56 protein-coding genes (1 of these 56 running past the window's edge) are annotated in these 57671 nt (G+C 44.1%); 21 read left to right on the plus strand and 35 right to left on the minus strand.

Translation table 11 applies throughout. The features are described from left to right. Positions 1-593: 593 nt before the first annotated feature. From E0H88_RS05925 to def, 3 genes are all read right to left on the minus strand, one after another. Positions 594-2660 carry a TonB-dependent copper receptor gene (locus E0H88_RS05925; protein ID WP_131273458.1) on the minus strand — a complete coding sequence of 689 codons (2067 nt, stop codon included), beginning with the start codon at positions 2658-2660 and terminating at the stop codon, positions 594-596. Between the two features lie 70 nt (positions 2661-2730). After that, positions 2731-3153 carry a DUF2946 family protein gene (locus tag E0H88_RS05930; RefSeq protein ID WP_131273459.1) on the minus strand — a complete coding sequence of 141 codons (423 nt, stop codon included), beginning with the start codon at positions 3151-3153 and terminating at the stop codon, positions 2731-2733. 93 nt (positions 3154-3246) lie between these two features. Then, a complete protein-coding gene (def, locus tag E0H88_RS05935; RefSeq protein ID WP_092820001.1) occupies positions 3247-3777 on the minus strand; it encodes a peptide deformylase in 531 nt (176 codons plus the stop codon). Between the two features lie 119 nt (positions 3778-3896). Between def and E0H88_RS05940 the strand changes: the two genes are divergently transcribed. The 3 genes from E0H88_RS05940 (at position 3897) to tsaC (ending at position 6910) form a co-directional block, all read left to right on the plus strand. Next, positions 3897-5051: a LysM peptidoglycan-binding domain-containing protein gene (locus E0H88_RS05940; protein ID WP_131273460.1), complete on the plus strand. Its 1155-nt coding sequence runs from the start codon at positions 3897-3899 to the stop codon at positions 5049-5051. A gap of 99 nt (positions 5052-5150) precedes the next feature. Beyond that, positions 5151-6296: a DNA-processing protein DprA gene (gene dprA / locus E0H88_RS05945; RefSeq protein ID WP_131273461.1), complete on the plus strand. Its 1146-nt coding sequence runs from the start codon at positions 5151-5153 to the stop codon at positions 6294-6296. A gap of 44 nt (positions 6297-6340) precedes the next feature. Further along, the gene (gene tsaC, locus E0H88_RS05950; RefSeq protein ID WP_131273462.1) at positions 6341-6910 is read left to right on the plus strand and encodes an L-threonylcarbamoyladenylate synthase type 1 TsaC; all 570 of its coding nucleotides are present in this window, start codon (positions 6341-6343) and stop codon (positions 6908-6910) included. Between the two features lie 418 nt (positions 6911-7328). On the opposite strand, the gene E0H88_RS05955 is transcribed toward tsaC, so the two are convergent. Further along, the gene (locus E0H88_RS05955) at positions 7329-8243 is read right to left on the minus strand and encodes a DMT family transporter (protein WP_131273463.1); all 915 of its coding nucleotides are present in this window, start codon (positions 8241-8243) and stop codon (positions 7329-7331) included. Between the two features lie 183 nt (positions 8244-8426). On the opposite strand from E0H88_RS05955, the gene E0H88_RS05960 reads away from it, so the two are divergent. The 5 genes from E0H88_RS05960 to E0H88_RS05980 all read left to right on the plus strand — a co-directional run bounded on the left by E0H88_RS05960 (position 8427) and on the right by E0H88_RS05980 (position 12260). Further along, a complete protein-coding gene (locus E0H88_RS05960; RefSeq protein WP_131273464.1) occupies positions 8427-9179 on the plus strand; it encodes a helix-turn-helix transcriptional regulator in 753 nt (250 codons plus the stop codon). A 208-nt stretch (positions 9180-9387) separates the two neighbouring features. Further along, on the plus strand, positions 9388-9930 hold the full coding sequence (locus E0H88_RS05965; protein ID WP_131273465.1) for a PM1805 family lipoprotein: 543 nt from the start codon (positions 9388-9390) through the stop codon (positions 9928-9930). A 150-nt stretch (positions 9931-10080) separates the two neighbouring features. Next, the gene (locus tag E0H88_RS05970) at positions 10081-10626 is read left to right on the plus strand and encodes a glutathione peroxidase (RefSeq protein ID WP_131273466.1); all 546 of its coding nucleotides are present in this window, start codon (positions 10081-10083) and stop codon (positions 10624-10626) included. A 476-nt stretch (positions 10627-11102) separates the two neighbouring features. Then, on the plus strand, positions 11103-11486 hold the full coding sequence (locus tag E0H88_RS05975; protein WP_252151996.1) for an RcnB family protein: 384 nt from the start codon (positions 11103-11105) through the stop codon (positions 11484-11486). Positions 11487-11648: 162 nt separating this feature from the next. Then, the gene (locus E0H88_RS05980; protein WP_131273467.1) at positions 11649-12260 is read left to right on the plus strand and encodes a PM1805 family lipoprotein; all 612 of its coding nucleotides are present in this window, start codon (positions 11649-11651) and stop codon (positions 12258-12260) included. 75 nt (positions 12261-12335) lie between these two features. On the opposite strand, the gene adhP is transcribed toward E0H88_RS05980, so the two are convergent. Both adhP and E0H88_RS05990 read right to left on the minus strand, forming a co-directional pair. Further along, a complete protein-coding gene (adhP, locus tag E0H88_RS05985) occupies positions 12336-13367 on the minus strand; it encodes an alcohol dehydrogenase AdhP (protein ID WP_092820011.1) in 1032 nt (343 codons plus the stop codon). 384 nt (positions 13368-13751) lie between these two features. Next, complete coding sequence (locus tag E0H88_RS05990) at positions 13752-14045, minus strand: hypothetical protein (RefSeq protein WP_131273468.1); 294 nt, start codon at positions 14043-14045, stop codon at positions 13752-13754. A 353-nt stretch (positions 14046-14398) separates the two neighbouring features. Between E0H88_RS05990 and E0H88_RS05995 the strand changes: the two genes are divergently transcribed. After that, positions 14399-15343, plus strand: a complete 945-nt coding sequence (locus E0H88_RS05995; RefSeq protein WP_131273469.1) for a hypothetical protein — start codon at positions 14399-14401, stop codon at positions 15341-15343. A 185-nt stretch (positions 15344-15528) separates the two neighbouring features. Here E0H88_RS05995 and E0H88_RS06000 read toward each other — a convergent pair whose 3' ends face one another. The 10 genes from E0H88_RS06000 to E0H88_RS06045 all read right to left on the minus strand — a co-directional run bounded on the left by E0H88_RS06000 (position 15529) and on the right by E0H88_RS06045 (position 23741). Further along, complete coding sequence (locus E0H88_RS06000; RefSeq protein ID WP_086196636.1) at positions 15529-15948, minus strand: F0F1 ATP synthase subunit epsilon; 420 nt, start codon at positions 15946-15948, stop codon at positions 15529-15531. Positions 15949-15974: 26 nt separating this feature from the next. Next, positions 15975-17369 carry a F0F1 ATP synthase subunit beta gene (atpD, locus tag E0H88_RS06005; protein WP_092820014.1) on the minus strand — a complete coding sequence of 465 codons (1395 nt, stop codon included), beginning with the start codon at positions 17367-17369 and terminating at the stop codon, positions 15975-15977. Positions 17370-17398: 29 nt separating this feature from the next. Beyond that, positions 17399-18268, minus strand: coding sequence for a F0F1 ATP synthase subunit gamma (gene atpG, locus E0H88_RS06010; protein WP_131273470.1), 870 nt, complete (start codon positions 18266-18268; stop codon positions 17399-17401). Positions 18269-18356: 88 nt separating this feature from the next. Then, on the minus strand, positions 18357-19901 hold the full coding sequence (atpA, locus tag E0H88_RS06015; protein ID WP_092820015.1) for a F0F1 ATP synthase subunit alpha: 1545 nt from the start codon (positions 19899-19901) through the stop codon (positions 18357-18359). 63 nt (positions 19902-19964) lie between these two features. Further along, complete coding sequence (locus E0H88_RS06020; RefSeq protein ID WP_092820016.1) at positions 19965-20501, minus strand: F0F1 ATP synthase subunit delta; 537 nt, start codon at positions 20499-20501, stop codon at positions 19965-19967. Between the two features lie 12 nt (positions 20502-20513). Beyond that, positions 20514-20984, minus strand: a complete 471-nt coding sequence (locus tag E0H88_RS06025; RefSeq protein WP_092820017.1) for a F0F1 ATP synthase subunit B — start codon at positions 20982-20984, stop codon at positions 20514-20516. Positions 20985-21022: 38 nt separating this feature from the next. Continuing rightward, on the minus strand, positions 21023-21268 hold the full coding sequence (atpE, locus tag E0H88_RS06030; protein WP_000424060.1) for a F0F1 ATP synthase subunit C: 246 nt from the start codon (positions 21266-21268) through the stop codon (positions 21023-21025). Between the two features lie 82 nt (positions 21269-21350). After that, a complete protein-coding gene (gene atpB, locus E0H88_RS06035; protein WP_092820018.1) occupies positions 21351-22226 on the minus strand; it encodes a F0F1 ATP synthase subunit A in 876 nt (291 codons plus the stop codon). A gap of 111 nt (positions 22227-22337) precedes the next feature. Then, a complete protein-coding gene (locus E0H88_RS06040) occupies positions 22338-22730 on the minus strand; it encodes an ATP synthase subunit I (protein ID WP_092820019.1) in 393 nt (130 codons plus the stop codon). A gap of 171 nt (positions 22731-22901) precedes the next feature. After that, positions 22902-23741 (minus strand): metal ABC transporter solute-binding protein, Zn/Mn family, encoded by an 840-nt coding sequence (locus tag E0H88_RS06045; protein WP_131273471.1) that lies wholly within the window; start codon positions 23739-23741, stop codon positions 22902-22904. A 142-nt stretch (positions 23742-23883) separates the two neighbouring features. Here E0H88_RS06045 and E0H88_RS06050 point away from each other — a divergent pair, with 142 nt between their 5' ends. From E0H88_RS06050 to znuB, 3 genes are read left to right on the plus strand one after another with little or no spacing between them, the layout of a single operon-like run. Further along, positions 23884-24381 carry a transcriptional repressor gene (locus tag E0H88_RS06050; protein WP_092820021.1) on the plus strand — a complete coding sequence of 166 codons (498 nt, stop codon included), beginning with the start codon at positions 23884-23886 and terminating at the stop codon, positions 24379-24381. Continuing rightward, positions 24354-25145 carry a zinc ABC transporter ATP-binding protein ZnuC gene (gene znuC, locus E0H88_RS06055; RefSeq protein ID WP_131273472.1) on the plus strand — a complete coding sequence of 264 codons (792 nt, stop codon included), beginning with the start codon at positions 24354-24356 and terminating at the stop codon, positions 25143-25145. Before E0H88_RS06050 ends, znuC begins: the two co-directional genes overlap by 28 nt. A gap of 3 nt (positions 25146-25148) precedes the next feature. Continuing rightward, a complete protein-coding gene (znuB, locus tag E0H88_RS06060) occupies positions 25149-25949 on the plus strand; it encodes a zinc ABC transporter permease subunit ZnuB (protein WP_131273473.1) in 801 nt (266 codons plus the stop codon). Positions 25950-26065: 116 nt separating this feature from the next. Here znuB and E0H88_RS06065 read toward each other — a convergent pair whose 3' ends face one another. Next, on the minus strand, positions 26066-26686 hold the full coding sequence (locus E0H88_RS06065; protein ID WP_131273474.1) for a LysE family transporter: 621 nt from the start codon (positions 26684-26686) through the stop codon (positions 26066-26068). 162 nt (positions 26687-26848) lie between these two features. On the opposite strand from E0H88_RS06065, the gene E0H88_RS06070 reads away from it, so the two are divergent. After that, positions 26849-27769: a Dyp-type peroxidase gene (locus tag E0H88_RS06070; protein ID WP_131273475.1), complete on the plus strand. Its 921-nt coding sequence runs from the start codon at positions 26849-26851 to the stop codon at positions 27767-27769. Between the two features lie 193 nt (positions 27770-27962). On the opposite strand, the gene E0H88_RS06075 is transcribed toward E0H88_RS06070, so the two are convergent. Genes E0H88_RS06075 through E0H88_RS06090 form a run of 3 tightly spaced genes read right to left on the minus strand, consistent with a single transcriptional unit; the run spans position 27963 to position 32777 of the window. Continuing rightward, positions 27963-28361, minus strand: a complete 399-nt coding sequence (locus E0H88_RS06075; RefSeq protein WP_131273476.1) for a lysozyme inhibitor LprI family protein — start codon at positions 28359-28361, stop codon at positions 27963-27965. Next, on the minus strand, positions 28345-29913 hold the full coding sequence (locus tag E0H88_RS16065) for a DUF8812 domain-containing protein (RefSeq protein WP_252151997.1): 1569 nt from the start codon (positions 29911-29913) through the stop codon (positions 28345-28347). The genes E0H88_RS06075 and E0H88_RS16065 overlap by 17 nt, the downstream gene beginning before the upstream one ends. After that, the gene (locus tag E0H88_RS06090; protein WP_131273589.1) at positions 29913-32777 is read right to left on the minus strand and encodes a type VI secretion system Vgr family protein; all 2865 of its coding nucleotides are present in this window, start codon (positions 32775-32777) and stop codon (positions 29913-29915) included. Before E0H88_RS06090 ends, E0H88_RS16065 begins: the two co-directional genes overlap by 1 nt. A 223-nt stretch (positions 32778-33000) precedes the next feature. Here E0H88_RS06090 and E0H88_RS06095 point away from each other — a divergent pair, with 223 nt between their 5' ends. From E0H88_RS06095 to E0H88_RS06110, 4 genes are all read left to right on the plus strand, one after another. Beyond that, a complete protein-coding gene (locus tag E0H88_RS06095; RefSeq protein WP_131273477.1) occupies positions 33001-34155 on the plus strand; it encodes a methionine aminotransferase in 1155 nt (384 codons plus the stop codon). Positions 34156-34272: 117 nt separating this feature from the next. Further along, positions 34273-35640, plus strand: coding sequence for an MATE family efflux transporter (locus E0H88_RS06100; RefSeq protein ID WP_092820029.1), 1368 nt, complete (start codon positions 34273-34275; stop codon positions 35638-35640). 162 nt (positions 35641-35802) lie between these two features. Then, entirely contained in the window at positions 35803-37173 is a 1371-nt protein-coding gene (locus E0H88_RS06105; RefSeq protein WP_131273478.1) for an LLM class flavin-dependent oxidoreductase, read from the plus strand. A 252-nt stretch (positions 37174-37425) separates the two neighbouring features. Next, positions 37426-38790, plus strand: a complete 1365-nt coding sequence (locus E0H88_RS06110; RefSeq protein WP_131273479.1) for an LLM class flavin-dependent oxidoreductase — start codon at positions 37426-37428, stop codon at positions 38788-38790. Positions 38791-38901: 111 nt separating this feature from the next. On the opposite strand, the gene E0H88_RS06115 is transcribed toward E0H88_RS06110, so the two are convergent. After that, on the minus strand, positions 38902-39729 hold the full coding sequence (locus E0H88_RS06115; RefSeq protein WP_131273480.1) for an ABC transporter ATP-binding protein: 828 nt from the start codon (positions 39727-39729) through the stop codon (positions 38902-38904). A gap of 37 nt (positions 39730-39766) precedes the next feature. Next, entirely contained in the window at positions 39767-39982 is a 216-nt protein-coding gene (locus E0H88_RS06120) for a TOBE domain-containing protein (RefSeq protein WP_086176493.1), read from the minus strand. 229 nt (positions 39983-40211) lie between these two features. Here E0H88_RS06120 and E0H88_RS06125 point away from each other — a divergent pair, with 229 nt between their 5' ends. Further along, positions 40212-41300, plus strand: a complete 1089-nt coding sequence (locus E0H88_RS06125; RefSeq protein ID WP_131273481.1) for a sigma-54 interaction domain-containing protein — start codon at positions 40212-40214, stop codon at positions 41298-41300. 195 nt (positions 41301-41495) lie between these two features. On the opposite strand, the gene E0H88_RS06130 is transcribed toward E0H88_RS06125, so the two are convergent. The 10 genes from E0H88_RS06130 to E0H88_RS06175 all read right to left on the minus strand — a co-directional run bounded on the left by E0H88_RS06130 (position 41496) and on the right by E0H88_RS06175 (position 52474). Next, positions 41496-42326 (minus strand): ABC transporter permease, encoded by an 831-nt coding sequence (locus E0H88_RS06130; RefSeq protein ID WP_131273482.1) that lies wholly within the window; start codon positions 42324-42326, stop codon positions 41496-41498. Positions 42327-42348: 22 nt separating this feature from the next. Next, positions 42349-43182, minus strand: a complete 834-nt coding sequence (locus E0H88_RS06135; protein ID WP_131273483.1) for an ABC transporter ATP-binding protein — start codon at positions 43180-43182, stop codon at positions 42349-42351. A 4-nt stretch (positions 43183-43186) separates the two neighbouring features. After that, a complete protein-coding gene (locus tag E0H88_RS06140) occupies positions 43187-44230 on the minus strand; it encodes an ABC transporter substrate-binding protein (protein ID WP_131273484.1) in 1044 nt (347 codons plus the stop codon). A 12-nt stretch (positions 44231-44242) separates the two neighbouring features. Further along, positions 44243-45055, minus strand: a complete 813-nt coding sequence (locus tag E0H88_RS06145) for an ABC transporter permease (protein ID WP_131273485.1) — start codon at positions 45053-45055, stop codon at positions 44243-44245. A gap of 2 nt (positions 45056-45057) precedes the next feature. Next, positions 45058-45900, minus strand: coding sequence for an ABC transporter permease (locus E0H88_RS06150; protein WP_131273486.1), 843 nt, complete (start codon positions 45898-45900; stop codon positions 45058-45060). A 33-nt stretch (positions 45901-45933) separates the two neighbouring features. Next, on the minus strand, positions 45934-47148 hold the full coding sequence (locus tag E0H88_RS06155; RefSeq protein ID WP_131273487.1) for an MFS transporter: 1215 nt from the start codon (positions 47146-47148) through the stop codon (positions 45934-45936). A 14-nt stretch (positions 47149-47162) separates the two neighbouring features. Continuing rightward, the gene (locus E0H88_RS06160; protein WP_131273488.1) at positions 47163-48218 is read right to left on the minus strand and encodes an ABC transporter substrate-binding protein; all 1056 of its coding nucleotides are present in this window, start codon (positions 48216-48218) and stop codon (positions 47163-47165) included. Between the two features lie 25 nt (positions 48219-48243). Further along, positions 48244-49734 carry a putative porin gene (locus E0H88_RS06165; protein ID WP_131273489.1) on the minus strand — a complete coding sequence of 497 codons (1491 nt, stop codon included), beginning with the start codon at positions 49732-49734 and terminating at the stop codon, positions 48244-48246. Positions 49735-49828: 94 nt separating this feature from the next. Continuing rightward, positions 49829-51337 carry an amidohydrolase family protein gene (locus E0H88_RS06170; protein WP_131273490.1) on the minus strand — a complete coding sequence of 503 codons (1509 nt, stop codon included), beginning with the start codon at positions 51335-51337 and terminating at the stop codon, positions 49829-49831. 288 nt (positions 51338-51625) lie between these two features. Beyond that, positions 51626-52474, minus strand: coding sequence for an SDR family NAD(P)-dependent oxidoreductase (locus E0H88_RS06175; RefSeq protein WP_131273491.1), 849 nt, complete (start codon positions 52472-52474; stop codon positions 51626-51628). Between the two features lie 234 nt (positions 52475-52708). On the opposite strand from E0H88_RS06175, the gene E0H88_RS06180 reads away from it, so the two are divergent. The 3 genes from E0H88_RS06180 (at position 52709) to phoR (ending at position 55731) form a co-directional block, all read left to right on the plus strand. Then, positions 52709-53398 (plus strand): TetR/AcrR family transcriptional regulator, encoded by a 690-nt coding sequence (locus E0H88_RS06180; protein ID WP_092820043.1) that lies wholly within the window; start codon positions 52709-52711, stop codon positions 53396-53398. A gap of 238 nt (positions 53399-53636) precedes the next feature. Then, positions 53637-54347, plus strand: coding sequence for a phosphate regulon transcriptional regulator PhoB (gene phoB, locus E0H88_RS06185; RefSeq protein WP_092820044.1), 711 nt, complete (start codon positions 53637-53639; stop codon positions 54345-54347). A 25-nt stretch (positions 54348-54372) separates the two neighbouring features. Beyond that, positions 54373-55731 (plus strand): phosphate regulon sensor histidine kinase PhoR, encoded by a 1359-nt coding sequence (gene phoR, locus E0H88_RS06190; protein WP_131273492.1) that lies wholly within the window; start codon positions 54373-54375, stop codon positions 55729-55731. A 45-nt stretch (positions 55732-55776) separates the two neighbouring features. On the opposite strand, the gene E0H88_RS06195 is transcribed toward phoR, so the two are convergent. From E0H88_RS06195 to E0H88_RS06205, 3 genes are all read right to left on the minus strand, one after another. After that, positions 55777-56424 (minus strand): glutathione S-transferase, encoded by a 648-nt coding sequence (locus E0H88_RS06195; RefSeq protein WP_131273493.1) that lies wholly within the window; start codon positions 56422-56424, stop codon positions 55777-55779. A gap of 100 nt (positions 56425-56524) precedes the next feature. Next, on the minus strand, positions 56525-56923 hold the full coding sequence (locus tag E0H88_RS06200) for an OsmC family protein (protein ID WP_131273494.1): 399 nt from the start codon (positions 56921-56923) through the stop codon (positions 56525-56527). A gap of 24 nt (positions 56924-56947) precedes the next feature. Then, positions 56948-57671: the 3' portion of a pirin family protein gene (locus E0H88_RS06205; protein WP_131273495.1), read on the minus strand. It continues 224 nt past the right edge of the window; only the last 724 of its 948 coding nucleotides appear in the window; its start codon lies beyond the right edge, outside the window — the gene reads right to left on this strand; its stop codon occupies positions 56948-56950.

A 57671-nucleotide genomic window follows, 5' to 3' on the forward strand; every position in this document is an offset into this window, starting at 1 on the left:
TTCAGTTTAAAATCATTAGTAGCTTATGGCTACAAATCTTGGCTCATCAATTTTCTGACAAATATTTCTCAAATAAACTTCGAGTAATTTCTACCATCAATCAATGAAAATAATTTCGATCAATCAACCAGTAAAAATCCACACAAGTTGTTCTTCATAATCTCTTAATGATCTTCTTCCTGGTTCGTCACCAGCAAGCTAGGTCGGCTATATTACACTAGATATTCCCAGTGTCAATCAGTAATTCAAATTATTTTAAACTTTCTTTCTAAAACCCAACCTTAACACTTCGCGCTAAGTTGCTGTTTTATCAGAAGTTTTAATCTTCATCACCGCCGATGGATGTGCATTCTACAGCATTTCACCCTCAATGCAACACCTTTTTAAAATCAGTTGAATCGGGTGTTTATTTTATAATCCATAAAATTAATAAGCTCATGTTTTATATAATTAAATTATTTAAATAAAAATATTCATTATTTTATTTAGAAATACCAATTTTATTTAAGCTCATGAAAAATATAAATTTTGTAAACTAAAAAAATTAAAAAAGCAGGAGAATACTCCTGCTTTTAGCTTAATTTAAAGACAGATTAGAACTTCATACTCACCCGTGCCCAATAGTTTCGGCCAATATTGTTGAATTGCTCATCTGCAGCAAAACCAAAACCTGCACTACCCGCCTTGTTTAAATGTTCGCTATAGGTTTTATCAAACAGGTTATCTACACCTACAGACAAATCGACACCATCACGAATTTGGTAAGTACCATTCAACGACAAGGTTGCGAAACCGCTGCTTTCGGCTAAGTCATAACCTACGATATTGCCCTGATCTTGACTGATACGATTTTGTGCTGCAACCACTCGCCATAATGCACCCAAAGTGTATTTATCTTGAATATAACGAAGATTTACCCGTCCTTCCAAAGGTGCAATTTGCGGTAAAGGTTTATCGTCGGTGGTGTTTTTACCCCAGGCATACATCGCACTGACATCAGCCTGCAGATGATCGGTAAATTGATAGCCCACTCCGGCTTCTGCACCAGCAATGGTCGCATCGACATTTTTAGCACCTGCAGTTTTGCCATGACTCATCATGCCCGGCATACTATGGACATGATAACTCATCAACACATAATCATTGACTAAGCCCGCATAAGCAGAAACCCAGGAATTGACTGCGCCATGTTCATGTTGATAACCCAAATCAAGCTGCAAGGTTTTTTCAGTGTCGATACCATTAAATGAGTTCACAGTTCCGGGATTACCATGCGCAGTACTAAACAGCTCCCAATAATCCGGCATACGCTCAACATAACCTAAACCAATATAAGTTTTGGCATCATGTTCTGGATGCTGATTTTCAAGACGGATAAATGCACTTGGTAATGTTTTATCTAATTCCAGGTTATAGCCTTTGTCTACAGATTCAGAGCGTAAGTCTTTGACATTCACCTGATCGACACGAACACCCCCCACCCATTTATTTTGCTCATTCAGTTGATAACTGAGCTCGCCAAAGGCACCATATGAGCGGAATTTCATATCTTTGCTACGTGCTTGATCTTGATAGGGTTTCATCAAACTGCCACTGCGCTTAGAGTGTTGGTTATTTTGACTGTCAACACCTGTAATGAATTGCAGTTTATCCCATTGATGAGTAACAGCCAGACGGGCATTTAAGGTTTCTCGTGCCACGTTGGAAGCCATAGGCATATTCATCATGCCATCTGGTTTAAATTCACGTAAGCTAAAGTTATCCATGACATGATCATTAAAGCTATAGTTCACTTGTGCTTCGATTTTCTTGATCACATCGGTGACATTTTTCTTTTCGAGACGAAGTCCCAGACTTTCACGGGCAAATTTCGACCCATCCATCGAGCGGCCTGCATAAACGGCTTCACCATCAGCCTTGCCACCCGTCAGTTCCACCCAGGTATTTTCATCCGGTGTCCAACCTAAAGCAACATCTGCATTCCAACGCTCCCAGTCTGAAGGAACTGTATTGCCATCCCCATCTTTATAGCTATCTGACACAGAACGGTTGGCATTCAGACGAACGTATTTCTGCTCATCGCCAACAGCAGCTTCAAGGTTATGATCCAGGCGACCAAAAGAACCGAATAGCACACTAGCCTGACCACGATAATTTTTTTCAGCCGTTAATTCAGTTTCCGGACCACGTTCAAAGATCACTGTCGCAGCCGAACCGGTATTGGCATATTGCACCGTTTGCGGTCCTTTGATCACCGAAATACGGTTATAGCTTTCCGGTGAAATATAAGATGTCGGTGCATCCATACGGTTTGGGCAGGCACCCAGATTTTCCGTACCATCGGCTAAAATTTTAATCCGTGAACCAAACATGCCACGGAAAGTCACATCGCCATTGGTGCCGCCATTTTTGATCGAACTGAATCCCATAATGCTTTGCAGATAGTCTGCTCCATCACTGGCTGGAATCGGCTGGATGGGCTGTTTGGGATCGGCATGCACAATCAAGCCATTGGCATCATTGCCCTGATGAGCAGTCACCACGATAGGAGCTAAAGTTTGCACTGTTGCCATTTGCTGCTCAGCAAAGACTGAAGCTGAATAACAGGCAACACAAATCGCAGCCGCAAGTGGCTGTAAAAAGAATTTTGGCTGAGCCATTTTATTTCTCACTTAAATCATAAATATAACTGTGCCTAAGTCAGTGAAGACCCGGCGTATAAAACATGGTTTAAGCGAATATTGGCGGGGCTCGGCCTTGAGGAATGAGAAAGAGTCGCTGTAGAACAAACCAGACATGACCAAAGGTCTTCTGGAATGCCAGTAACCGCACTTGAATACGGTCTAAAACTTCTTTGACTTCAAGCTCTGGCGGCAAAACCAGATTGCCGTAGACAGTACAATACTGACATTGATGACTGGCATCATGATGATCATGTTCTACAGATTGCTGTTGATGATCTTGATGCAACTGATGATGTGCATGTGTAGATGCGGAAATGTGCGGTGAAGCAGGTTTTTGCAATAATGCACGCGTAATGGTTTCACAGACCGGAGCAATCTGATATTGCTTCGGCAGCAAAGGCTGTAAAAACACAGCAATCTGTAAAAATACGGCTATACAGGATAGCAGTAGACCATTACGAAAAAGCACAGGCAAATCCTAAAATTTGTCGGAGGCCAGTATAACAAAGCCCAATTTGAATTGGGCTTTTTTTTAAGCTATTTAATCCAGAAGTTGTATGGATTAGCGTTTCACCGCGACTTTTTCTTTTTGGCGCTGACGCACCACTTTTTCTACTTTTTCACGTGCACGTTGACGTTTTAAAGGCGATAAATAATCAACAAATAATTTACCATTTAAGTGATCCATTTCATGTTGAATACAAACAGCGAGAAGTTCGTCCGCTTCCAGCTCAAATGATTGACCCTCAAGGTTAATTGCCTCGATTTTTACACGTGACGGACGCTCAACTTTATCGTATATTTGAGGCACTGACAGACAGCCTTCTTCATAAGGCTGAGTTTCTTCAGTTAATGGCGTAACTTTGGGGTTAATGAATACCATGGGTTGATCTTTATTTTCAGATAAATCCATGACAATCAGCTGAATATGACGATCCACCTGTGTAGCTGCCAAACCAATACCTGGGGCTTCATACATGGTTTCAAACATATCGGCTGCGAGCTGACGAATTTCATCAGTGACTTCTTCGACTGGTTTAGCAATGGTACGAAGACGGGGATCCGGGAAACTTAAAATAGGTAATAAGGCCATACGGTGTCCTCACTTATGCCATTGATCAAAAAACAAAATGAAGGAATGCTTCATCAAAAAAATGTGTGTAATATCGTTATTATAACGCAACTACATACATAATTTTAGGAATTATGATAATGAAAAAGGTTTTGAAGGGCATGCCAACTTTTAGTGCCTTGGGGTTTAAAAAACAATTATTGGCACTTGCCGTATGTGTAAGTGTTGGGGCCGGCATGGTCAGCGTTGCTGAAGCAGCACCTGCCCGCAATATCAATCCACCTGCATTAAAAGCCGGAGCACCACAAGTGTATGTGGTGAAAAAAGGCGATACTTTATGGGATATTTCCAAAAGATTTTTGAAGAATCCGGTACGTTGGCCTGAAATCTGGGCCAGCAATAAACACGTGAAAAATCCACACTGGATTTTCCCGGGCGACCGCCTGCTCATGTGTACCTATAATGGCAAACCGATCATCGGTAAAGATGAAGGTGATGGCTGTGAAGGGATTATCCGTCGTTATACCGGTGGCACCAAGTTACAGCCTCAGGTTCGGGTGGAATCATTAAACAATGCCATTCCGGTCATTCCACTGGAATACATCAAGCAGTGGCTAGAACGCAGCACGATTGTGGCACCTGAATCCATCACTGGTACGCCATACATTTTAGGCACGGCGGATCAACGTGTTCTGGCGGCTCAAGGTCAAACCGTTTATGCACGCGGCAATGGTCTGGAAGTGGGTCAACGCTATGCCGTTTACCGTGAAGGTGAACCGTATATGTTTACCGATGCTAAAGGCAAAAAATACAATGCCGGCCTTGAATTGATTCAGGTGGCATCTGGTGTTGCCGTCCGTGGTGAAAATGACATTACTACGCTTGAACTGACAGATACCTATAATGCTGAAGTTCGTCGTGGTGACCGTGTACTGCCTGAATACGATCCAATGCTGCCAACCTTGTTCTACCCGACCAATGCTGAAGATGTTGCTGCCGGTGGGCAAGTGGTTCGCGTGATGGGTTCGATTGGCACCGCTGCAAAACACAGTGTGGTGACGATTGACCGTGGTAGCTTGCAAGGGGTTCAAGCCGGACAAGTCTTGACCGTTACCCAGAAAGGCGAAGTCGTGACTGACCCGAAAACCAAAGAGCGTATTCAGCTCCCTGGACAGCGCATTGGCAATATCATGGTATTTAAGAGCTTTGATAACCTGAGTTATGCCTATGTACTGGATAGCGAATTGCCGATTAAAGTCGGTGCTGGCATTCAACCACCACTGATGGATGAATAATCCTTCAATCAAAATAAAATGAGGCTGAGATTCAGCCTCATTTTATTTTTTAAACAATAACTTAAACAATAAAAAGAAGACATCTTTCAAGGTCTCGTTATGCTCAGTTCATTAAGCTCTTTGCAGCTGGATTACATTCGGCTATGGTTTCTGGTACAACACTCGCTCACCAGCTTTTATAAAATTCAGGAATACTACAGCCATCTGGTCGAGGCAGCACAGCCCGATCAAATCGAAACCTGGCAAAAGCTTGGCATTCATAAAAACCATATTCAGCGGCTGCGAGATTTTCATCTTCCTGAATCGCAGCGGCAATTTCAGCATTGTATTGATCTGATCCAGAAACAGAGTGATTTTGTGCTGTTGCAGGATGATGCACATTACCCGCAACAGCTGCTGCCCTATGCCGATAAACCGCCGATCCTGTTTGGTCAGGGCGATGCCCAAGCCCTGTTGCAACCGCAAATTGCCATTGTCGGTAGCCGTAAACCCAGCAATCACGGACGGCAAGTGGCCTATGACTTTGCCTATTACCTCAGTGAAAAGGGCTTTTATATTGGCAGTGGCTTGGCACAAGGCATTGATGAAGCCGCCCATCAAGGGGCTTTGCAGCACAATCGCACCATTGCCGTGATGGGTACCGGCCTGGATCAAACCTATCCGACACAACATCAGTCTTTGCGACAGCAGATTCTTGCTCAGGCTGGCACGGTGATTACCGAATTTTTACCTGGAACCCCTCCCTTACAGCACCATTTTCCACGGCGCAACCGTATTGTCAGTGCCTTAAGCCTAGGGGTCATTGTTGCCGAAGCCACTTTAAAAAGTGGTTCACTGATTACAGCAAAACTGGCAGCGGAACAGGGAAAATTGGTGTTTGCCATTCCTGGACATATTTATAGCGAGCATCATCAAGGTTGCCATCAACTGATTCGTGAAGGTGGCATTTTAGTCGATCATCCTGAACAGGTGATTGAAGATCTGGCCCTGCCGACACAATGGCAAGCTCAACAGCATCGTGAACAGACCAGTAAACTCGCACCTTTGGATGCCCAGCCCGAACTGCCAGCGCATTTAAGCACTTTGTATAATCAGCTAGACTGGATCGGACAACATCTGGATGAGCTGGTTACTCATCTACAATTAGACGTTGCCACACTGACCAGCCAATTGATGGAACTGGAATTACTTGGCTTGTGTACCCAGCAAGCAGGCTTATATCTACGTTGTCGTCCCGACAAATAAGGTTCACAATAGCGCTTTAACAAATGTGAAGGGAAAAAAATCTGATGATTACCACCTCTGTTGCCGAAGCTGCTCAATGTTTAAAACAGGGACATGTTTTAGCATATCCTACAGAGGCAGTTTGGGGCTTAGGCTGTGATCCTTTTAACGAACAAGCATTCTTGGAAATTTTACGCTTAAAGCAACGTCCCATTGAAAAAGGGGTAATTTTACTGGCAGCGCAAATTGCACAAGTCGAACCTCTGTTAAAACCGCTGACCGCAGAAATGCACCAACAGGTCATTGATTCCTGGAGCCATCGCTCTCCTACTGAACGTGCAACCACATGGCTGTTACCTGCAGGCAACCATATTCCGGCATGGATTAAAGGCAACCATCCCAAAGTAGCGGTACGGGTCACCACACATCCCTTATGCGTTGCGCTCTGCAATGCCTTTAACGGGTTTATTGTTTCGACCAGTGCCAATCCTGCAGGGGGAAGCCCTGCCCGCTCCCTTCAGGAAGCCAGCCAGTATTTTTCCAGTCAGCTGGATTATTTAAATGGCGATTTGGGTTTGAGCAAAGAACCTAGCCGTATTATGGATGCTGAAACAGGTGAAGTGATCCGCGCTTAATGCGGGTCATTTTGGTATGATGCGTGCTGAACATTATTTTCAGGCAAAAAAAAGCTCAACCATATAGGGACGGTTGAGCATAAAAAGGATGTGTATAAATCACATCCAGAGGGTCTGTGAATCTGATTGTGAAGGTTTAAAGATTGTTAAGAATAACTTAAACATTCACGATATAAATATTATGTATTAACTGATTTCTTTATACAAATATATTATTTATCTAAAAAGACAGTTAAAAACTATCAAATAGTTATCATTTTTTATTAACAATTTAAATTATCTCACTATTTTTTAATTATCTTTTAGCAAAACATCCATTTAAAATGCTTTTTATACTCATTACTCAGACTTTATTTCCATAAAAAATAATTGTTAAAAACCAATTCGTTTGTCTGTTTTTTAATCCATTATTTAACCCTTATGTATTTAACTTGGCCGTTTTAAGGATGCTCTCTTTTTTCTGAGCCAATAAAATGCCCGATAAAATGACCAGTCCTCCAATACTGTGGTAAATCGTCCATGCTTCACCCAACCAAAGTTTGGCAATAATGGCCGTACAGACCGGCATTAAATTCATAAAAATACTGGTACGATTCGGCCCGATTATCTGTACCGCCAGCATCCACACCAGTGGTGCAATTAAAGAGGGGAAAATACCGGCATACAGCACACTGCTTACATTGTGTTGATCAATTGCATCCAGCCCCAAGTATAAAACGAAGGGCAAATGGTAAAGCAGGGCAAAAATAATCTGTACATACAGGCTAATCAGCAAGGGAATCTGCAGTTGCCACTTTTTCAGAAAAACCCCATAAAAGGCATAAAAAAACACCGCCAGCACCATCATCACATCACCCAGATGTCCCCCGGACTGCACAAGTTGGCTGAAATTCCCTTGTGCCATGACATAGAGCAAACCGGCAAAAGACAGCATGCTGCCTACAACGGCAAAACGGTTGGGAATGTCCTTCAGCATGAGCATGGACACAAAGATGGTAAATACCGGGATAAAGGCATTAATAATACCCATATTGGTGGCGGTAGTATAATGCGCTGCGCTATAACCCAGACCCTGATACAGCACCATGCCAAAAGCCCCCAGTACCGCCAGCTGTTTCCAGTGCGCCAAAACCAGCTGCCGTTCACGCCAGACCTTGCCCAGCATAAATGGGGTTAAGACCAAAAAAGCCACCAGCCAGCGATAGAAGCTGATACTGACAGGTGAAATATAGTCCGCCACATAGCGTGTTACGGTAATATTCATGGACCAGATTAAAACGGCGAGTAATGGCAAAGTGAATGCCCACCAGACTGTTTTGTGTTGCTGTGTCATGCCCTGTACCATGCCTGAATGTTCAATTTTTATTTTTACTGAAGTCTGAAATAATTAGAATATCGAATTTCAGACATTAATACTGCGCTCAGGACACTGAAGAATGGGGTGATGGCAATTGAAATGGTAGCCAAGCTCTTTCAGGCATGAATAGACGCAGACATAAAAATCAAGGACATTCAAATGCTTAAGCAGATTCAAAACTATATAGAAGTGGATGATTTCTTTTATCAGAAAGATGAAGTTATTGCGCCACACAGTTCATTATGGGGTGATTTCAATTTTAGTTTGAATGGTATTTTGGAATATGAAATTGAAGGACAGATTTATCTGTCGCCACCGAACTATGGTCTCTGGCTTCCGCCACAAACAGCTCATACCTCTATCGCACTGGATGAACAAATCACCCACTATGTCTGTATTCGGGTCCATCCCTGTTTATGTCGGCATTTCGCCCCCGATACCAAAACCTTAAGTATTCGCCCCTTTCTGCGGCATTTGGTGCATGAAATCCTAGAGCAAAAACAACAGGGGATAACCACACTGCATTATCAGCATTTATTACTGGTACTGATGGATCAACTCAAAACTGCAACAGCATATGATCACTATTTACCGCAAACCAACCATGTTTTGCTTAAGCCGCTATTGCAGCAATTAGCCGATCCACAGCTATTTCAAAAGAGTTTGCAGCAGCTTCTTAACGGCTTGCCGATGAGCGAACGGCATTTACTGCGCCTGAGCCAGCAAGAATTGCAATTGAGCTTATCCGAATGGCGCAATCGGGCCAAAATTTTATATGCGATCGCTCAAATTCGCCAAGGCAAGACAGTGAAGAAACTGGCCTATGAGCTGGGTTATCAGCACAGTTCCAGCTTTATTGAGTTTTTTAAACGATATACCGAACAGACACCTGCACAACTGCGTGATATCTAATCCTTATATGAACTTAAATCACCTGCTTTGCAATTTGCAGCAGCTTCACAACAAAAATGCCCTAGTCACGGGCTAGAGTCCTATGCCATTTTGATGACAGCACGCTATTGAAAGGTGTCTCTAGAATATATTTCTTCACGTCTTTAATGTTTTTAATTTTTTTAAATAGTTAGATCTGATGTTGTCATTGGATCTATAAGGATGCGATATGAAAACACCATTACTGGCTTCACTCTGTGTTGCCGCTCTGGCATTAACAGCCTGTGATAAAAAACCCAATGAAGCACCCGCATCGTCAGCAGCCACAACTTCCTCCCCTGCAACTCCACCACCTGCCACCGTAGCGCTGAGTACAAACAATCTCAAAGATATTAAAAATGATTTAATCGAAATCCAGACGCTCTCCAACAATCGCTCCAAAGAGGCCTTAGACTTACAGGATAAAGCCAATCAGGCTGCGCAAAAAGGCGATAAAGCCAGTCTACGCACGACCGTTGCAGAAATGAAAACCTATATTGCCAACTTTAACCGAGACCTGGATGCTTTAGCCCTGAAAAGTACCGAGCTAGACAAAGTGCGGGAAAAAATCAAAGAGTCCAATAATCTGGGTATCGAACTTTCCGAAGAAAGCATAGCGGAAAAACCGGATATGAAAAAAATTGATGAACTGCGAAACCGAGCGATGCAATTGCAAAAAGAACTGGTCGCCGACATGCAGGCCTTGGAAAATAAAGTCAAAACCGCACAATAATGCATTGCATGATAAAAACAGGTCAATTGGCCTGTTTTTCTTTGTCCGGCATAAAAGATTTCTGATGAGATATCAATAAAGACTTGTCGATTGACCCAATAAGCTTTAAAACAAAGCAGTCATTCAAGTTTAAATATTCAAGGACTTTCTATGAGCCAATCTGTTTATGACATTCCCGTCAAGACCATTGCCGGACAGGACATCACCTTAAATCAATATACAGGCAAAGTTTTGCTGTTGGTGAATGTCGCATCTAAATGCGGTTTAACCCCACAATATGAAGGTCTGCAAAAACTGTATAAAGAAAAGCAAGACCAGGGACTAGAGATTTTAGGTTTTCCGGCCAATAACTTCCTAGCGCAGGAACCGGGTTCAGATGCAGAAATCCAGGAGTTCTGCTCTGTGAATTATCAGGTGGATTTTCCACTATTTTCTAAAATTTCCGTCGCAGGGGAAGACAAGCACCCGCTTTATCAAACCCTGACCCAGGCCATTCCTGAACGTATCGGCGAAGGGCCTTGGTGGAAAGACCTGGTCGATTATGGCCTGACTCCAAATGAGCCGCCTGAAGTGTTATGGAACTTCGAAAAATTCCTGATCAATAAAAAAGGTGAAGTGGTTGCACGCTTTGCCCCCGACATCACAGCCGATGATCCGCGTATTGTTGATGCGGTTAATGCTGAACTTGCCAAATAAAAGCATGTTCTAGACCGGCCGGCTCATCTTGTTTAATTCAAGCTGAAGCCGGCTTTATTTTTTATATAATTATTTTACTTTTCAAAGAACCGTCCAGCCATGAAATCGGTTAAACATGGCCCAGAACCGGACGAAGGTCAGGCCATTTCTATCACCTTCTATCCCCAGTTTTTATCATCACACGGGTGAAATAAGCTACCCCATATGAGATGCCAGTCAAAATCATCACCAGAAAAAACAAGCTACTTACGGATAATGAAAACCGATTGCCCTACCCCTTTAAAAAATTCCTGATCAGCAAGCAAAGAGAAATTGGCAGACTCAAGTCAAGGGAGGGATTCGGAGAATTCCATGTCATCCGTGCTTCAGAGCAGCTGGCAAGTTACATTTATACAATAGATTATTCACGTTTTCTCTTTAACTTAGAGGTGAAATAAAAATACTGGCAGATCGCTATTTTAAATATAGGTAAATCCATGAAAAAACTAGTACACGCTGGACTCTTTGCTTTAACCACTGCCGTGCTCGTAACACCTGCAGCAATCGCTGCGCCATCTTCTCATGCCCACGAAAATAACAATCATGCCCAAAATATGCATCCGGGTAATACACATGGCCAGCAACACGCTGAACAGCGTCATCATGACATGGTACAGGACCGGGTTTTAAAACCATCCCGCGACTGGAAAGCAGGCCAGGCCCTGCCTTCACATTATTATGGTCAAGGCTACACCATTGATCATAAGCGTTATAAAAATCTGAGCAAACCGGGCAAAAATCAGCGCTGGATTCGCGTTAATGGAGACTATGTCCTGATTAACACGCTTAATCACAGTATTGTGAAAATTATGTCAAATTGATTTGAGTAAATTGTCTAAATCTGAAGAGCGCTGCGGCGCTCTTTTTTAATCACCTATCCGCTGATATTTAAAATATTTGTTATTGCTTTGCAACAATCAGTTTTTTCTCCACATTTTGTCCCCATATTGTGAGGTATTGATTGAAGCTGAAATGAAAGAGATATGAAAAAATTCATCCAAAATGCGGTTTCTCCTTTTGTGATGTTTAGTGCGGGCCTTTTGTTGATTGGTTGTGAACAGGCCAATAAACTGGATGCAACAGAAAATGAAACGTCACCTTCCAGCGAAGTCTTCGAACAGGTCTCTACCCAGTCTGCTACAGAACCTTCAGCTACAGCCGAACTGAAAAGCGGCAACATGTTTTATATCGTCCGTGATGTTGCCGATATGCAATTGAAAACCGGTAACTATATTGAACAGCTCAAACAGACCCAAACGGATTTAGAAGCAGCGGTTTCCAATCATGACCAGCAGCAATTACAAAGCACCGCAGAATCTTTAAAAACCCAGTTAAAAGGTTTTGACCAGGCACTCAGCAGCCTGAACCTGAAAAGTCAGGAAATTGATTCCATTCGTCAAAATTTGATGCAGGCCAATCAGCAAGTACTGGCTACGCCGTTTTTAAATGGCGAGCTTGACTTGACTCAGGTCGATTTCAAGAAAATTGAACAACAGATGGGTACGATCCAGATGGAAATGATTAAACTGGCCGGCATGATGATTCCTGAAGGTCAGAATAATTCAGGGCGAAATGAATCCAATCAGGAAAGTTAATTCTCCTGTAAATAAAGCCTCTAAAAATAAAGACCAATTCAGGGTCCTGCAGAATTGGTCTGTTTAAATTGAAGATTAAAGTCTCATATCAATTACGATACGGCCATCAATTTTACCCTGCTCCATACGTTCAAAAATATCGTTAATATTTTCAAGCGGTTCAACATGGATATGCGCCTTAACCTTGCCGCGCGCTGCAATATCCAGTGCTTCTTTCAAGTCCAGACGCGTTCCGACAATCGAACCGCGCACCGTAATCCCTTCCAGCACCATATTAAAAATCGACAAGTCAAAGGTTCCTGCTGGCAAACCGTTTAAAACCATCGTGCCACCACGACGAACAATCGCCACCGCCTGTTCAAATGCCTTTGGTGATACTGCGGTCACCAAAACCCCGTGGCAACCCTCACCCGTGGCTTTCATGACTTCTTCCTTGACGTCCACGTTCCGGGCATTAATGGCTACATCAGCACCCAAGTTTTTAGCCAGTTCCAGTTTAGAATCATCCACATCAATTGCCACCACATTAAAACCCATGGTCTTGGCATACTGAATTGCCACATGGCCTAGGCCACCAATCCCGGAAATAGCCACCCAGTCCCCGGTTTTGGCCTCCGTCATTTTCAAACCTTTATAGACTGTCACGCCAGCACACAGAATCGGGGCGATTTCCAGCAGATCAACACCTTCCGGAATTACACCAACGTAGTCACCATCTGCCAGGCAATATTCAGCAAAACTGCCATTCACTGAATAACCCGAATTTTGCTGTTTCTTGCACAAGGTTTCCCAGCCAGCATAGCAATGATCACAATGACCACATGCAGAATACAGCCACGGAACACCAACAATATCACCCACCTTTAAATGTTCTATCCCCTCACCAACTTCAATGACTTCACCCACGCCTTCATGACCGGGAACAAAAGGTAAAGTCGGCTTTACCGGCCAATCCCCATGCATGGCATGCAGATCGGTATGACAAACACCTGTTGCAATAATTTTTACCAGTACTTTGCCTGGACTGATTTTCGGAATTTCCAGCTCTTGTATTTGCAGCGGCTGGTTAAATGCCGTAACCACCGCGGCTTTCATTGTATTTGTCATATTGATGTTCTCCATATTACACATACTGAGAAGACTCTTGTTGGAGGAGCCACAGCTCCACTATATCGAACAATAAATCATCAAAATGAGGGGATTTGTATCGGATTTGATCACTTTAGATGCACTTGCCATTCAGCAGTACAAGGGTTGCCGGCTGTAAAATGATTATTTCTTAGTTGGAGCCTATTTGAAAAAATCCCTTGTACGGCTATAAATAACAGCAAGGCATAGCCAATCTCGCAAAGCCGGGATTCAGGCAACTGATACAAATTAAAAATGTCGAGTTTAGCTAAAATTTTTACTGAGATTTATAGAGTGAAGATAATTGTTAAGGGTGAGTTTTCCATCTTAGCGATGAGGTTCATCCTTATCGATTCATGAATCTTACTGTGCATGCCATTGTTTGAAAGCGGCCTGTATCGCCTGTTTTTCTTTAGACGAGGCTAGACGGCTTTCCATAGCAGAAAAATCACCCTTATATGCAGAAGCAACCATGGATTTTGCCAGTTCCTCAATACTCTTTCGACCCTGCTGTTTATAAGCCAGGATTTCATCCTGCGTTAATACCAGGTCCCAGCAGGACACCACTGAACTCATGTCGACGGCAATGCTGAGATAATAATGGATATTGTCTTGGTAGAGTTCCCAAAAGTGCGGTTCATGTTCAATAAGGTTCATCTAAAACCATCAGCGTGCAAAATAGATACTTTCAATCTATACCCAATCCCTGCTGATAAGATATGCAACTTTAGATGTTATTTCTGTACTGCTGAAAGGGAATCCAAATTCTTTGGCTTGAAATAACCCAGCAAAAGCCAATTGTTCTAAACGAAAACTATAAATCATCTAAAAATTAGAGATAGCGAGTTTAAAGGAAAGAATGGATAAGCCTTTTAAGCTCGACATTATGGGTACTGCGCTATTTTCTATTTTCCCTGTATATAATTGATGTATTTATTAAAAAACGTTATCTACTTCTCGTTTTTCCTATAATATGTACAAATAGAAAGCACAGAAAAATATTTTATAATATGAAAAAAATGATTCTAGTGGTGGTCTGTTTCGTAATCATGGCTTATGGCGTGTTGCATTTCATCATGCCGGAAAAAACCATTCCACGCTTAAATCAATTTTTTTCTCGACCCGTAAAAGATGTTCAACTGATTCAAGACTGGCTCAAACATAATCAACAACAGCAGTTGTTATTGGTGGATGTCATCCAACCAGTCAGCCCAAAGCAAACTGGTGCGTATGTTGAATACATCAAACAACGAATTGAATTTAATCAGCAAAATATCCAGCGTATTAAACTCAGTCACTACAAAAGCAAAGCATTTAAAGAAATTCAACAGTTGGAAATTCATGCCTTGCAACAATGGAATAATGTCCATCAAAGCAATATTGTAGAGGCTTTTGAACAGCAACAACGTTTTCTAGATGTGCCAATTAACGAATTGGAACAACTGAACATTGAAGCACGTTACGCGCTTCAACAGCAAGAAGTGAGCGTATTGCAACGCCTGCAACAGTTGATCCAGCAAGACAGCGATTATGTTGCAGATATTGACCACAGCCTGCTTGGTGACTGGCTTGATTACCATTTGATGCAACATAAGCTTCACCCGATCATTACCGAATGGCAAAATCCTTCCTCCACTGCCCCAGGGGATCGTTTAGAAGCGTTGCAAGATTTACAATTTTATAAACATTTTCAGCCAGATACGGATGAATATCAATACATCATGGCGCTTTCTACTCAGCTTTGGCATGTCGAATATTCCGCTTCATCCAATCTGGTCACGGCAAACGCTCGGCCTATTTCATATGCCGATCAAGTTGGAGAAGAAATTATCGTTCCGGAAGACCCACCAAAAGCTGAAAAATTAAAGCAACAGATTAAGATTCAAGACGACAAGGTAAGTGATCTGTTATTGGGTCAGCTCAGACAGGCTTTCTTTAAAGAAGAACAGAATTAAATATAGAAAATTCACTCGGCTTTTTAAGCAGGAATCATCTCTTGGGGAAAGTAGAGAAAATTTAAAAACGATAGTCTAAAGCTAATTTTTAAGTACCTGTTTTTAAGTATAAAACATTTTAAAAACTCTATATTCAAATAAAAAAACCACCCTTTCGGGTGGTTTTTTCAATCTCAAACCGTGTCTTATTGAGCGCGGTTTTTGATTTTGCGGATGGTTTCCAGCTGTGCAGCAGTTTCTGCAAGAGCAGCAAGCGCAGCAGCAGAGTCCAAGTCGCTCTTTTGATTTGCTAGCAATTGTTCAGCTTGTTTACGAGCTTCAATAATTGCTGCTTCATCAAGGTTGTCAGCACGTACTGCAGTGTCTGCAAGTACAGTAACAACGTGCGGTTGAACTTCTAGTACACCACCAGATACATAGATTAACTCTTCTGTACCGTTTTCAAGCAGAACGCGGATTGCGCCCGGCTTGAGTAAAGTTACCAGCGGAGCATGGCCAGGCATAATACCCAACTCACCGCCAGCACCTTTAGCAATTAGCATAGTTACAGTGCCTGAGTACAAAGACTCTTTAACACTTACAACGTCACATTGCATAGTCGCCATGAGAATCTCCTAAATTAGGTAGCTAATTAAAGTTTCTCGGCTTTAGCAATCACTTCGTCAATACCACCAACCATATAGAACGCTTGTTCTGGGATGTGATCGTATTCACCAGCTAGAAGACCTTTAAAGCCACGAATTGTTTCTTTAAGCGGTACAAGTTTACCAGGAGCACCAGTAAACACTTCAGCTACGTGGAACGGTTGAGAGAAGAAACGTTGGATCTTACGTGCACGGTATACAGTAAGTTTGTCTTCTTCAGCCAATTCGTCCATACCAAGAATCGCGATAATGTCTTTCAGTTCTTTATAACGTTGAAGAACGTTTTGAACTGAACGAGCAATTTCGTAATGCTCAGTACCTACAACTAATGGATCTAACTGACGTGAAGTAGAGTCAAGTGGATCGATCGCTGGGTAAATACCAGAAGATGCGATGTCACGGCTCAATACTACAGTTGCGTCCAAGTGAGCGAAGGTAGTAGCAGGCGATGGATCTGTTAAGTCATCGGCAGGTACGTATACCGCTTGGATTGACGTAATAGAACCAGACTTAGTAGAAGTAATACGTTCTTGAAGAACACCCATCTCTTCTGCAAGAGTCGGCTGGTAACCTACTGCAGATGGCATACGACCTAGAAGTGCTGATACTTCAGTACCCGCTAGTGTATAACGGTAGATGTTGTCAACGAACAATAGTACGTCACGGCCTTTACCGTTTTCGTCTTTCTCATCACGGAAGTACTCAGCCATGGTCAAACCAGTCAACGCTACGCGTAAACGGTTACCCGGTGGCTCGTTCATCTGACCGTAAACCATCGCTACTTTGTCAAGAACGTTAGAGTCTTTCATCTCGTGATAGAAGTCGTTACCTTCACGAGTACGCTCACCAACACCAGCAAACACAGATAAACCTGAGTGAGCTTTCGCGATGTTGTTGATCAACTCCATCATGTTTACAGTTTTACCAACACCGGCACCACCGAACAGACCAACTTTACCACCTTTAGCGAACGGGCAAAGCAAGTCGATGACTTTAATACCAGTTTCTAAAAGGTCAGTAGACGCTGCTTGTTCAGCATAAGAAGGTGCTTGACGGTGAATCGGCAAACGTTCTTCAGTTGCAACTGGACCAGCTTCGTCGATAGGGCGACCAAGAACGTCCATGATACGGCCTAAACATGCAGTACCTACAGGTACAGAGATAGGCGCGCCAGTGTTAGTTACGTTCAAACCACGTTTAAGACCTTCAGTAGATCCCATTGCGATGGTACGAACTACGCCATCACCAAGTTGTTGCTGAACTTCTAATGTAGTTTCAGTACCGTCAACTTGGAGAGCGTCATAGATCTTAGGAACGCTGTTACGTTCAAACTCGACGTCGATAACCGCGCCGATGATCTGAATGATACGACCGCTACTCATTGCTGTCTCCTCAATTCAAACTAATAATGTTAAACGGCAGCGGCACCACCAACGATCTCAGAAATTTCCTGAGTAATCGCGGCTTGACGCAGCTTGTTATAAATAAGTTGTAGGCTCTTGATCAGCTCACCCGCGTTATCTGTTGCAGCTTTCATTGCAACCATACGTGCAGACTGTTCACACGCGATGTTTTCAATCACGCCTTGATAAACCATAGACTCGATGTAACGAACCAATAAACCATTTAAAAGCTCTTCAGCTTCTGGTTCATAGATATAGTCCCAACCGTATTGACGGTTCAGGCCTTCGCTTTCTTCAGCAGCTGCTAAAGGAACGAGCTGCTCGATCTTTTGGTTTTGAGTCATGGCATTGACAAAGCCGTTTGACACCAGATAAATACGATCTAACTCGCCTTTATCATAAGCGTCCAACATCACCTGTACAGAACCAGTTAACTGTTCAAGACTTGGTGCATCACCTACGCTTGTAGTTGCACCAAGCACTTTACCGCCGTAGTTTTTAAAAAACGAAACCGCTTTTTGACCAATTAAAGCAAATTGAACTTCAATTGACTGCTCTTGTTGCTGTTGTACGTGTTTAACCACTTTTTTGAACAAGTTAATGTTCAAGCCACCAGCAAGGCCGCGATCTGATGACACAATGATATAGCCAACGCGCTTAACCGGGCGTTCAACCATATAACGGTGTTTGTATTCAGGGTTCGCTTGGACCAAATGAGCAATTACACGGTGCATATTTTCGGCATACGGACGGCCTTGAGCCATGCGCTCTTGCGCACGACGCATCTTAGAAGCTGCTACCATCTGCATCGCGCGAGTAATTTTCTGCGTGCTTTTGATACTAGCTACTTTGGCGCGAATTTCTTTTAAATTTGCCATACGCTTAACCTAGTATTCGAAAGCTCTTTCGAGCTTCCGAAGGTTGATCCGTGAACCAAACCAGAACTAAATTCAACAAAGTTGAAACTTAGTAAGTTTGAGTCGCTTTGAAGCTTTCAATACCTGCTTTGATTGCAGCTTCGATGTCTTTGTTGTAATCACCAGTTTCATCGATTTTTTGCATTAACGCAGCATTTTCTGAACGGAAGTAAGCAATTAACGCAGCATCAAATGCAACGATTTTCTTCACTTCAACGTCAGCCATGTAGCCTTCGTTAGATGCATAAATTGAAACAGCCTGGTCAGCAATTGAGTAAGGAGCATATTGTTTTTGCTTCATTAACTCAGTTACACGTTGACCATGTTCAAGTTGCTTACGCGTTGCTTCGTCAAGGTCAGAAGCGAACTGAGCAAACGCTGCCAATTCACGGTATTGCGCCAAAGCGGTACGGATACCACCAGACAATTTCTTGATGATCTTGGTTTGAGCAGAACCACCAACACGAGATACAGAGATACCCGCGTTCACAGCAGGACGGATACCTGCGTTGAACAATGATGTTTCAAGGAAGATCTGACCATCAGTAATCGAAATTACGTTTGTTGGTACGAATGCAGATACGTCACCGGCTTGAGTTTCAATAATCGGCAATGCAGTTAATGAACCAGTTTGGCCTTTAACTTCACCGTTAGTGAATTTCTCAACGTAGTCAGCAGATACACGAGAAGCACGTTCAAGTAAACGGCTGTGTAAATAGAATACGTCACCAGGATATGCTTCACGACCTGGTGGACGACGTAAAAGCAATGAAATTTGACGGTAAGCAACAGCTTGTTTAGACAGGTCATCATAAATGATAAGCGCGTCTTCACCGCGGTCACGGAAGTACTCACCCATTGTACAGCCAGCATAAGGAGCCAGATACTGCATTGCTGCAGGATCAGCTGCAGCTGCAGCTACAACAGTTGTGTACGCCATAGCGCCAGTTTCTTCAAGCTTGCGCACTACGTTAGCAATAGTCGATTGTTTTTGACCAATAGCTACGTATACACATTTAATGCCAGAGTTTTTCTGAGCGATGATCGCATCGATCGCCATTGCTGTTTTACCAGTTTGACGGTCACCAATGATCAACTCACGTTGACCACGGCCTACAGGGATCATTGTATCTACTGACTTATAACCAGTTTGTACAGGTTCATCCACTGATTGACGCCAAATTACACCTGGTGCTACTTTTTCAACAGCATCAGTAAGTTTTGCATCAATAGGGCCTTTACCATCAATCGGGTTACCCAAAGCATCTACTACACGGCCTAAAAGTTCTGGACCAACCGGAACTTCTAATACACGACCTGTGCAACGCGCTTTTTGACCTTCTTGAAGGCTTAAGTAGTTACCTAAGACAACGGCACCCACTGAATCCTGTTCTAGGTTCAGTGCCATACCAAATAAGCCGCCGTCGAATTCGATCATTTCACCGTACATTGCATCAGCAAGGCCGTGAATACGCACAATACCGTCGGAAACCATAACAATGGTCCCTTCGTTCTTAGCGGTCGCGCTGGTGTCCAGATCGCCGATACGCTGTTTAATGAGCGCACTGATCTCGGATGGATTCAGTTGTTGCATTGCGCTATACCTCAATCTTTTTAAAGTTCAGTCTTCTTTTACGCAGTAATTTTTTATCAATAATTACGCAAGAAGACGAGTCCGCATTTTTTCAAGCTTGTTAAGCGCAGAATCATCTATCACTTGGTCGCCTGCACGAATAACTACACCAGCAATTAATTCTGGTTTAACTTCTACAGAAACATTTACCGCAGCGTTAAAGCGTTTTTTCAACGCATCTGCAAGTACTTGTTCTTGTGTAGAAGACAATGGGAATGCTGATTCAATCACAACATCCACAGTGTTGTTATTCTGTGATTTGAGCTGTTCGTATTCTGCTTCAATTTCAGGAAGAAGAGTCAAACGGTCATTTTCAGCAAGCAATGTCAAAAAGTTTGACACTGCTGCGGTTTGATCTTCACCTAAAACTTTAGCAAAAAGACTCACCTGCTCTGCAGGAGTAAGCTCAGGGCGATTTAAGTAAGCTGAAAATGCTTCGTCTTGCACCGCAGCACTGAGCAAAGTTAATGCATTTGACCAAGCGTCAGTTGCACCTTGCTCAGAAGCGTAAGCAAATGCTGCTTTAGCGTATGGGCGTGCCAACGTCAAGAGTTCAGCCATAATCCGCCTCTCTTAAAGTTTAGCAGCCAGCTGAGTCAGCATGGCATTGTGAGCTTCTGCGTCAACTTGCTGGGTCAGAATTTTTTCTGCGCCGGCAACTGCAAGAGCAGCAACTTGTTGACGTAATTCTTCGCGAGCAGCATTGATTTCAGTATCAACAGCTTCTTTCGCTTGTTGACGAATACGCTCACCTTCAGCAGCTGCTTGAGTACGCGCTTCTTCTACCAATTGCGCACCGCGACGGTTCGCTTGTTCGATCAATTGAGCCGCTTGTGCTTTAGCTGCGTCTAATTCAGCTTTCACTTGAGCTTGCGCATCGGCAAGGTCAGCTTTTGCTTTTTCAGCAGCGTTTAAGCCATCAGCGATTTTACGCTGACGCTCACTAATCGCATTGATTAGTGGTGGCCATACAAACTTCATGCAGAATGCGACGAAAATCGCAAATGCAATCGCTTGGCCAATCAATGTGAGGTTGATATTCATTGCTATTCCTCAATGGTTTAATTTAGGAATTAAGCTGATTAACCTACAAATGGATTAGCGAAGATGAAGAACAAGCCAATACCAACACCGATCATAGGCACAGCATCAAGAAGACCCGCGATTAAGAACATACGAGTTTGAAGTTGTGGAGCCAATTCTGGTTGACGAGCAACAGCTTCAAGGAAGCGACCGCCTAAAAGACCAAAACCAATCGCAGTACCTAAAGCACCGAAAGCGATCAAGATAGCAGATGCAATTGCAACTAGACCTAAAGTGAGTTCCATGATAATTCCTCAGAGGTTAGGTATATACCAAATTAAAGTAAAAAATTAAGCCCAACCATCCTTTGACAGTCAGGCAATACCATTAATGTTTTTCGCTAGCCATACTCAAGTATACGATAGTCAGCATCATGAAAATGAACGCCTGTAACGTAATAACAAGAATGTGGAAGATCGCCCAAGGCACAGACAACGCCCACTGGATCCAGAACGGTAATAACGCGATGAGGATGAAGATTAACTCACCTGCATACATGTTACCGAAAAGTCGTAGAGCCAATGAAACTGGACGTGCAAGGAATGTTACGAGTTCCAGAATCAAGTTCACTGGAATGAGCAACGCTTTTGCAACTGGGTTACTTGGGTTAAATGGGTTGAGTGCTAACTCGCCGACGAAACCGCCGATGCCCTTTTCACGGATGCTATAGAACAAGATAAGCACAAATACCGACAATGACATACCAAGGGTAACGTTAGGGTCAGTAGATGGAACGATCTTGAAGTAAACGTGATGCGGGTCCATGCCAAATACATTTGCACCGATCAGTTGAGCTGTATACGGGATAAAGTCAACCGGGATCAAGTCCATTGCGTTCATGAGGAAAATCCACACGAAAATGGTCAGTGCAAGTGGTGCAATTAAGCGTGACTTGCCATGGAAAGTGTCGCGGACACTTGAGTCAACAAACTCGATGATCATTTCGATTGCAGACTGGAACTTGGTAGGAACACCAGCGTTTGCAGCTTTCGCTACTAACCAGAACAACAAACAGAAAACCACACCGAGAGTGATAGACCAACCCATTGAATCCAAGTGAATAGCAGTGAACCCCATCTGTTGAGCTTCATCAGCAGTCTCAGCCAATTTCCAAGAACCATCAGGCATTTTGCCATAGGTTAAATTGGTCAAGTGATGCTTGATGTACTCGGTCGAAGTAAGGGCATGTTCTTCAGCAGCCATAAATCACACCTGGTCAATGTCAAATACTAAATAGAGAGAACGAACATCGCGTGCTGCCTGATATCTCGTTCATCTCCTAAAAAACTTTTCAATTTTTTGTTGTGTTTAAACTTATTTCCGGAGTCGTGACGCCCAAAAAGGTGCGACCCACGTCATCGTCTGAACAAGTATAAATCCACAAAACAATGCCACCGCTGACAACGGTTTGACAGTGCTTAAAATTAAAATGAAACCAACAATCACAATTGCAAACTTGCCCATCAAGCCTCTATACATGTTCGACAGAACCTGTTTTGAAGCCCGTGCACCTGCTGCTCGAAACGATTGCCAAGAAAAATAACAACTTGCAAGCCAGCACACCAACGCACCAAGTGCGGCGCTGTAAGCTGCAGTTGAGTCTTTCACGACCCACGCTATCAAGGCTGAAACAGGAATCATGCATGCTTGTAAAATGACTAAAGCTTTCGCTAATCGTCGGTCAATCATGCGACTAGTTCGGCTCATTATTTATTCACTCACAGCATTCATGCTTGACAAATTTAGCTGATGATCGTTTTTAATCGCAGGCATTATAGAGTTACACCCCTGAACATGCAATCTTTTCCCGACCTAAGTCGGATTTTTTTCGTTGCATAAATCGCTTTCCAACTCATCCATTGCTGCTTAATTTTTGCATCATTTCCGTGCGTTTTGTACACACTTATAGGTTTGATCGGCAAGTTTCTTCCACGCCAGCACGAAATCCCCTTCCCCGCCCATACTTTCATCAACTGCCTGGAAACTCACCGGATTCAATTTCTGGTACTGGTTTTTGCTGGCATGCCCTTCTGCCAGAAGGCACATATTGCGAGCTGGACGGCTATCATTTAAATACTTGATTTGGGCGATGGTCGGTGCCACATGCGGATCATCGGTCAATGCACCGGAAAACTTCAGGTTTAAAGCGCGTTCCAGATATTGATAGGCATCGTGATATGCCCAATACGGTTTCACTGTCGCATTGCTATTGTATTGCTGTGCACTCAGCAGCATCTCTTGGGCAAAGCGTTTGGCATTGGCCCAGTAGGCTTCTTTATATTCCGGTAATTGCTGTGAACGCAGGGCTGCAATAAAAAAGCCGATGCGTACCGCATTGTTGGGATCGAGCCAAACATGCGTATCGACCGTATTGTTCAACGCCACACCACGGGTAGTACGCTGCGGCAGGGTTTGCACAATCCCTGAATCCAGAATGGCAATCGCTTTGGGCGTATCGGATAACAGCTTGTTCAGCGGCGCTTCATGTGCCTTACCCAGCCAGATCACCAGTGAGGCGTCCAGAATGGCTTTGCGATGCGCTGGCGTCAGGGTAACGTCATGTCCAGACTGATCCCCCAGCAAGAGCACAGGCTTCTCCACGCCCTGAGTCACTTCCTGAGCAATCAGATAAATTGGATGCGTAGAAACCACCAGACTTTGTGTCCAGCCCAAGGTACTGAATAAGGCTAGCGCACAAAATGCAAAAAAACGGGACATAGAAGAAAATCACCAAATATTCAATAAGTGTTATAATATAACAAATCGACAAAAATACCTACGTTTAATCGAAACGGGTATTGCTTCATGTTAAGATTTAATGTCCTTTGATTTTTATAAATTTCGCACTTGAGGTTTTGCTATGAGCTTATGTTCGCACGAACATCACAATGCATTACATGGCGTACATGACCATCATAATATAGCAACACGCCTTGCTGAAGCAGAAAGTCTCTGTGCAATGACTGGCGCACGCTTAACCCCATTACGCAAAGAAGTGCTGGAACTGATTTTGAATGCCAGCGGTCCCATGGGCGCCTATGACTTGCTGGCTAAAATCAAGAGCGAATCTGACCGTCCTGCTGCGCCACCGACTGTATATCGCACTTTGGACTTTTTACTGGAAAAAGGCTTAATCCATCGTCTCACCTCGATTAATGCCTATATTCCTTGTTGTCATCCGCGTGAAGGACATCAGGCGGCATTTTTAATCTGTACTGTTTGCAAGAATGTAAAAGAAGCCTCGGCTCAGGGTTTATTAAAACAGCTAGATGAACTTTCAGCCTCTGATCAATTTACTGCACAACACAGTATTATTGAAATTTCCGGGATATGTCAGCAGTGCCACAACAAACAGTAACCATCAATCCGCTGATTACCCTGGATAAAATCAGCGTGCGGATTGATGACCGCGACATCTTAAAGAATGTAGATTTTGCCTTGCATGAGCGGGAAATTGTCACCCTGATCGGTCCGAATGGCGCGGGAAAATCTACCCTGATTAAAGTGCTGTTGGGGATTGTAAAAGCCAATTCAGGCAAAATTCATAGCCATAAAAAACTCAAGTTTTCCTATGTGCCACAAAAGTTTAATCCATCACACAGTCTGCCTTTGCGTGTGCAGGATTTACTGGCTTTAGAACACTGCGATGCGGATATCAAAGCAGAAATTATTCGCGATACCGGCATTACCAAATTGCAGGATTGTAAAGTTCAGCAGCTTTCAGGCGGGGAACGGCAACGGGTGTTACTGGCACGGGCTTTATTGCGTTTGCCCGATGTACTGGTGCTGGATGAACCGATGCAGGGTCTGGACATTCAGTCTGAAGCCGAACTGTATGAATATGTCAGAAGCCTGCCGATTAAATATGGCTGTGCCGTGTTGATGGTCTCTCATGACCTGCAATGGGTGATGCAGGGTACACATCGGGTCGTGTGTTTAAATAAACACATCTGTTGTAGCGGTTTGCCGGAAAACGTGCAGCAACACCCCGAATATCAGGCCATTTTTGGTACCAACCGCGTGTTCTATCAACATCATCATGACCATTGCGCACATGGTGACAGTGCGACACCTTGTCAGCACGATTCTCGCCCACATATTCACCCTGAACCGGAAGCTTAAGCCATGATGGAATGGTTACAACTCTTGTTGCCTGCATGGACCATGGGAACCCTGTTGGTGTTTCTGACGGCTCCGCTTGGCTGTTTAATGTTATGGAGACGGATGTCTTTTTTTGCCGATACCATGGCACATGGCACTTTATTGGGCGTGGCGATTGCAGGTGCTTTGAGCCTGCCGTTATGGTTAGGGGTGAGCTTTCTGGCCTTTTTACTGGTGGCCATTTTATGGGTGCTACATGACCCTCGCTTGCCGAATGATGCCTTATTGGCTTTATGTTCAGCCACCCTGCTCTGCTCGGGCTTACTGTTTATTCAACATATTCCAAGCCTAAGACCTGAACTGCTGAGCTATCTGTTTGGAGATCTGCTGCAAATTTCCTGGTCAGACTTGCCGGTGTTTGCACTGGTGATCATTGCCGCTTTAGCAGTGCTGTATACAAACTGGAAAGCCCAAATTCAGATTGCAATTGACCCGGATATGGCGGTGAGTGAAGGCGTGAATGCCAAATGGCAACGTCTGGTGTTTATGCTGCTGCTGGCCCTCTTTACCGTATTGGCTTTGCGTGCAGTCGGTTCATTATTGATGGGCGCTTTACTGGTGATTCCGGCATTAACGGCACGTTTGCTGGCAAATTCACCGAAACAGATGGTGGTGTGGGCTTTTGTGATTGCACAAATCGGGATTAGTGTCGGGCTATGGTCTAGTGCCGGTTTAGATACCTCTACAGGCTTAACCATTGTCCTGACCATGGCGATTTTATTTGCGGTGATTTTTGCAGTGCAAAAAGTGAAAAAGATGGCTTAGTCTTTCCTATATATATCCATCATTTTTAAGGTACTTTTATTTTTTAAAATCTCTCCTTTGCGAACTCAGCATATCTTGAGGATGGTTACTTTCTTAAAGGAGAGAGAAAACTATTTTTACTGATGCACCAGACTCAACAAACTCGCCGCACAGGCAAACAACACGGCAAAGGTACGGTTTAAAATTTTCTGCTGTTTCGGTGATTTCAGCAAACGCAATACTTTAGCCGCCAAGCCTGTATAGCCCGCCATTACAATCAGGTCAATGGTGACCATAGTCATAGCCATAATCAGATACTGAATCCACTGTGGTTTAGACAAGTCTAGAAACTGGGGCAATACGGCCAGTAAAAACACAATGGCTTTCGGGTTGCTCATATTGACCAGAAAGCCATACAAGACCAGTTTAGGAATCGATTTATTCGGCTGTTCCTGCTGGATTTCAATAGACTGTGCAGGTGCTCGCCATTGCAAATAAGCCAGATATAACAAGTACAACACCCCAAACCATTTCACCACCAGGAAAGCCCAAGGCGTGGTGGCAAATAGCACCCCTACCCCTGCAGCAACAATCCCGATTTGCACTAAAAGTGCCAGCTGTAAACCCAGTGCATTCCAATAGCCACGGCGAAAGCCATAATTCAGACCACTGGACATTGAAGCAATTGCACCTGCTCCAGGAGAAATGCTGATGACCCAGCATGCCAGCATATAGGCAAGCCAAACTTGGTAAGACATAAAATACAAGGAGATAAAATAGTGAAACTATTATATGACTTTTCACCTTTTAAATGCTTGAAAAATTGATCTTCAAAAATAGGCATTGGGCTATTCACCTTGGCAGTGATAAGGCACAATAAAGCTAGCCACGTATTTTATAAAAATTGTTAGGAGCCATGTATGACTGCCCAATCTGTAATTTTACCATTACCTTCAGATCATGCCCGGTTTATTGTTTTACGTTTAAAAGACTTAACGATTGATGAGTTAAAAGAAAAACTTGCAGATTTATTTAGTACCCGTGACCGTTTAATCACGCAGCACCCGAATGCACAAATTAAAACAGGCGTTGCCTTTGGTCCGGAACTTTGGACAAGACTTTATCATCAAACTCCTGCCGGCTTTAAGCAGTTAGAACCCATTCAAGGCGCATTCCAGATGCCTGTTGTTTCAGCAGATCTGCTGATTCATATTGCCAGTGCTCGCGCCGATATCTGCTTTGCCTTAAGTCAGTCCTTTTTTGAAGGCATTCAAGACAAAGTGGAAGTACTGGATGAACGGGTATGTTTCCGTTATTTCGACGGGCGTGACATTACCGGCTTTATCGATGGTACGGAAAATCCGCAATTCCCGGATGACCGTGCCGAAGTCGCTTTACTTGGTGAAGATGCCGGAGTTTTTGCTGATGGTTCATTTGTATTTGCACAGCGCTATGCACACAACCTGGAAAAATGGAAAAAATTAAAAGTCGATGCACAAGAAAATGTGATGGGTCGAACCAAGTTAGAGTCGATTGAACTGGATGATGAGGTGAAGCCGGAAAATGCCCACATTGCCCGGGTTGTGATTGAAGATGATAAAGGCGAAGAAATGGAAATTTTACGTCACTCCCTTCCTTATGGCGAAGGCCGAGGTGACCAAGGCTTGTTCTTTATTGCCTATACCAAAAACTTAAACATTATTGACCATATGCTGGAACATATGTTTGGTACAGCTGGGGATGGCATTCATGACCGCCTGCTTCACTTTGTGACACCAATGGACGGGGCTTATTACTTTGCGCCGAGTGAAGAGTTGCTAGAAGAAGTTTTGGAAGGGTGAATATAATAATTTTTTAAAAAAGCTTCAATTAAGATAAATTTAGTTGAAGCTTTTAATAACATCTCATCAATATTAATAATAAAATTATAAATAATTTATCTTTTTTAATTTACAGTCTCGGAAATTAACTTATATTTTCACCTTGACTTTATCACAATTCCTTTTTAAATTAATTGTTTATCAGCTCTTTTGTCTATTTATAGTTTTTTAAAAATTTCATTCTCTTATGATTTTCTTGAGCATAACAATCAATTAAATAAATGGGTGCTTCTCTCCCACCTTCGGCCTCTTTATATTCAGCTGTACATTTATTTTTTCGGTTTTCCAACCATACTCTTTGACTTATTAATAGTTCTTTTTTCTTAACCTTATTCATTAGTTTAATTTTTTCTTTATAATTTATATTTAAAATTTTATCTGACTCTAAATAATCCCTTGAAACACAATACATTAAATCCTCTTGCATGGGACTTCCTTCTTTACATTTTACTTTTAAGGCATCTTTATACAAAAAATCTTCAGGAATAACTGCATAAGCATTTAAAGAAACCAATAAAATTAAACAAAATAAAAATTTATTTATAACAATCACATTTTAATCCTTTTTCAAAAATTTTTGCTTCATCTTCTCGTCTTGCTTGTAAACCTCTATTTTGTTTTGTTGTCCACAAACGTTTCATACTTCTTAAAGATATGGGAACATTAGTTCCCCTTTTTTTCAAGTCTTCCTGAATTTCTCTCATTTCTTTTCGTCTATTTCCTTTAAGACCTATATATCGATTATATACAAGCGATAAAATAGCACCTTGACAATGAGGATGATATTTTAAAATATCGGGGTAAATTTTTAATGTATCTTCTGCATATCTTTTCTTTACTATCATTACCATATCATAAGCTTTATCTTTACTTATCGTAATATCAGATAGACCACTAACTAAGGCTTGTGCAGATACACCTTTTTTCCCTTGAGCTTTTAGTAAGCGTTGAATCTGATTTGGAGTATAATACAGAGCTAAATCTTTATTAATCTGCTCTGTACTCTGTTGTCCCAAATCATAACCATATCCTAGTATTACCCCACTTCTACCATCTCCACCTTTACTCGGCACATAAGGTTGAGATTCATATTTTTCCCATTTTAAAATTGATTCAAGAGATTCTTTTGAAATAATCATTGTGCCTAAAGATGTTTCAAAAGAATATGTTTGGACAATACATTCAGAAGAACAACCTTTATGGTTAATGCTTTTATTTATGACTGGTTTATGTTGCTGAGTACTTCCATTCGTTAAATCCACATCTAAATGCAACTTAACTGAACTTTCCTTTATTCTTTTTGGTAAATAATTTACCGATTTGAGTGGAGTGCCATCAGGCTTATATACTGTTATCTTCAACCATTTTCCAATATGACCACGAACTAGAATTTTTCCATTTGAAGTGGTGATTATATTTTTTTCTTTACCCTCTAAAGCCAATATTTCAACATTGGTTTTTTCTACAATATATTTATTGTCATTTCTATCTAGCAAAGTGATCGTCGATAAACTCTTAAAATTATCGTAAGGTTCATCTAATTGAATAAGCATTGGCTGTTTAAAACCACTACCAGAATTTACAGATTTTTTTAAAATAAATGTATCACCCGATGTCAGAACTAAAATTTCGATGTCCCGATTTGGAGAAGATTCTATTTCTACAAGTCCTTCTTCATTCGTAGAACGTTCAAAAGACTTTTTCCCTTTAGGACGCGATTGTATAGGAAAGTTGCTCATCACTTTTCCATGATGATCAACCACCTTAAAAAAACTCTTTACGGTTTTCCTCTGAGGAGTTTTTATGTTTTCTTGCCGATATTCTTCAATCGTTTTGGGTAAATAGACTTTTACCGGATGACTGGCAGATGAGCTTACAGATGAATTCATCATTTTAAAAACTGTATATTCTTTAGCATTCGGTGGTTTAGCTAAAATTTCGATTGTTCTATTAGCAGAAGCCTGAAAGATGAAAAAACCCTTTTTATCTGTCTTTTGCTGGTTTTCTCTGTTTGATCCTTGATAACGGGACTTTACATTTAGATTAATAATTCGTTGACCGGATTTATCATAGAATTTAGAAATAATTGTGACCAAACTACTCATTAATCAAAATCCTCTTCTGTGTAAACTTCATCGTCTTCTAAAATTTCCTCTTCTGTTTCTTCTATCAGCTCATCACCATTATCGTTTGATATGTCCTGACTTAAATAAGTATTTAAAGAGTTAAATCCCAAGGCGGTAAATTCTGCTTGTTGTGGCGTATAGAACCTGAATGAACTCATATTTTTATTACTATCTAATTCATTTTTAATACTTTTAATTAATTTCCCCTGTGATTTATCCACGATAAAAATTTCCTTTTCACCCATAGAAGGTCGGTTCCAGATATAATCAATTTGATTGCTATAAGGCGTTTCAAGCATTGGTAAACTTACCTGAGGTGTCGGCACTTTAGCCCCTCCCACAAAACTATGCTGCCCTGCCTTACTTTCAAACTTGCCACCTGTAGTCGTAAAAATACCTTCTGCATTAATCTTTAACTGTGAACCACCCGCTGTCAGTACAATCTCTTTTGGGCTGATAAGCTCAATTTTATCTTCCGTAGAAATCAGCTTAACAACCTTACGGGCTATGACTTCAATGGCATCATCCTGTGCCTGCAGCTCGACTTTGCCTTTCGCAGCATATGCCCTCACCCCCTGCTGCGCTGCAAACAGGCTGATCTTGTCTTGAGCATGGCTAATGAATGATTTTTGCGTTGAGAAATTAATCGCATCTCCGGCAGTTTGGCTGATCTGTCCATCTGCCGAGAGATGTAAATCTTCATGGGTGACACAGGCGATGGAGTTAGGCGCTGCCAGAATCATCAAGGCCTGCTTAAAAACATTTGCTTTAGCTTCATCCCTGTGTTCCATCTGCTCCAGGAAATGCTTTAAATTGTCTAAAACGGTAAGTGCATCCGTTTGCTGATTTTTCGCCACATCACTTAAGCTTTTTGAATGATTGAAACTATTTTCAAGCTGACTTTTAGCCTGATTCACATCCAAATGATGACCTGCCGCGGTATTTTGCTTGTGTGTGGAAATGAGCAAACCATCACCCGCCCGAACAGCGCCCCATTGATCCGTTCTTAGCTCAAAGCCTTCACCACGGCCCTCACTGGTCTCGGCAGCTTTGGGATGGCTGAGATGCCCCAAATTCAGCTGACTTGCGCCATGGCTGCTTTGCAATTGGGTACTGATCTGTCCAGTGGTGTCATCAAAACGTAGCTGGTTAAAACCGTTTCCATCCACCTCTTGCGAGCGAATACCACTGAGCTTTTTGGTGTCCGGTAACTGCCCCTTGCGATCAAACATGCTCTGATGGCGTTCCGCCTCATGAATCCGCCCTACCACAAAAGGCCGGTCCACATCCCCTTCAAAGAAGTCAATCACCACAATTTCACCAATCCGCGGATGAAAACGTGCACCATAACCTTCACCTGCCCACGGGGTCAGCACATCTACCCAGGCTGAATCGGTATCATTGTCATTGCTGCCGGCTCCGCCATCATGTCCATGATCATCATCACGGGTAAACAAAAAGCGGACTTTGATTCTTCCCCATTGATCCACATAAATGCTTTCACCTTCCGGACCGACCACTCTGGCACGTTGCGGATAGGCTACAGGTCGATGATTTAGGGGATGATATTCAGGCAGCACAGCAATATTGCGTCGCACCAGATACAGCTCATTGGCTTGCCGTTCCTCTCCCGACGGTTGCCAACGGCTTAAACTTACCAGGCTATCCACTTGCCGATGGATGTCTTTCGGCAAATTATTCTGGTTGTAAAAAGCCTTGCCTAAAATCAGGAATTCCTTGTCTGAACCTGAATGCCGGTCAATTTCAGGATGATCCAGCAATTCAAACCAGTAACCGACATGGGCATCACGCACGCTACTCTGCGCAGTGAAATATTTGGCCTGCAAGTCCTGGTACTGGCTCAGTTGCCGATTCAGTTTTTCCAGTTGCGGACTGCCTGCAGTGGTGGCCTGATCCGCACCGGTTAAATCCGCTGTCCATGCAGGACTCATGTTCCAGACCTGTTCCAGACTTAAAGTTTCATTGTCTTGCAATTCACTATGTTGATGATGGCTAAGCAGAGAATGACTTTGATCCTGCGATAAGGTATGGGCTTGCCAACGCTGTACCTGCACGGCGGTCGACTGCAAGGACCGTTCGGCAATAAAACCGGTAATGCTGTCAAAAGTCTCCGTGGCATGGCTGCGATGAAAGCGCACCGATCTTCTTTTTAAGGTATTAAACTCATGGTTTTCATCAATTAAACATAATTTTTGCGCCTGAATGCCTGCTGCCGAGCTGGCAACGACATGCTCGGCTTCATCAATCAGCCAATTGATGCCTTCACTACGCCACAGCCGGGTTAAAAATTCATAATCGGTTTCATTGGCCTGCATCATAAAAGGACGCACATCATAGTCTCGGCTCAGACCTTGCATATTTAAACTGAGGCTGGCTGCAAACAGGCGACTTTTGCCTTGCCATTCCTTAAACAGGATTTCACTGATATCGCGCACACTTTTGTTGATAAATACACGACTATTACGGCGCTTGTGCCACAGTGCCGTCGCATCTTCAAGGGTCAGTTTATACAGGGTCAGTGCGCCATCACTTTGACCCTGGCTGGCAGCAGTAATCACGCCCGTCATCCGGGACAACTCGCCGGTATCCGTCACCTGGTCCACAGCCACCTGCCCGCCAATAAATTGTTTGAGCGCAATATGGGCATGCGTCGACAGGCACATCAGTTCAGCTTTTAAGCCCTGATTGATGCGGTGTTGCCCTTCAATGCGTTGAATAAAGACCTGAGCATTCAGCAATTCATTGGAAAACTGGATGTGCAGGGCGCGCTTTTGCAAACTTAAGCCCATACTGTCCATCAGCATGTGAATATTCTTTAACATCATGATTTATTATTGTTATAGGGTTATTTTAATTTGAGACGCATTCTAGAAAATGTTGTTTTTTTAGTCCAGTAGGTTTTTTGTTAATTTTATCCATCAGCGCAATTCTGTTAAATGAATGAAATTAGATAAAAATGTGCAGAGATTAAAGCCATTGCTTTATTCTGCTGCGAGACGCTTGCTGTTACACTGAAAAGCATAAGAATATTGAAGAGCTCGGGTCATGATTGAGATTCATTCCAAACTACCGGCACAGGGTGTCACCATTTTCAGCGTAATGACCGCCATGGCGCATCGCCTGAATGCCTTAAATCTCTCTCAAGGTTTTCCCGACTTTGCCGCGCCACCTGCCCTACTCCAGGCCCTAAGCCAGGCGACAATGGATGGTTTCAACCAATATGCACCCAGTGATGGCTTGATTTTACTGCGTGAACAAGTGGCCCAGCAATTTTTAAAACGCGATCAACTGGTGATTGACCCGATTACTGAAATCACCATTACCCCCGGAGCCACGATTGCCATTTTTGTTGCCATTCAGGCGCTGATCCATGCCGAAGATGAAGTGATTATTTTCGACCCCTGTTATGACAGTTATGGTCCCAGCGTGAAACTGGTGGGGGGTAAGGCCGTTCACATTTCCCTGACAGCCCCACAATTTTCAGTGGACTGGAACCGGGTAAAAGATGCCATCAATGACCGGACCCGGATGATCATTGTGAATACCCCGCACAATCCAAGCGGTGCCATCTGGTCACGTCAGGATTGGTTAACTTTAATTGAACTGATTCGGGATAAAAATATCATTGTCCTATCCGACGAAGTTTATGAACACCTGATTTATGACGGTCAGAAGCATTATTCAGCCTTGTCCTTTCCGGAACTTCGCGACCGCAGCATAGTAATCGGTTCATTTGGTAAAACCTTTCACGTGACCGGCTGGAAAACCGGATATTGCATTGCCTCGCCTGAACTGACGAAAATATTCAGACAAGTGTATCAGTTTGCCAGTTTCTGCGGCGTGACACCGGTACAGATGGCGCTGGCCACGTTTATGCAGCAGCATCCGGAGCATATTGAGGGACTTGCAGAGTTTTATCAGGATAAACGTGACCTGTTTAATTCAGGCCTGCGAAATTCGCGCTTTCATTTTACCCCTTCACAAGGGACATATTTCCAGAACCTGAATTACAGTGCCATCTGCCCCGATCTGGATGATGTCGAGATGTGTAAGTTCTTGGCCGAACAGCATGGCATTGTTGCCATTCCCATATCGGTGTTTTATCAGCAGGCACCGGAAAATTTACGTTTAATCCGCTTCTGTTTTGCCAAAAAAGATGAAACTTTAGAGCAGGCAACCGCCATTTTATCGGCTGTTTAAATGCATCATTTGCAATCAAATTCCGCCTTGATTACCGAAAAACTAAGGCTTGTTTAAGCTAACTCAGGTAGGGTTAGCAATAGAACCAAAAGATATAAAAAAATTACAGGATGTTCCATGCCCCATCATCAACCTCTGGTCAGCCAGCAGAAACTCTGGAAAACATTTTTAGTTTTTCTGTTGCCCTTGATTGCGACCAATATTTTGCAAAACCTGTCAGGAACCATTAATACCATTTTTGTCGGGCAAATGATGGGGGTGAAGGCCATTGCAGCGGTGGCTGTATTCTTTCCGATTTTGTTCTGCCTGCTGGCTTTTGTGATTGGACTTTCCTCAGGAGCAACGGTATTGGTTGGGCAGGCCTGGGGAGCGCAAAATATTGAAAAAGTGCGCTATGTGGTGGGGTCTACCCTCTTTATGACCTTAACTGGCGGCAGTATGATTGCGCTGTTGGGGGTGCTTTTTGCCAAGCATATTTTACTGGCTCTGGGTACAGCGCCTGATGTCATGCACCTGTCGTTGCCTTTTGTACAGTGGATGATGGCTGGTAGCCCCTTATTATTTATTTATATTATTTACACCTCCATTTTACGTGGCGTCGGTGACAGTACCACCCCGCTAATTGCTTCTGGCATGACTATTCTGATTGGTGTGCTCGTTACGCCTGTGCTGATTGCAGGCTATTTTGGCTTTCCGAAAATGGGCATTATTGCTCCGGCAATTGCGACCGCTGTCGGTTATCTGGCGGTACTGGTGTTTTTGGCCATGTATCTGAATAAAAAGGATCATCCGCTCAAGCCTGACCGTCATTTGCTCAGCCATATTCGCCATCACCCAGAACTGAGTAGAATTATTCTGCGTCTGAGTATTCCTACCGGGGTGCAGATGGTGACCACTTCGGTTGCCGGACTGGTCATTGTCGGACTGGTCAACCGTTATGGTTCACATGCAACCGCGGCCTATGGGGCAGTCAATCAGGTGCTGAACTACATTCAATTTCCCGCCCTGTCTATTTCAATTGCCGCTTCCATTTTTGCAGCACAGGCCATTGGTGCAGGAAAGTCGGATCTGCTCAACAAGGTTACGCGTACTGCACTCGGGATGAATATCGTCATTACCGGCGGATTAGTGGCTTTGGCTTATCTGTTCTCCAAATACCTGATGGCGCTGTTTATCACCGACCCGACGGTGGTGGTTCTGGGGCAGCAATTATTGTTTATCGTGCTGTGGTCCATCCTGTTTTTTGGGGCCAGTGCCATTTTTGCTTCCATCATGCGAGCCAGTGGCACCGTGACCCTACCCATGCTGATTAATATCGCCGCGATTCTATTGATTGAAGTGCCCTGTGCCTACCTGTTCAGCCGATGGTGGGGTTTACAAGGGATCTGGTATGCCTATGCTTTGGCTTTCGTCATCTTGTGCATCATGCAAGGGCTGTATTACCAATTTGTGTGGAAGAAAAAGACTGTAACCGCCCTCATTTAAACTGCTTACTGATTCAAAAAGAATTTGCCAGAATGCTTTAGAAATAGGATTAATGCTCTTATCCCATATAGGTGATAAGGATTTAATTTTATCGTATTTTTCAAGCCTGCTGTTCCTTGTTATAAACCTGTGAAAAATGAACGATAATCACAAGGGATCAGCATGGCTAAACGACAAATTAAACTGGGTGCTTTTATTCCAACCACTTCACAGCACGCTGCGGGCTGGCGCCATCCGCAGTCACGTCCACAGCATCATTTAAGCATTGATTATGCGATTGAACTGGCAAAAACTGCCGAGAAAGGTTTGTTTGATGCTTACTTCCTTGCCGATGGTTTGTCGGTGAATTGGAGTCATGGGGCTTCCAAAAGCAAGCAAAGTATTGGCTATAGCGACAAGGTGGTCGGTTTTGAACCGGTGACCTTGTTTGCTGCCATTTCAGCTGTGACAAAACATATCGGTTTTATTGCCACTGCATCGACCACCTATGAAGATCCCTACCTTTTGGCCCGTAAATATGCTTCTTTAGATCATATTTCCAAGGGTCGTGCTGCCTGGAATGTGGTCACCACCATTTCGGCGGATACAGCACGCAACTTCGGCTTAGAAAAACACCCTGACCCAAAAATCCGTTATGAACGCGCGGATGAGTTTATTGAAGTGACACAAAAGCTTTGGGATTCCTGGGAAGATGATGCTTTTCTTTATGATAAAGAAAGCGGTCAATTCTTCGATGCAGACAAAGTGCATGAACCCCTGCATACAGGCAAACATTTCAGCGTGCAAGGTCCACTAAATGTGTCTCGCCCACCACAAGGTTACCCGGTGATTGTGCAAGCCGGTCAGTCGGAAGATGGCCGCGAACTGGCAGCAAAATATGCCGAAGTCATTTTCACCGCACAGCAGACTTTGGAAGACGCCCAAGAGTTCTATCGCGATGTGAAAAGCCGTCTGTTGAAATACAGTCGCCATCCAGATGACTTAAAAATCATGCCGGGCGTATCGGTTTTTGTGGCAAAAACTGAACAGGAAGCCCAGGAAAAATACCAGTTATTAAACAGCCTGATTCACCCGGATGTTGGCTTAGGCTTACTTTCCGGTTTGGCAGGCCATATTGATCTTTCAAAATTTGACCTAGATGCCCCCTTCCCGCAACTGGAAGAAGCCGAGATCAACTTCTCTAGCCGTCAGCAGATGATGATTGATATTGCACGCAAGCATCATTTCAGCATTCGCCAGCTGTATGAATATATTGCCTCGGCACGCGGTCACTGGACCTTGATTGGTACTCCCGAGCAGGTGGTGGATCAGCTGCAAAACTGGTTTGAAAATGAAGCGGCAGATGGCTTCAATGTATTGCCGCCGTCTACCCCTGCCGGCCTGGACGATTTTGTGAATTTGATTGTGCCAGAACTGCAAAGCCGTGGCCTGTTCCGTACCGCATATGAAGGAACTACTTTGCGTGAAAATCTGGGCTTAAAACGTCCTGAAAATCAGTATGTCCTTGCCAGACAGGCAAGCAAAGCATCTTGATTGAGCTGAAACACATGTTCCGCTTGGAGCATGTGTTTTATACCCATAAAAAAATTATGCCTTTTTCATCCTCAGCATATTCAATGCAAATTTTAAGCTGAATACATGACAACACAACAACAGCCAAGCTGTTGATATAACAACAATAAATAAAATAAAAACTATTAAATACATAATTTTTAACACTTATTTTATTGGCACACTCTTTGAATTAGATAAAACCATATCCAACCACATAGAACAGGTTTTCACATGTCAAAACGTCAAATACGCTTAGGGGCTTTTGTACCCGGAACATCACAACATGTTGCCGGCTGGCGCCATCCGCAAGCTCGTCCACAAGACAGCCACAACTTAAACTATTTTATAGAACTGGCCAAAACGGCTGAACGCGGCTTATTTGACGCCTATTTCCTGGCGGATGTTCCAGTGACCGTCGATCCGGAGACCACACCGAACCTGGGTTTAACCGGCGGTTTTTCTGCGGGGCTTGAGCCTGTTTCCCTGTTTTCTGCCCTGGCAGCTGTGACCAAGCATATAGGCTTTATCGCTACAGCATCGACCACTTATGAAGAGCCTTATAACCTGGCACGCAAGTTTGCTTCACTCGATCATTTATCCGAAGGCCGTGCTGCCTGGAATGTGGTCACGACTGCGGGCATCCCTGTGGCTAAAAATTTTGGTTTAAGCGATGCTCCACACCCGAAAGAGCGTTATGAACGTGCCGATGAATTTATCCAGGTGGCACAAAAACTTTGGGATACCTGGGAAGATGATGCCTTTGAATATAATAAAGAAACAGGACAATTCTTTGATGGCAAGAAAATTCACCCACCGCGTTTTAAAGGCAAGCATCTCGCGGTACATGGTGGATTGAATGTGGCACGTCCACCCCAAGGTTATCCCGTGATTGTTCAGGCGGGTCAATCGGAAGATGGTCGTGAACTGGCGGCAAAATTTGCAGAAGTGATATTCACGGCCCAGCAAAAACTTGAAGATGCCCAAGCGTTCTACCATGATGTGAAAGGCCGTTTGGCCAAATATGGCCGTCATGCGGACGACCTGAAGATTATGCCGGGCGTATCTATCTTTGTCGGCAAAACCGAGGAAGAAGCGCGGGCCAAATATGATGAGCTGAACAGCTATATTCATCCGGCTTTGGGGCTGTCTTTAATCCAGCAACTGGGTGGTTTTACCGAAGACCTGTCACAGTTTGACCTGGATCAGCCATTACCTGAACATATTGGACAAATAGAGAATGGGGCTAGCCGCAACCAGCTGATTCTGGAGATTGCACGTAAAAATAATTTTACCATTCGCCAGCTTTATCAATGGGTGGCAAGTGCACGGGGTCACTGGACCATTATTGGCACCCCAGAGCAAGTGGTCGATGAATTACAGGCCTGGTTTGAAAATGAAGCAGCGGATGGCTTTAACATTTTGCCGCCAACCACGCCAGCCAGCCTGGATGACTTTGTGGATTTGGTGGTCCCCGAACTGCAACGCCGCAGCCTGTTCCGTACCGAGTATGAAGGCAAAACCTTACGTGAAAACTTAGGTTTGAAACGCCCTGAAAACCAGTATGTGCTGGCAGTTCAGCAGGTGAAAGCCTCTTAATTTCAACAGTTGAATATCCCTCATTCATGAGGGATTTTTTATGTCTGATCCTTTTCAATCGACATAAAAAAACCCACTTTACGCAGGCTTTTGGATCACGCGGAAAAAAGATTACCAGGCAAATTGATAATCAGAAAATTTCGCTGCCGGTTTATTGCGGTGTAACTGGTCTTTTAACGGATCGCTAAAATCCGTCAAAATGTCATTTTTAATATTATGCAAACGGACATCTTCACGTTTACGCGGATGGGCAACAGGAACATCAACAATACGTTTAATCCGGCCCGGATGAGGTTGCATCACCACCACGCGATCCCCTAAAAATACCGCTTCTTCTACGTCATGGGTCACAATCACCATGGTGATTTTTTCTGCCTGCCAAATCCGCTGTAATTCGTACTGCAGGTTCTGACGGGTCAAGGCATCCAGTGCGCCAAAAGGCTCATCCAGAAATAAAATTTCCGGCCGGTTCACCAGACTGCGGGCAATCGCCACACGCTGGTTCATGCCACCTGAAAGCTGGGATGGATAGGCATTGGCAAAACTGGTCAGATTGACCAATTGTAAATGTTCATCAATCAGCTTGTCTTCTTCAGCCCGTGTCAGCTTACTCTGATGCAGTGCAATACGCACATTTTCACGCACGCTTAGCCAGGGAAAAAGGCGGTGGTCCTGAAACACGATCCCGCGTTGTAAACTGGTGCCAAAAATCTTTTTGCCATCCACCAGAATCTGCCCTTGATAGCTGTTTTCCAGCCCCACCAATAGGCGTAACAGTGTGGATTTACCACAGCCACTGCTGCCGACAATACTGATGAACTCACCCGGCTGAATATCCAGATTGATATCCTCCAGCACGGTTAAAGCGTCATTATTTTGCGTGGGATAGGTTTTTCTGAGCTGCTGAATAGATACATGGCCGGTTGCTTGCTGTGTCATCTCTCAATTCTCCTGTAAAGCTTGAGGCAATGGCGAATTAAAGCTTCGCCAGGGACACTTCCGTCGACTTGATCAACACCACCACTTCAGAACCGACTTTAAGGTCTAGGTCCTTGACTGAACGGGTACTGATAATTGAAGTGAACAGACCGGCTTTGGTTTCCACATTTATTTCTGAAACCACGTCACCTTCTAATACTTCTTGAATAATGCCTTTAAACTGGTTACGTACATTTACTGAAGTAATTGCCATTTTATTTATGCCTTTTGTTATTTAGAGATCTCTAATATAAAACAGATTATTGATTTGCTTTATCTTGATTTATCCTTTAGTTATCCCTATTTTTTTTATCTTTTTAAAAGATAAATAATCCCAGCTTTAATTTATATCTGAAAGCGATAATCAAATACCGATATATTATTTATCATTCCATTTTAAATATTTCATGATGATCAACATTTTCAACAAGTATAAGAATCTCATGTCTATTTTAACCCACCCCAATGTACCCTCTGCCCTGAAGCATAAGCGTGCAACGGCGACGGTATTTGAAGACCCTTTATCACAGGCGCTGCTTGCCCGTATTGAACAGATTGCGCCAAGTGAAGCCAATGCGTTGATTATTGGCGACACCGGTACAGGCAAAGAACTGGTCGCCCGGCAAATCCATCAGCTCAGCCATCGCGCCAAAGGCCCGTTTGTGGCGGTGAACTGTGGCGCTTTCACAGAATCACTGGTGGAAAGTGAACTTTTTGGACACGAAAAAGGCGCTTTTACCGGTGCCATCCATACCCGCGTGGGCTGGTTTGAAGCGGCGCATAATGGCACCCTGTTTCTGGATGAAATTGGCGATTTATCGCTGTCGATGCAGGTTAAATTATTACGGGTGTTACAGGAACGCGAGATTGTGCGCATCGGTTCACTCAAGCCGATTCCGATCAATGTGCGCATTATTGCCGCGACCAATGTCGATCTGGAAAAAGCCGTGCAGGACGGACGTTTCAGGGAGGATTTATTCTATCGCCTGCATGTGGCCTTACTCAAAATTCCAAGGCTTTCAGAGCGTCGCGATGACATTCTGCCGCTGGCAAAACACTTTATTCAGGTCTACCAGACCGACCCGCATGCGACCCCGTTGCGCCTCAGCCAACTGGCGCTTAAGAAACTGACTTTGCACCCTTGGCCCGGCAATATCCGCGAGCTGGAAAACACCATTCACCATGCCGTTTTAGTCAGTAAAAATGGCGTGATTGAACCGGAAGATATTACGTTTTCCAGTATCCAGTCGGCTGCCCAGAAAGCTGAACCTTTTAGCTTTGCTTCAATTTCTGCGGTAAATGGAACGATTCAGGATCTTCAGGATGCAGGACAACTTTTGGAACAGACATTTCAAAGTATTTTTCAGTCTTCGGAACAGTTTAAGCAGACCAATATCAATGAGCTGATAGAAGAAAAATTTATTCGCAGTGCCTATGAGTATTGTCAGTACAACCAGGTACATACTGCAAAATTATTAGGCGTGACCCGTAATGTCATTCGCACCCGGTTAATTAAATATGGTTTATTATAAATATCCACTCATTTATTTTATTCCGCTTTTATTTTGCTATTTAAATTTTAACCAGTTAATAAAAAACCTCGATTTATTTATCGAGGTTTTTTATTAGACTTCTTTTATAAATTGCCTTTATTTACCCCTAGTGAGAAAATTAAAGAGGGTGTGAAAAATTATGAAAGAAGGTCATTTTAATGCTTTTTATTTCTATTATTCTACGGGATTACGTTTCCAGGCGGTAAAGTATTTTTCCAGACCAATTAAAATATAGTTAAACGATAGACCGACCAGAGTAATCACCAAAATACCGACAAACATTTGCGGAATTTCAAAACTGAACTGTGAATACATAATCAGATAGCCCAAACCCGCTTTGGCCCCGAACATTTCCACTGCCACCAAAGCCAGGATCGAGATCGCACCTGCCAGCCGGATGCCGACAAAAATCGTAGGAACAGAAGCAGGTAAAATCACTTTACGGAACAGTTGATGCGGTTTTAAACCCATGGTCCGTGCAGATTTAATTAACAGTGGGTCAACTGTTTGCACACCGGTAATGGTGTTTAAGAGAATCGGCCAGGTGCAGGCATAAACCAGTAAGCTGATTTTGGATGCCTCACCAATACCCAGAAACAGGATAAATAAAGGCATTAAAGCCAAGGCTGTAGTATTACGGAACAGTTCTAGTAATGGATTGAGGGTTTCTGCCACCAGTTTATACCAGCCAATCACCAAACCCAGTGGAATGGCAATGGCTAAGGCCAGAGCAAAACCAATGATTGAACGCTGAATACTGGCAAAGAAATGCGTGCCCAATTGACCGTTTTGATAGAGCTGCCAGGCCGTTTCCAACACAGTGGATAATGGCGGTAAAAATGCCGGGCTGACCACACCTGTTCGGGGTAATATTTCCCAAAGCAATAAAAATAATAGGATGGCGATACTGCGCTTAAAAATGGTGTTCAGCCAGCTGAGTTCCAGACGTGGTTTTGACGGGCTATAGGTCGGGCTATGTGAAATAGCCTGTTGAGTCGATGACATGATGAATATTCCTCAATTTTATTTATGCGTGAGCAAGCTGTTTATCTTTTTCGAGTGCTTGCGCCTTAATCACTTCTTCGCTTAAAAGCGACCAGATTTGATGACGAATTTTGCCGTATTCAGCCGTTGAACGGATGTCCTCATCTTTGGCTTTCAGGCTGGCTGGAATGTCGATGATCTCCTTAATCCGTCCCGGTCGAGAAGTCATAATCGCCACGCGCTGGCTCAGGAAAATCGCTTCATCGATACTGTGGGTGATGAAAACGATGGTTTTTTTAGACGATTGCCAAATCTTGATCAGCTCTTCCTGCAAGGTTTCACGGGTTTGTGCATCCAGTGCGGCGAAAGGCTCATCCATCAGTAGAATTTCAGGCTCATAAGCCAGACTGCGTGCAATCGCGACACGCTGCTTCATTCCACCGGAAAGTTCATTGGGATAATGTTTTTCAAAACCTGAAAGCCCCACCAGTTGTAGATAATACTGGGCTTTTTCACGGCGGGTTTTCTTGTCGACACCTTTGGCTTCCAGGCCAAATTCAATATTTTCCAGAGCGGTCAGCCAGGGATATAAGGCATATTGCTGGAACACGATGCCGCGGTCCAGACCCGGTTGGGTAATCTGTTTACCACTGAGCAGAATCTGCCCCGAAGAGGGCTTGGTCAGCCCGGCAATCAGGTCCAGCAAGGTCGATTTACCGCAGCCACTTGGCCCCACAATCGAGACAAATTCACCTTGCTGAATATCCAGCGTGACATTTTCCACTGCCACAAATTCCGGTTTGTAATTCTTGCTGTTGGGATGGTTCTGTGCAGGAAAAACTTTCCGCACATGATCTAGATTTAAAGCACTGCTCATGATTTTATTCCTTATATTGTTCATTTTTTATAGTGGCGTATGGGTTAAATTGATTGCTGTAGAGCGTGCTGACATTTAACTGATTGGCTTTGAGTTTCTGTTCACTTACCAGCGCATTGACCCACGGCTCGAAGTCTGCATCTTTTTGTACGCCGCCAATTTCAGCGACACCCGTGCCGGTATAAAACGGAATCAGCACTTTGGTTTCATTGCGCTGACGCTTATCAATGATGCTTTCCATACGCGCAATAATTTGTTCTTTAGGCGTGTGATGTAGCCACTCTTGGGCACGTGCCACGCCATTCACAAAAGTTTTGGCAATTTCTGGATGCTGTTGAATAAAATCGTGTCGCATCGCATAACTGCCTGCAGTAAATGCTCCATACAATTCAATATCTTTAAAGATTGGACGCACGCCGCCTGTTTTCAGGGCGCGTTTTTCCAAAATGCCCGAGAACACGGCAATATCAATTTGTCCATTACGCAGTGCCTGTTCGGTACTCACTGGCGGCAACACAATCAGTTCCACTTCACGGATTTCTTCCGGGGTTAATCCATGACGTGCCAAATAATCTTTAACCACAAACTCGTAGTGTGCACCAAAGGCATTCACCGCAACTTTTTTGCCAATGAAATCGCGTGCTTTACGGATCGGACTGTTTTCAAGCACATAAAAACCCACATTCATTTCCGCATCACTGCCATAGGAGGCCACCACAGGAACCACATCCAGCCCTGCAGCGATGACTTTCACCATAGCCCCATTAAAGGCTGAGGCAAAATCGACATCGCCAGCAACCAGAGTGAGTAAATCTTGTGGCCCCCCTTGCACCGTACCGACATAGTCCAATTTAATCTTGCCGAAATAACCCAGATCCTGTGCCAGTTCCGGCAAAGACACTAAGCCCGGATAACTTTGATAACGTAAAGTGGGGGTGGCTTTCGCATTTTGTGGTTCCACCTGCTGGCTACTACAACCCGCAATAATGCTGGCACTGATGGTTACAGCTGCTAAGGCTTTTTGCCAAAATTTAGGAAGTATTTTCATTATTATTTGCTCCTATACACGTTGCTGCCAGCGCAGCACTTTGCTTTCAATACGGGTCAGCGCTGCATTTAAAATCACACCGATGATGCCGATGCTGAACATGCCTAAAATAATCAGAGATACGTTGAACTGTTCCCGCCCGCGGATCACCAGGTTACCCAGACCGACCCCGTAATTGGCCAATAGAAATTCTGAACCCACGGTCGCCAGCCAGGCGAAAATCAAACCGAGTTGCAGACCGACAAAAATCTGCGGACTGGCTGCCGGTAAAATCAGCTTGCGGTAGGTATACAGTTTCGGAAATTGATAGACTTTTGCGACTTCACTGTATTTCACGCTGATGCTGCTCACGCCTTCCAGGCTATGCAGTGCCACGGGATAAAATACCGAAAGGCTGATAAACAGGATTTTTGCGCCGTTGCCATAACCTAAAAAGGTTGAAATTAAAGGCAACCATGCAAACAGTGAGACCTGACGTAATACGTTAAAGCCGGGTGCAAATAACCAGTTGATCCAGCGTGTGGTGCCTAAGGCCACACCGAAAGCAACACCCAGACTGGCGCCAATGACATAACCCGCAAAATTACGGCTTAAGCTCGCCGCAAAACCCTGCCAGAATTCGGCTTGGCTAAAGCTCTGGATTGCACTGCTGAATACCGTGAGGGGAGATGGAATCAGTTTGGCATCCAGCCACTGTAAGGCGGAAGCGGTCGCCCAAAGTGCAATAAATACCAAGGGTAAAATCAAGGCTTGCAGCACTTTAATGCTTTTTTCCACAGCTGGATTTACACGGATAGCTGACTTTTCAAGACTGAGTTCTGACATGATTAACCCCCTACCCGTGTTGCATAAAAACGAGCAAGGCGTTCAAAGGCAGCCAACACGCTGTCCAGAACAAAGCCCGTAATGCCAATGAAAATGATGCCCATAAACACAATATCCAGCTGCATCAACTGACGGCCCCAGACCATCAGGAAACCAATCCCTTCACTACTGGCCAAAAGTTCAACAAAGACCAAGGCCAACCAGGCCTGCATCACGCCTTGGCGTAAGCCGCTAATGATGGCGGGCAAGCTTGCAGGCAAGATCACCTGGAAAAAAGTCTGGAACTTGGAAAACTGGTAGACCTGTGCCACTTCAATTAAACGGCTCGGAACCTGCTGAATGCCTTTAAAGGTTGCGATCAGCACCGGAGATACCACAGCCAAAGAAATGGCCACAATTTTTAAAGCTTCATCAATACCTAAAAAAATCATCAGCAGTGGAATCCAGCCAATAATCGGAAACTGGGTCAGGAGCTGAATCGTCGGCAAGACAAAGCGCTGTGCACGTTGCGACAATGCAAACCAGACTCCGAGACCGAGTCCCAAGCTCACCCCTAAAGCCACACTCCAGAAAATGCGTTTTGTACTGACCAGGAAATGAAATTGCAGATCACCTGACTGCCAGAGTTCAACCGTTGTACTCCAGACCAGCTGCGGTGCCGGTAAAATCTGTTCCGGCAACCATTGGCGTAAGGTGGCCACATACCAGAGTCCCAGCAGCAGCACGGGTACAAGCAGACCACAAGCCAATTGCAAGGTTACGCTCAGGTACTTCTTAAAAAATCCAAATGCACTACGGTAACTTTGCCACTGTACCGAATGTGCGGTTACATTCGTAAGGCTCATGATTCTTGTCCTTCTGCTATATGTTTTGAACCATCAGGTTTTAAAAAAAGAAATAAATGCCTGATCTCGCAAGATCAGTAAAATTAATGCCAGAAATGCCAGACCAATCGGGAAAAATAGGTTTTGCAGACCGATGCTGGCACCCAATGCCGCTCCCAGAAATCCGCCAAACAAGCCGCCGGTTGGTCCAACCAGGGCTAAAATTGGGGAGATTTTTGCCATTGCCGTTTGTTCACCCACTTTGGCAAAGGACATGAAATTTGCGATATGCAGCATGCCCAAACCGAGTCCCAACATCAGCGATGCAGGCCACATCCAGAGCGTGACCGGTGTCAATGCCAAAATCAGTAAGGCGCTACTGATCAGGCCTAATCCGATCAAGTAAAATTTCTGGTATCCCACCAGTTCCGCCAAACCGCCCAGGGTAAAAAGTGAACCGACAAAAATGATGCCTTGTGTGGTGAGCAACATCACCGCCATAGATTCCGGTAAAGCGAAACTCTGGATCGCAATCACCACAATAAAAAAGCCAAAATAGTTATTCGCGACACTGCTTAAAAATTCCAGAGCGCAAATCACCCGTAATGGTGCATGGGTTTTCAGCAAGGCCAGTGGTGCAACCACGTCTCTCCATTGAAAACTCGGCGTACTTTGAGTGTGTTGATGAACTTTTTGAAAGCAAAACGGGGCAAAAAATAATGTGCCCAAAAATAGCAATGCCACGCAGTAAAAACTGCCGCTATAACCAAAATGCTCGATCAGCAATACACTTAAAGCAGGAGCAATCAGAAAGAATCCCATCATGTGTGAACCACGGAACCAGCCGGCTTTGGCTGGCCCTAATCGCTTCAGATTGCTTAAAAACACGGTATTGATGGAGACAAAGCGCATCGGCAAAAAGCAGCTCACCAGTGCGGTTAAGATCATCAGATACCAGGCATTGGCGTGTAAGGGGGTAAGAAAATACAATACGGCCCCCACTACACTGCCGATGCTAAATACCTTTAATGAACCTAAACGCTGTACCAGAACGCCAATCGGCAAGGCCATCAATAAAATGCCAATGTTTTGTGCTGCCGAGATCAAACCGAGTTGCAGTTCAGATGCGTTCAGGTGTACGGCATAAAGTGAAATCAGGACCCGTGCCACCCCTACGCCCAAACCGGCAATAATCGTGAGCAGCACAAAACTGCTCATAAATTTTGCGGTCAGCGGAGTGGTCACAACATTGCTTTCAATGGGATTCATAACCAGGTCCTGAATTATTTCGGCTGACCGTTGGCATTAAATGCACGCCAATAGTTCTGCAAATTCAGTTCTTTTAAAGCATTGTTTAAATACTTGGGTTCGTACCAGGTTTTGGTATCCACATCACGGCGGATGAGTCTTGCGTCTTTGGCAATTTTTAATGCGCTGTCAATTTGTGCACGATGAAACTCATCCAGTAATGGCGAAGTACGGTCTTTCAGGTTCCAGCCATCCCAGGTTTTTTGATAGTCGACCAGTGGAATACCGCTTTGTGACCACAGCTTATACTGGGTGACACGGTTGGCTTCTTCAGAGCTCCATTTCGCCTGTTTGATCAGCGTGGTAACGACACGCTGCGTCACTTCCGGGTACTGTTTTTCAAAACTTTCGGTTACCCAAAAATGTGCCAGTGGGGCAACTTTCGGATCTTTAATTTCAATTAAGTTCTTGGCGACTCCACGTGAAACCAGACTAAAGGGTGACGTAATCGCGGCATCAATATCTCCGGTGGCCAGTGCTGTACGTGCGGAGTAGCCATCTTGTGAAATCACGCGTAAGTCACGCTCAGTAAAGCCATATTTAGCCAGAACACGGTTAAAAACGATCTGTTGGTTTGTCCCTTTAAAGATTGAAAATTTCTTGCCCTTTAAGTCTGCAAATGACTTGGCATTTGAACCCGCAGGAACGACCACATAGGTTGGACCAAAGCGACCGGTTGAAAACAGAACCTTGGTTTTAAGACCCGTTGAACGACCCACCAATGACGGCAAGTCCCCATGTAAAGCAAAATCGACTTTACCGTTGGCTAAGGCTTCATTGGTGGCAGGCCCTGCACCCGGAAAGAATAACCACTTCACCGCAATGCCATCTTTCTTAAATTCCTGTTCCAACACACCACGTAAATGCGCTGAAGCAACAAAGCTCCCGCCTGTTTTTGGCTTACCGCCTTCACCGGCACCCGACATAGAAATGCGGATTTCTTTCGGATTGGCTGCATGGATGTGTAAACTTAGACCGAATGCGGAGAGGGCTAGAAATGTGGCCGCAATTTTTTTAGAAAAAAGTTTCATTAAATCTGTTCCTTAACAATCAAAATTAAAAGGTGTACTGGAATTGCGCCTGCAATTCGTTGGTGTCTTTTTGGGTTGCAGTCTCAATGTCATAGATGTAGTGATTGAGCTGTAACTGGAATTTGGTGGTCTGCGCAAAAAACAGGTTTAGGCCGAGTGAGTGAATGTCATATTCACCTACACGGCCACTTGCGCTATCGAGATAATCTTGCTGATTTTTATTCGGGTTATAGCTGTCGTAACGGTAGTAGCCCTGAACCGATTTCGGCCAGAAATCATCAAACTTGGCATTGGATTTAATACTGTTATAGAACTGGTCACCCAAGGTATAGAACGCTGTTACGGTATGACCTTCTGCTTTGGCTTCTTTTATGGCAGCTACAGTCGTGTCGATATAATCGGTTTTGCCTTGCAGATATTCATAAGTCACGCCAAACGGTGCGTGGTTGTAATACAGGTCAAAACCGAGACGGTCACGTTTGGCCTGGTTATCGCTAATACCGGAGCCGGATAATTTCGCTTCACCTTTAATATAGGAAGCGCCAAATTTCAGCTCACGAAGCCAGCTGGCATAATCGACAGGCAAGGTAAAGGCCACGCGACCGATATAGTCTTTGCTGTTGTTGTCATCGGCTTTGTTGCTGCCATTGCCATTGGTCACCCCAAGTGCATATTCAAATAAAGGCGCACGGTAGTTCGCGCCATAGTCCACAAAGGGCTTGGCATCGCCACGGACAATGAAACCGTTTTGACGGGTAAACAGCCCCAAATACGTCGGTGCAGTTGCAGTACTGATGGTGGGGCGTAAATCTTCTGGAGATTGGACGTCCAAGCCGAATGGCAAGAGTTGTTGCCCCAAAGTCAGGTTCAGCCTGGGAACTTCTGCACCGCCATTGGTGGAAAATACGTGATAGCGCAGGTAGGCATCCAGCAAGTTAAAGTTACTGTTGTTGCTGCCATCATTACGTTTTGAATAGCCGAATGAGGCTTGGTAATCGAGGTTTTTGCCTTCGTTATAATCTTTAAACAAGTTACCGCGCACGCCCAGCAATGCCGTACCCACATCGAAGCTCGATTTAGGTGTATTGGGTGCAGTGTTATTGTCCTGCACATTGGCACGCAGTTGCACCGTACCGAATAAAGTCGTATCACGGGTCGACTTTACGGTTTGGCGTTCGTACTGACGAGACTGGTCGTATTTATAGTTTTCAATATCAGTTCTTAAACCTTCAATGTCGTCGGATGTCGCAGGGGTTACTTCCGCCGTTAGGGCTTCTTCACCAATTTCGCTGTCTTGAGCTGTCAGCTCTTCGCTGTTATCTGCATTTACAACTGGCGGTTTTTTTGTGGTTGTTGAGCTTTGTGCTTCCACTACATTTAAACGCTGCTGCAAAACTTCAATCTGCTGTTTAAGTCCCTCCAATTGCTTGTTGAGAGTGGCATCCTGGGCAAAGCTAAAACTCGATGTCGTCGTCAGAATCAATCCAATCGCAACAGTTAAACTCGTCTTTCTCATTGTTACATTCACTTCATCTATTATTTAAAAAACAAAATTTCCCCTACCCCATGCCAGAGGCATGAGGTTGTTTCAATTTCCTGAGTAGTTAGGTTTAAGCGGCCTGGTTGTTTTTCAGTTTGTGTTCAACCTGCGTACCTTTGAAGAAGTCCGGATTGTTCGCGGTATAGAACTGGTATGGGTTGGTGAACACCAAGGACTTGAAGTCTTCTGCCGTAATGGCGCCTTCTTGCACCAAGTCCCAAGTTTCTGCCAAGGGCTCGGTTAATTCAGGCACATCCCAATGGCCTGAATCGGATGAGTACAGGGCATTAATTTTTTGACCAAATGGATTACCTTTGGGATTCAATGCACCCACGATGGTGCGATCGTCTGCTTCATTGCCAAAATAGAAGTTCGGTACCCAACGGTCCCAGATATCCTGTTTGGTTTGAATTTTGGCCAAGGCAAAATCATTGATTTCTTCAGGTTTTTGCGCCTGGAAACGTGAGGTCGATGCCACACCAAACAAGCTTTCAATGATTTCTTGGTCATTCAGCTCACGACCCTGGTACAGGGTATGCCCATATTGACGATAAAGCTCTAACGCCAATTCACGGTTTAGACGTTCAGGGTTGTACTGTTGCACATGCTCATTACCGCGTTTTTCAAAACGGTCAACCAGATGCGTCAACACGTTTTGACCCCATGCTGCGCCTGCTTCTAGCAAGGCAATACGAAGCTGTGGAATACGCTCAGTCACGCCACCAAAGAACAGGGCTTTGGCCAAGGCTTCAGAGGCATCGGCAAAGTGGTTAATGTGGTTAAACATGTAGTTGCTTGGCGAGTTGCGTGCTACCCAGCTTTGGCTGCCCGAATGGGTCGACAGGTTAATGCCCAAATCCACGCTCTTTTGCCAGAACGGGTCGTAGTCATATTCACTGTCGATACCGAAGAAATCCAACCAATAGGCATAACGACGCAGATCGCTATCTTCGGGATATTTCTCTGCGACGGCTTGAATTGGACGACGTACTGCTCCCGGAATTAACGCTGCTTTTAGACCGAGCTTTTGGGCAAATTCAAGCTCTTCAATGCCTTCTTGTGGGGTATTCAGTGGAATCGCAGCCACTGGGGTTAAACGGTCGGCATAGGGTTTATAAATGTCCGCATGGAAATGGTTAATCGCACGGGTTAAAGACAAACGTAAATCGTCATTGGATGAATTGATTGGGAACAAGGCCAGGTTTGGATACAACACAGCATAGTCTGTTCCAAGTTCTTCTAAGCGCTCATACAATAAGCCCGGTAAGGCAACCGTGGTCAAGTCATAGGTATTTTCTGAAGGAAGTGCCCAAAATGGCGGGCGGAACAAACGACGGTTTTTACGTTCTTCCGGGCTGGCGTTGTACCACTCTGCCGCCAAAGCATTTAAACCGTTACTTTTTAAATGGCTACGGAACACATCCACCACACGTGACCCCCCGTACTGCGCAATATAATCTTCAAGTGCAGGACTGTAGGCATTGGTATGAATGTCCGTATCAATCACTGGAAAATCGAGCTGAGAACGCACTTGAGCAGCACGCGATTGTTTTGCCTTTAAATCTTTTAAAATTGTCATGAGGTTTACCTAATTTCTTATCATTACACCTCCCTGTTATTACAACAAGCGTGCCAACAATTTAAGTTATTGTTTTATATGTTTTTATTAAAAGAATCCCGAGTATTTCTGTTGTTTTTGCATCGATTTTCCTGTTGATTTTTCAACACCTGCTTATATCAATTCAGCAGTAAATGCACTTTCATTTTCTATTTTATGAATAAAGAATTTCTGCATAGATCACTGCTCTGATGCAAATTTCAGCCGTAAAAAAACCCGCAATTTGCGGGTTCTTAAAAGCCTGTTGTTTTAAGCAGATTTTTTGCCTTTATTGCTTAATCTGGTGGCAAATGCTGTGACACGCTGATAACCGGTCGGTAAAATGCGCTGGATTAAATCCAAGGTTTTGGCATCGTTGCCAATCAGCAGACGGCGCTTGTCTTTTTGCACAGCTTCAATAATTTGGCGGGCAGCCTCTTCAGGCGGACAACGCAATAATTTGTTAAAAGACCTGGCCGATTTTTCCGGATGCATGCCCAAAGTTCGAATACTGTCATTCATTTTTGCCGCATTGGCAATATTGGTCCGGATGCCGCCCGGATGCACACAGAGTGCACTCACGCCACAGTTTTCCAGGTCCAGTTCCTGACGCAGCGATTCGGTAAAACCACGTACCGCAAACTTGGTGGCATTATAGGCAGACTGGGTCGGCTGTGCCGTTAGACCAAACAGGCTGGAAATATTGATAATATGCCCTTCACCCGATTGCTTGATTAAAGGCAGGAATTCCTTGGTCCCATACACCACGCCCCAGAAATTAATATTCACAATCCATTCCAGCTCTTCATACGAAGCGCCTTCCACGGTTGAACCCAATGCCACACCGGCATTATTAAAAATCATGTTGACCGAGCCATGGTCCTGAACGGTTTCAGCAGCCCAGTCACGCACTTCTTCCAGTTTGGCCACATTGACTTTTTTCGTGGTCACACGGACATGACTGTCTTTGACCAGTTCAACTGTTTTTGCCAAACCCTGTTCATTGACATCACTCAAGGACAAATGACAGCCCTGCTGCGCCAAAAGTACGGCCAATTGCTGCCCAATACCCGACCCCGCACCGGTAATGGCTGCGACTTTATTTTTAAAATTTTTCATGAGCTATCCTTATTCAGTTTTCTGCCTCAGCCAGCTAAACATCTCGATTGTTTTTCTGTCTGGAAGATTGCAGTTCATCCATCCAATATAATTTTGACAATAATCATTGTCAATATAATATATCGTCTATCCATCCCTGCTGGAAAATCTGCGGCTTTGTTTTACACATAGGTCTGGAGATAAATTATTGTTAATATAAGGCAAAACCTCGATTTCATTTGGCACACCACATTTATGACTGAACAGCACAAAAATTTCGAAGAAAATCAAAATAAACCGGCAAAAACCAAAGAACGTCAATTTAAAGGCCTGTCTTTAAGCGAACGTAAACAGGCGCGTCGTGAAAAACTGATTGAAGCCGGGATTGAAGCCTATGGTACGCATGGTTTTTTTGCAGTGACTGTGAAAGATATTTGCAATGAAGCCAAACTGACCGAACGCTATTTCTATGAATCCTTTAAGAAAAGTGATGAACTGTTTCAGACCATTTTTTTAAAGCTGATTGACCAGTTGCAGCACAATGTCATGCAGGCCATTATGCAGGCCTCGACCGATCCCAAGAAAATGATCGAAGCCGGTCTGACTGCCCTGCTCACTACCTTAAAAGACAATCCACGCATGGCGCGGATTATCTATATCGATGCCATGCTGGTTCAGGAGCTGCATAACCAGGCCACCATCCATGAAACCATGCTGCGTTTTGACCGCATGATTCATGCTTTTGTGATGCTGATGATGCCCAACATTAACCGCTCTGAACGTGAAATTTCGATGATCTCGACCGGCTTGAATGGCTATGTCACCCAAATTGCCATTCGCTGGGTTGTCAGTGGTTTTAAACCCTCAATGGAGGAGGTTCTCTCTTCTTGCAGTGTGGTTTTTTTAGCGCTGCTCGATACTTTTTCAGTAAAAGAAAAAATATGATTTAAACGCGGCTGCTTTCACAAAACCGTAAAAAATGCTCAACACCTTGAATTTAATATATTTACCTAACTGATTTATTTTAAATTCTTGATTGTATCTTATTAAAATTGTGACAATTTTTTTGCGAAATCCAGCCGAACTACCTATTCTGCAATGATACTGTCATAATTAATCTTTGTAATAAGCCTGTCATAAATATAAAACGGTCCACCGTTTACGTGAAATAGGGTATTGCGCTGTGAAAGATGACTATATATTAATCGTCGATGATGAGCTCCCGATCCGGGAAATGATCCATACCTCGCTGGATATGGCGGGCTTCCAATGCCTACAGGCTGAAGATGCCAAGCAGGCCCACCAGATGATTGTGGATCAACGCCCTGTGCTTATTCTACTCGACTGGATGTTACCTGGTGGTGTCAGCGGTGTAGACCTGTGCCGCCGTCTGAAACGCGATGAAACCCTATCAGAAATTCCCGTGATCATGCTCACTGCCCGCGCTGAAGAAGACCATAAAGTACAAGGTCTGGATGCCGGTGCAGATGACTACATGACCAAACCGTTTTCCACCCGTGAACTGGTTTCCCGCATTAAGGCCGTGTTACGTCGTGCCAATGCCCTAAGCGGTGAAAAAACCATTGATGCCAATGGTCTGGTGCTCGACCCTGTCAGCCAGCGGGTCAGTCATGGTCCGAATATTTTAGAAATGGGACCTACGGAATACCGTCTATTGGCCTTTTTCATGACGCATCCGGAACGTGCCTATACCCGAGCTCAATTGCTGGATCAGGTCTGGGGTGGTAACGTATATATTGAAGACCGTACCATTGACGTTCATATCCGCCGTTTGCGTAAAGTGCTGGAACCGTTTGGCGCAGACCGTTATGTACAGACGGTTCGTGGTACAGGTTACCGTTTTTCTACCCGCGCAGATGTCGCTCTAGGTTAGTCATCGTTTAGGTCAATTGTGTTTTATGTATGAACCCTACCCCGTCCCGGAACTTGCACGAGAACATAAACAGTTTCGTTACAGCAGTTTATGGACTTTTGCCAAGCAAGATTTACGCCTGCTCGCCTTTTTATTGCTGATTGCAGGTTTAATCGGTTTAGGGATTGGGTATTTCTGGATTTTTATTCTCATTGCCTTTGCAGTGTTTTTTGCCTTGCAGTTACGTTCGCTTTATCTGGTCAATGAATGGATTTCCAACCGCCCTTATGATGTGCCGCCCAGTTTAAACGGCATCTGGGGAGCCTTGCTGTTTAATGTCTACCGTTCGCAGCGTCAGGAACGTATTGTTCAGGCAGAAATGGTCGGTCTGATTGATCGCGCGCAATCTTCACTGGTGGCGCTGGCCGAAGCGGTGGTGCTGATTGATGAAATGCACCAAATTGAATGGTGGAATCCGGCCGCAGAAAAATTACTGGGTATTCAACCGCTGGATCGCGGTCGCAATATTTTAACCATTCTGCGCCAGCCCAGTTTTATTGAATATTTTAACCATATTGACGAGGCACCCGATGGCCTGAAAATGAAATCTTCAGCCTTTGAAGACCATTATGTACAGGTCAAAATGACCCGCTTTGGTGGAGAAAGCCGCCTATTGGTCGCTTATGACGTGACCCGCATGCATAACCTGGAACAGATGCGCACAGATTTTGTCGACAATATTTCCCATGAATTACGTACGCCGCTTACAGTACTCAGCGGTTATATTGAAACCTTTACTGACCAGGAAGATTTAAACCCGCGCTGGAAACGCGCCTTCGACCAGATGCAGGCGCAAACCAAGCGCATGAATGCCTTGGTGAATGATTTACTGTTATTGTCGCGTTTAGAAAATGACAAAAAGATCGCGAAGAACCAGATTATTGAAATGCCCAGTCTGATGAACCAGCTGTTTGATGACGCACAAGCCTACAATGTCGACTATCACCATGCGCTCAATCTCGACATTGACAGCCATTGCGACCTGATCGGTTCCGAAACTGAACTGGCGAGTGCCTTTAGCAACCTGATTACCAATGCCATTAAGTACACCCCTAAAGGTGGAACCATCACCATGGGCTGGCATGATGACGGTGAACACGGCATCTTTACCGTTCAGGATACCGGCATCGGAATTGATTCCAAACATCTGCCACGTTTAACCGAACGTTTCTATCGGGTCGATAGCGCCCGTAGCCGTCAAACCGGTGGCACCGGTTTGGGTCTGGCCATTGTAAAACATGTGCTGATGCAACACGGCGCACATCTGGAAATTGAATCCAAAGAGAACCAAGGCTCGACCTTTAAAGTCATTTTCCCTAAAGAGCGCCTGTACAAACCCTGCTAGACCTTCCTGTTTTACCCTCCGATTAAAGCACAGCCCACCTGCCTGTTAAGTCAGGCCCTGTTCCTTGAACCTGGCTCGCTGAAAGGCAGGACGTTCCTCAAGACGTTTCAGATACTGGGCGATATGCGGATATGAACCGGAGGTTCTGGATTGAATGGCATCGAGTGGAAACCACATCTGAATATCGGCAAAGGAAAATGAGCCGGCAAAATATTCATGCTTGGATAAATAGTCTTCCAGATAAGCAATATGCTCTTTTAAACGCGGATGAATAAATCCCGCCTTCACGCCAGCCGTAATTTTGTGTGCCACCGGCTTAATCAGCCAAGGAACACGTTTGGGGACATTGTTCATCACCAGCTGCATCAGCAATAACGGCATTAACGAACCTTCGGCATAGTGCATCCAGTAGCGGTATTGTTGCTGATCTTTTTTGGCCTTCGGTTTGAATTTCTGCGCCGTATCATAACTTTCTTGCAAATGTTGCAAAATCACTGCCGATTCCACAATCGTCTGGTCCTCATCGGTCAAGATCGGTGCTTTAGCCAAAGGATGAACCAGTTTTAATTCAGGCGGTGCAGCAAATGTGGGTAAACGCTTATAAAACTTGACCTGATAATCTTGGGCCAGTTCTTCTAAAGCCCATAAAATTCGAAAAGAACGGGATTGATCTAAATGGTGCAGTGTAATCATTATTTTTTGACCTCTATTTTTATATTTCAATCATGACCGATCTGCTTGAAAAAATGACATTCTGCTTTGCACACAATGTCATGGCTATCGGATCATGGATTTAAAGCAGAATCGTGTTAATGTCCAGACTGCGTAACAGTGTCTTGGTGACGGGCGTTTTACTGCTGATGTCTAAAAGTTTTTGTTTCAGTTCATCCGGTAAAGGCTGTGCAAAAGACAAACGACGCTCAATCCATTCTTTGCCTTCTTTATTGGCATTAAAATCGGCTTCTACAGAAAATTGACCAAGCTCGATGCCTTTATGACTGGCATACATGCGCAAGGTAATCATGGTGCAAGAAACCAGACCGGAACAAATAAAATCATAAGGTGCAGGACCCTGATCCTGCCCGCCAAAGGATTCGGGTTTATCCGTCATAAACTGGTGTTTTCCACTTTTCACTTCGCCTGACCAGGGTTCAGCCAGGCTCTGTACTTCTGCATTTGCAATAATGGCCATATTCAAACATCCTGAATTTTATTGTTATTTTGAAGCACGCATTTTATCGGGGAATGCAGGTGCTTCAAGGCGCGGTCCTGGATAGTCAGGAATGGTACCAAAACGGTCATCCTGATTAATCCAATGGTCACGGGCTTGGCAAAGCTCTTCCTGAGTCCGCCCGACAAAGTTCCACCACAGTAATATCGGTGACTCGAAAGGTTCTCCCCCCAACAGCAGGACACGACTGCCTTTATGTAAACGGATTTCAATTTCAGTCATGCCTGGCTCCAGCACGACCATGTTGTCGTCCGTCAGCTCATGACCGTTGACTTCAGCAGCACCCTCCAGCGCCATAAAGCCATATTCAAATTTCGGATTCAATTGAATTCGGGTGGTGGTGGATTCCTGTGCGGTTAAATCTACACCCAGCAATTCACTATGCACCGCAACCGGGGACCGGGTTTGCAAAAACTCCCCCACCAGCACGGTAAATTCAACCTGATCTCTTTCCACTACCGGCAGTTCGGGATAATGATCAAAACGCGGTGCCATATTGATCTTGTCATCAGGCAAGGCAATCCAGAGCTGGGCTGCATGCATATGGGTTTCGGTTTCCGGTGCCACTTCGGTATGGGAAATTCCATACCCTGCAGTCATTAAATTGACCTGTTTGGGACGAATCAGCTGTTTGGTCCCCAGGCTGTCGGTATGCATCATGGTGCCTTCAATCATCCAGGTAAAAGTCTGCAAGCCGATATGCGGATGG

Source organism: Acinetobacter sp. ANC 4216 (assembly GCF_004331195.1).
GTDB lineage: Bacteria > Pseudomonadota > Gammaproteobacteria > Pseudomonadales > Moraxellaceae > Acinetobacter > Acinetobacter kookii.

Excerpts from the sequence above, each read along its gene's own strand:
- E0H88_RS06160 (WP_131273488.1), bottom strand. The coding sequence starts at position 48,218 with ATGAAACTTTTTTCTAAAAAAATTGCGGCCACATTTCTAGCCCTCTCC.
- E0H88_RS06175 (WP_131273491.1), bottom strand. The coding sequence starts at position 52,474 with ATGAAAAATTTTAAAAATAAAGTCGCAGCCATTACCGGTGCGGGGTCG.
- E0H88_RS05995 (WP_131273469.1), top strand. The coding sequence starts at position 14,399 with ATGAAAAAAATGATTCTAGTGGTGGTCTGTTTCGTAATCATGGCTTAT.
- E0H88_RS06120 (WP_086176493.1), bottom strand. The coding sequence starts at position 39,982 with ATGGCAATTACTTCAGTAAATGTACGTAACCAGTTTAAAGGCATTATT.
- E0H88_RS05925 (WP_131273458.1), bottom strand. The coding sequence starts at position 2,660 with ATGGCTCAGCCAAAATTCTTTTTACAGCCACTTGCGGCTGCGATTTGT.
- E0H88_RS06195 (WP_131273493.1), bottom strand. The coding sequence starts at position 56,424 with ATGATTACACTGCACCATTTAGATCAATCCCGTTCTTTTCGAATTTTA.
- atpG (WP_131273470.1), bottom strand. The coding sequence starts at position 18,268 with ATGGCAAATTTAAAAGAAATTCGCGCCAAAGTAGCTAGTATCAAAAGC.
- E0H88_RS16065 (WP_252151997.1), bottom strand. The coding sequence starts at position 29,913 with ATGAGTAGTTTGGTCACAATTATTTCTAAATTCTATGATAAATCCGGT.
- E0H88_RS06150 (WP_131273486.1), bottom strand. The coding sequence starts at position 45,900 with ATGAGCCTTACGAATGTAACCGCACATTCGGTACAGTGGCAAAGTTAC.
- dprA (WP_131273461.1), top strand. The coding sequence starts at position 5,151 with ATGCTCAGTTCATTAAGCTCTTTGCAGCTGGATTACATTCGGCTATGG.
- E0H88_RS06020 (WP_092820016.1), bottom strand. The coding sequence starts at position 20,501 with ATGGCTGAACTCTTGACGTTGGCACGCCCATACGCTAAAGCAGCATTT.
- E0H88_RS05940 (WP_131273460.1), top strand. The coding sequence starts at position 3,897 with ATGAAAAAGGTTTTGAAGGGCATGCCAACTTTTAGTGCCTTGGGGTTT.
- E0H88_RS06070 (WP_131273475.1), top strand. The coding sequence starts at position 26,849 with ATGACTGCCCAATCTGTAATTTTACCATTACCTTCAGATCATGCCCGG.
- E0H88_RS06200 (WP_131273494.1), bottom strand. The coding sequence starts at position 56,923 with ATGGCCATTATTGCAAATGCAGAAGTACAGAGCCTGGCTGAACCCTGG.
- E0H88_RS06140 (WP_131273484.1), bottom strand. The coding sequence starts at position 44,230 with ATGAAAATACTTCCTAAATTTTGGCAAAAAGCCTTAGCAGCTGTAACC.
- E0H88_RS06130 (WP_131273482.1), bottom strand. The coding sequence starts at position 42,326 with ATGTCATCGACTCAACAGGCTATTTCACATAGCCCGACCTATAGCCCG.
- E0H88_RS05965 (WP_131273465.1), top strand. The coding sequence starts at position 9,388 with ATGAAAACACCATTACTGGCTTCACTCTGTGTTGCCGCTCTGGCATTA.
- E0H88_RS05970 (WP_131273466.1), top strand. The coding sequence starts at position 10,081 with ATGAGCCAATCTGTTTATGACATTCCCGTCAAGACCATTGCCGGACAG.
- E0H88_RS06155 (WP_131273487.1), bottom strand. The coding sequence starts at position 47,148 with ATGAATCCCATTGAAAGCAATGTTGTGACCACTCCGCTGACCGCAAAA.
- E0H88_RS06110 (WP_131273479.1), top strand. The coding sequence starts at position 37,426 with ATGTCAAAACGTCAAATACGCTTAGGGGCTTTTGTACCCGGAACATCA.
- E0H88_RS06040 (WP_092820019.1), bottom strand. The coding sequence starts at position 22,730 with ATGAGCCGAACTAGTCGCATGATTGACCGACGATTAGCGAAAGCTTTA.
- E0H88_RS05990 (WP_131273468.1), bottom strand. The coding sequence starts at position 14,045 with ATGAACCTTATTGAACATGAACCGCACTTTTGGGAACTCTACCAAGAC.
- E0H88_RS05980 (WP_131273467.1), top strand. The coding sequence starts at position 11,649 with ATGAAAAAATTCATCCAAAATGCGGTTTCTCCTTTTGTGATGTTTAGT.
- atpE (WP_000424060.1), bottom strand. The coding sequence starts at position 21,268 with ATGGAACTCACTTTAGGTCTAGTTGCAATTGCATCTGCTATCTTGATC.
- E0H88_RS05960 (WP_131273464.1), top strand. The coding sequence starts at position 8,427 with ATGCTTAAGCAGATTCAAAACTATATAGAAGTGGATGATTTCTTTTAT.
- E0H88_RS06125 (WP_131273481.1), top strand. The coding sequence starts at position 40,212 with ATGTCTATTTTAACCCACCCCAATGTACCCTCTGCCCTGAAGCATAAG.
- znuC (WP_131273472.1), top strand. The coding sequence starts at position 24,354 with ATGTCAGCAGTGCCACAACAAACAGTAACCATCAATCCGCTGATTACC.
- E0H88_RS06180 (WP_092820043.1), top strand. The coding sequence starts at position 52,709 with ATGACTGAACAGCACAAAAATTTCGAAGAAAATCAAAATAAACCGGCA.
- adhP (WP_092820011.1), bottom strand. The coding sequence starts at position 13,367 with ATGACAAATACAATGAAAGCCGCGGTGGTTACGGCATTTAACCAGCCG.
- atpA (WP_092820015.1), bottom strand. The coding sequence starts at position 19,901 with ATGCAACAACTGAATCCATCCGAGATCAGTGCGCTCATTAAACAGCGT.
- E0H88_RS06165 (WP_131273489.1), bottom strand. The coding sequence starts at position 49,734 with ATGAGAAAGACGAGTTTAACTGTTGCGATTGGATTGATTCTGACGACG.
- E0H88_RS06105 (WP_131273478.1), top strand. The coding sequence starts at position 35,803 with ATGGCTAAACGACAAATTAAACTGGGTGCTTTTATTCCAACCACTTCA.
- E0H88_RS06000 (WP_086196636.1), bottom strand. The coding sequence starts at position 15,948 with ATGGCGACTATGCAATGTGACGTTGTAAGTGTTAAAGAGTCTTTGTAC.
- def (WP_092820001.1), bottom strand. The coding sequence starts at position 3,777 with ATGGCCTTATTACCTATTTTAAGTTTCCCGGATCCCCGTCTTCGTACC.
- E0H88_RS05975 (WP_252151996.1), top strand. The coding sequence starts at position 11,103 with ATGAAAAAACTAGTACACGCTGGACTCTTTGCTTTAACCACTGCCGTG.
- E0H88_RS06090 (WP_131273589.1), bottom strand. The coding sequence starts at position 32,777 with ATGTTAAAGAATATTCACATGCTGATGGACAGTATGGGCTTAAGTTTG.
- E0H88_RS06095 (WP_131273477.1), top strand. The coding sequence starts at position 33,001 with ATGATTGAGATTCATTCCAAACTACCGGCACAGGGTGTCACCATTTTC.
- E0H88_RS06050 (WP_092820021.1), top strand. The coding sequence starts at position 23,884 with ATGAGCTTATGTTCGCACGAACATCACAATGCATTACATGGCGTACAT.
- E0H88_RS06045 (WP_131273471.1), bottom strand. The coding sequence starts at position 23,741 with ATGTCCCGTTTTTTTGCATTTTGTGCGCTAGCCTTATTCAGTACCTTG.
- E0H88_RS06135 (WP_131273483.1), bottom strand. The coding sequence starts at position 43,182 with ATGAGCAGTGCTTTAAATCTAGATCATGTGCGGAAAGTTTTTCCTGCA.
- E0H88_RS06170 (WP_131273490.1), bottom strand. The coding sequence starts at position 51,337 with ATGACAATTTTAAAAGATTTAAAGGCAAAACAATCGCGTGCTGCTCAA.
- E0H88_RS06145 (WP_131273485.1), bottom strand. The coding sequence starts at position 45,055 with ATGTCAGAACTCAGTCTTGAAAAGTCAGCTATCCGTGTAAATCCAGCT.
- znuB (WP_131273473.1), top strand. The coding sequence starts at position 25,149 with ATGATGGAATGGTTACAACTCTTGTTGCCTGCATGGACCATGGGAACC.
- E0H88_RS05955 (WP_131273463.1), bottom strand. The coding sequence starts at position 8,243 with ATGACACAGCAACACAAAACAGTCTGGTGGGCATTCACTTTGCCATTA.
- tsaC (WP_131273462.1), top strand. The coding sequence starts at position 6,341 with ATGATTACCACCTCTGTTGCCGAAGCTGCTCAATGTTTAAAACAGGGA.
- E0H88_RS06065 (WP_131273474.1), bottom strand. The coding sequence starts at position 26,686 with ATGTCTTACCAAGTTTGGCTTGCCTATATGCTGGCATGCTGGGTCATC.
- atpD (WP_092820014.1), bottom strand. The coding sequence starts at position 17,369 with ATGAGTAGCGGTCGTATCATTCAGATCATCGGCGCGGTTATCGACGTC.
- E0H88_RS06025 (WP_092820017.1), bottom strand. The coding sequence starts at position 20,984 with ATGAATATCAACCTCACATTGATTGGCCAAGCGATTGCATTTGCGATT.
- atpB (WP_092820018.1), bottom strand. The coding sequence starts at position 22,226 with ATGGCTGCTGAAGAACATGCCCTTACTTCGACCGAGTACATCAAGCAT.
- E0H88_RS06115 (WP_131273480.1), bottom strand. The coding sequence starts at position 39,729 with ATGACACAGCAAGCAACCGGCCATGTATCTATTCAGCAGCTCAGAAAA.
- phoR (WP_131273492.1), top strand. The coding sequence starts at position 54,373 with ATGTATGAACCCTACCCCGTCCCGGAACTTGCACGAGAACATAAACAG.
- E0H88_RS06100 (WP_092820029.1), top strand. The coding sequence starts at position 34,273 with ATGCCCCATCATCAACCTCTGGTCAGCCAGCAGAAACTCTGGAAAACA.